Source organism: Herbiconiux solani NBRC 106740 (assembly GCF_001571005.1).
Taxonomy (GTDB): Bacteria; Actinomycetota; Actinomycetes; order Actinomycetales; family Microbacteriaceae; genus Herbiconiux; species Herbiconiux solani.
In genome coordinates, this window is the sequence record NZ_BCST01000006.1 from 1 (window position 1) to 56352 (window position 56352).

49 protein-coding genes and 1 riboswitch are annotated in these 56352 nt (G+C 70.2%); of the genes, 24 read left to right on the plus strand and 25 right to left on the minus strand.

Annotated features, from left to right (window positions below):
* The 4 genes from ribB to HSO01S_RS11695 all read right to left on the minus strand — a co-directional run.
* Positions 1-697 (minus strand): 3,4-dihydroxy-2-butanone-4-phosphate synthase (ribB, locus tag HSO01S_RS11680; protein ID WP_157079039.1); only part of this gene is annotated, 697 nt, incomplete at its 3' end.
* Positions 694-1293, minus strand: a complete 600-nt coding sequence (locus tag HSO01S_RS11685; protein WP_066041600.1) for a riboflavin synthase — start codon at positions 1291-1293, stop codon at positions 694-696. The genes ribB and HSO01S_RS11685, both read right to left, overlap by 4 nt.
* Before the next feature lie 5 nt (positions 1294-1298).
* Positions 1299-2441, minus strand: coding sequence for a bifunctional diaminohydroxyphosphoribosylaminopyrimidine deaminase/5-amino-6-(5-phosphoribosylamino)uracil reductase RibD (gene ribD, locus HSO01S_RS11690; protein ID WP_066041602.1), 1143 nt, complete (start codon positions 2439-2441; stop codon positions 1299-1301).
* 94 nt (positions 2442-2535) lie between these two features.
* A riboswitch (FMN riboswitch) is annotated at positions 2536-2675 on the minus strand.
* A gap of 101 nt (positions 2676-2776) precedes the next feature.
* Positions 2777-3526 (minus strand): polyprenol monophosphomannose synthase, encoded by a 750-nt coding sequence (locus tag HSO01S_RS11695; RefSeq protein WP_245635990.1) that lies wholly within the window; start codon positions 3524-3526, stop codon positions 2777-2779.
* Between the two features lie 153 nt (positions 3527-3679).
* Between HSO01S_RS11695 and HSO01S_RS11700 the strand changes: the two genes are divergently transcribed.
* Positions 3680-4171, plus strand: coding sequence for a GtrA family protein (locus HSO01S_RS11700; protein WP_066041607.1), 492 nt, complete (start codon positions 3680-3682; stop codon positions 4169-4171).
* Here HSO01S_RS11700 and HSO01S_RS11705 read toward each other — a convergent pair.
* Positions 4135-4560, minus strand: coding sequence for an RbsD/FucU family protein (locus tag HSO01S_RS11705; protein ID WP_066041609.1), 426 nt, complete (start codon positions 4558-4560; stop codon positions 4135-4137). The genes HSO01S_RS11700 and HSO01S_RS11705 overlap by 37 nt on opposite strands.
* Before the next feature lie 127 nt (positions 4561-4687).
* Here HSO01S_RS11705 and HSO01S_RS11710 point away from each other — a divergent pair, with 127 nt between their 5' ends.
* The gene (locus HSO01S_RS11710) at positions 4688-5800 is read left to right on the plus strand and encodes an FUSC family protein (protein ID WP_084361605.1); all 1113 of its coding nucleotides are present in this window, start codon (positions 4688-4690) and stop codon (positions 5798-5800) included.
* Between the two features lie 24 nt (positions 5801-5824).
* Here the strand turns inward: HSO01S_RS11710 and trpS are convergent, their stop codons facing one another.
* The 8 genes from trpS to HSO01S_RS11750 all read right to left on the minus strand — a co-directional run bounded on the left by trpS (position 5825) and on the right by HSO01S_RS11750 (position 14072).
* Positions 5825-6838 carry a tryptophan--tRNA ligase gene (gene trpS / locus HSO01S_RS11715; protein WP_066041611.1) on the minus strand — a complete coding sequence of 338 codons (1014 nt, stop codon included), beginning with the start codon at positions 6836-6838 and terminating at the stop codon, positions 5825-5827.
* 159 nt (positions 6839-6997) lie between these two features.
* Positions 6998-7834 (minus strand): exodeoxyribonuclease III, encoded by an 837-nt coding sequence (locus HSO01S_RS11720; RefSeq protein WP_066041613.1) that lies wholly within the window; start codon positions 7832-7834, stop codon positions 6998-7000.
* A gap of 75 nt (positions 7835-7909) precedes the next feature.
* The gene (locus tag HSO01S_RS11725; protein WP_066041615.1) at positions 7910-9103 is read right to left on the minus strand and encodes a YhjD/YihY/BrkB family envelope integrity protein; all 1194 of its coding nucleotides are present in this window, start codon (positions 9101-9103) and stop codon (positions 7910-7912) included.
* A 140-nt stretch (positions 9104-9243) separates the two neighbouring features.
* A complete protein-coding gene (locus HSO01S_RS11730) occupies positions 9244-10014 on the minus strand; it encodes a succinate dehydrogenase iron-sulfur subunit (RefSeq protein ID WP_066041617.1) in 771 nt (256 codons plus the stop codon).
* A complete protein-coding gene (gene sdhA, locus HSO01S_RS11735) occupies positions 10014-11810 on the minus strand; it encodes a succinate dehydrogenase flavoprotein subunit (protein ID WP_066041618.1) in 1797 nt (598 codons plus the stop codon). Before sdhA ends, HSO01S_RS11730 begins: the two co-directional genes overlap by 1 nt.
* A gap of 44 nt (positions 11811-11854) precedes the next feature.
* Entirely contained in the window at positions 11855-12307 is a 453-nt protein-coding gene (locus tag HSO01S_RS11740; protein ID WP_066041620.1) for a succinate dehydrogenase hydrophobic membrane anchor subunit, read from the minus strand.
* A complete protein-coding gene (sdhC, locus tag HSO01S_RS11745; RefSeq protein ID WP_084361606.1) occupies positions 12307-12720 on the minus strand; it encodes a succinate dehydrogenase, cytochrome b556 subunit in 414 nt (137 codons plus the stop codon). The genes HSO01S_RS11740 and sdhC overlap by 1 nt, the downstream gene beginning before the upstream one ends.
* A 197-nt stretch (positions 12721-12917) precedes the next feature.
* Positions 12918-14072 (minus strand): glycosyltransferase family 4 protein, encoded by a 1155-nt coding sequence (locus HSO01S_RS11750; RefSeq protein ID WP_066041624.1) that lies wholly within the window; start codon positions 14070-14072, stop codon positions 12918-12920.
* 148 nt (positions 14073-14220) lie between these two features.
* Between HSO01S_RS11750 and HSO01S_RS11755 the strand changes: the two genes are divergently transcribed.
* The 9 genes from HSO01S_RS11755 (at position 14221) to HSO01S_RS11795 (ending at position 24552) form a co-directional block, all read left to right on the plus strand.
* Positions 14221-15342 (plus strand): mannose-1-phosphate guanylyltransferase, encoded by a 1122-nt coding sequence (locus tag HSO01S_RS11755; protein WP_066041626.1) that lies wholly within the window; start codon positions 14221-14223, stop codon positions 15340-15342.
* Between the two features lie 3 nt (positions 15343-15345).
* Entirely contained in the window at positions 15346-16428 is a 1083-nt protein-coding gene (locus HSO01S_RS11760) for a BMP family lipoprotein (protein WP_066041628.1), read from the plus strand.
* Positions 16429-16695: 267 nt separating this feature from the next.
* Positions 16696-17778: a BMP family lipoprotein gene (locus tag HSO01S_RS11765; RefSeq protein WP_066041630.1), complete on the plus strand. Its 1083-nt coding sequence runs from the start codon at positions 16696-16698 to the stop codon at positions 17776-17778.
* Between the two features lie 139 nt (positions 17779-17917).
* Positions 17918-19447, plus strand: coding sequence for an ABC transporter ATP-binding protein (locus HSO01S_RS11770; protein WP_066041635.1), 1530 nt, complete (start codon positions 17918-17920; stop codon positions 19445-19447).
* Entirely contained in the window at positions 19444-20805 is a 1362-nt protein-coding gene (locus HSO01S_RS11775) for an ABC transporter permease (protein ID WP_245635991.1), read from the plus strand. The genes HSO01S_RS11770 and HSO01S_RS11775 overlap by 4 nt, the downstream gene beginning before the upstream one ends.
* The gene (locus HSO01S_RS11780) at positions 20802-22130 is read left to right on the plus strand and encodes an ABC transporter permease (protein ID WP_084361607.1); all 1329 of its coding nucleotides are present in this window, start codon (positions 20802-20804) and stop codon (positions 22128-22130) included. The genes HSO01S_RS11775 and HSO01S_RS11780 overlap by 4 nt, the downstream gene beginning before the upstream one ends.
* Positions 22131-22139: 9 nt before the next feature.
* Positions 22140-22556 carry a cytidine deaminase gene (locus HSO01S_RS11785; protein WP_066041637.1) on the plus strand — a complete coding sequence of 139 codons (417 nt, stop codon included), beginning with the start codon at positions 22140-22142 and terminating at the stop codon, positions 22554-22556.
* Between the two features lie 37 nt (positions 22557-22593).
* Complete coding sequence (locus HSO01S_RS11790; protein WP_066041639.1) at positions 22594-23883, plus strand: thymidine phosphorylase; 1290 nt, start codon at positions 22594-22596, stop codon at positions 23881-23883.
* Between the two features lie 150 nt (positions 23884-24033).
* Positions 24034-24552 (plus strand): DinB family protein, encoded by a 519-nt coding sequence (locus tag HSO01S_RS11795; RefSeq protein WP_066041640.1) that lies wholly within the window; start codon positions 24034-24036, stop codon positions 24550-24552.
* A 166-nt stretch (positions 24553-24718) separates the two neighbouring features.
* Here HSO01S_RS11795 and uriH read toward each other — a convergent pair whose 3' ends face one another.
* Positions 24719-25663, minus strand: coding sequence for a uridine-preferring nucleoside hydrolase UriH (gene uriH, locus HSO01S_RS11800; protein WP_066041642.1), 945 nt, complete (start codon positions 25661-25663; stop codon positions 24719-24721).
* Positions 25664-25726: 63 nt separating this feature from the next.
* Here uriH and HSO01S_RS11805 point away from each other — a divergent pair, with 63 nt between their 5' ends.
* Together HSO01S_RS11805 and HSO01S_RS11810 are read left to right on the plus strand one after the other, a co-directional pair.
* The gene (locus HSO01S_RS11805) at positions 25727-26938 is read left to right on the plus strand and encodes an adenosylhomocysteinase (RefSeq protein WP_084361608.1); all 1212 of its coding nucleotides are present in this window, start codon (positions 25727-25729) and stop codon (positions 26936-26938) included.
* 2 nt (positions 26939-26940) lie between these two features.
* Positions 26941-27648: an IclR family transcriptional regulator gene (locus HSO01S_RS11810; RefSeq protein ID WP_066041644.1), complete on the plus strand. Its 708-nt coding sequence runs from the start codon at positions 26941-26943 to the stop codon at positions 27646-27648.
* Positions 27649-27915: 267 nt separating this feature from the next.
* Here HSO01S_RS11810 and HSO01S_RS11815 read toward each other — a convergent pair whose 3' ends face one another.
* Positions 27916-29232 (minus strand): hypothetical protein, encoded by a 1317-nt coding sequence (locus tag HSO01S_RS11815; protein ID WP_157079040.1) that lies wholly within the window; start codon positions 29230-29232, stop codon positions 27916-27918.
* Between the two features lie 363 nt (positions 29233-29595).
* Between HSO01S_RS11815 and HSO01S_RS11820 the strand changes: the two genes are divergently transcribed.
* Positions 29596-30717: an adenosine deaminase gene (locus tag HSO01S_RS11820; RefSeq protein WP_066041648.1), complete on the plus strand. Its 1122-nt coding sequence runs from the start codon at positions 29596-29598 to the stop codon at positions 30715-30717.
* Positions 30718-30802: 85 nt separating this feature from the next.
* Here the strand turns inward: HSO01S_RS11820 and HSO01S_RS11825 are convergent, their stop codons facing one another.
* Positions 30803-31177, minus strand: coding sequence for a VOC family protein (locus HSO01S_RS11825; protein ID WP_174522987.1), 375 nt, complete (start codon positions 31175-31177; stop codon positions 30803-30805).
* 90 nt (positions 31178-31267) lie between these two features.
* On the opposite strand from HSO01S_RS11825, the gene HSO01S_RS11830 reads away from it, so the two are divergent.
* The 3 genes from HSO01S_RS11830 to HSO01S_RS11840 all read left to right on the plus strand — a co-directional run bounded on the left by HSO01S_RS11830 (position 31268) and on the right by HSO01S_RS11840 (position 33260).
* Positions 31268-32401 carry a helix-turn-helix transcriptional regulator gene (locus HSO01S_RS11830; RefSeq protein WP_084361609.1) on the plus strand — a complete coding sequence of 378 codons (1134 nt, stop codon included), beginning with the start codon at positions 31268-31270 and terminating at the stop codon, positions 32399-32401.
* Between the two features lie 15 nt (positions 32402-32416).
* Entirely contained in the window at positions 32417-32890 is a 474-nt protein-coding gene (locus tag HSO01S_RS11835) for a PTS sugar transporter subunit IIA (RefSeq protein WP_066041651.1), read from the plus strand.
* Positions 32891-32987: 97 nt separating this feature from the next.
* Positions 32988-33260 (plus strand): PTS sugar transporter subunit IIB, encoded by a 273-nt coding sequence (locus tag HSO01S_RS11840; protein ID WP_066041653.1) that lies wholly within the window; start codon positions 32988-32990, stop codon positions 33258-33260.
* A 27-nt stretch (positions 33261-33287) separates the two neighbouring features.
* Here the strand turns inward: HSO01S_RS11840 and poxB are convergent, their stop codons facing one another.
* The 3 genes from poxB to HSO01S_RS11855 all read right to left on the minus strand — a co-directional run bounded on the left by poxB (position 33288) and on the right by HSO01S_RS11855 (position 37772).
* A complete protein-coding gene (poxB, locus tag HSO01S_RS11845; RefSeq protein ID WP_066041655.1) occupies positions 33288-35021 on the minus strand; it encodes a ubiquinone-dependent pyruvate dehydrogenase in 1734 nt (577 codons plus the stop codon).
* A gap of 74 nt (positions 35022-35095) precedes the next feature.
* Positions 35096-36799 carry a phospho-sugar mutase gene (locus tag HSO01S_RS11850; protein WP_066042191.1) on the minus strand — a complete coding sequence of 568 codons (1704 nt, stop codon included), beginning with the start codon at positions 36797-36799 and terminating at the stop codon, positions 35096-35098.
* Positions 36800-36938: 139 nt separating this feature from the next.
* Positions 36939-37772 carry a purine-nucleoside phosphorylase gene (locus HSO01S_RS11855; RefSeq protein ID WP_066041657.1) on the minus strand — a complete coding sequence of 278 codons (834 nt, stop codon included), beginning with the start codon at positions 37770-37772 and terminating at the stop codon, positions 36939-36941.
* A 97-nt stretch (positions 37773-37869) separates the two neighbouring features.
* Between HSO01S_RS11855 and HSO01S_RS11860 the strand changes: the two genes are divergently transcribed.
* Positions 37870-39309, plus strand: a complete 1440-nt coding sequence (locus tag HSO01S_RS11860; protein WP_066041658.1) for an NAD(P)H-quinone dehydrogenase — start codon at positions 37870-37872, stop codon at positions 39307-39309.
* Positions 39310-39344: 35 nt separating this feature from the next.
* On the opposite strand, the gene HSO01S_RS11865 is transcribed toward HSO01S_RS11860, so the two are convergent.
* The 3 genes from HSO01S_RS11865 to HSO01S_RS11875 form a co-directional block, all read right to left on the minus strand.
* Positions 39345-40868, minus strand: coding sequence for a Gfo/Idh/MocA family oxidoreductase (locus HSO01S_RS11865; protein ID WP_066041660.1), 1524 nt, complete (start codon positions 40866-40868; stop codon positions 39345-39347).
* Positions 40869-40962: 94 nt separating this feature from the next.
* Complete coding sequence (locus HSO01S_RS11870; RefSeq protein ID WP_066041663.1) at positions 40963-42756, minus strand: acetyl/propionyl/methylcrotonyl-CoA carboxylase subunit alpha; 1794 nt, start codon at positions 42754-42756, stop codon at positions 40963-40965.
* 78 nt (positions 42757-42834) lie between these two features.
* Complete coding sequence (locus tag HSO01S_RS11875; protein ID WP_066041665.1) at positions 42835-43551, minus strand: Maf family protein; 717 nt, start codon at positions 43549-43551, stop codon at positions 42835-42837.
* 43 nt (positions 43552-43594) lie between these two features.
* On the opposite strand from HSO01S_RS11875, the gene HSO01S_RS11880 reads away from it, so the two are divergent.
* Complete coding sequence (locus HSO01S_RS11880) at positions 43595-45085, plus strand: class I SAM-dependent RNA methyltransferase (protein WP_157079041.1); 1491 nt, start codon at positions 43595-43597, stop codon at positions 45083-45085.
* 58 nt (positions 45086-45143) lie between these two features.
* Here the strand turns inward: HSO01S_RS11880 and HSO01S_RS11885 are convergent, their stop codons facing one another.
* Positions 45144-46208: a cell wall-binding repeat-containing protein gene (locus HSO01S_RS11885; RefSeq protein ID WP_066041666.1), complete on the minus strand. Its 1065-nt coding sequence runs from the start codon at positions 46206-46208 to the stop codon at positions 45144-45146.
* Between the two features lie 103 nt (positions 46209-46311).
* On the opposite strand from HSO01S_RS11885, the gene HSO01S_RS11890 reads away from it, so the two are divergent.
* From HSO01S_RS11890 to HSO01S_RS11900, 3 genes are read left to right on the plus strand one after another with little or no spacing between them, the layout of a single operon-like run.
* Positions 46312-47013, plus strand: coding sequence for a response regulator transcription factor (locus tag HSO01S_RS11890; RefSeq protein ID WP_245636003.1), 702 nt, complete (start codon positions 46312-46314; stop codon positions 47011-47013).
* An 8-nt stretch (positions 47014-47021) separates the two neighbouring features.
* Positions 47022-48335 carry a sensor histidine kinase gene (locus tag HSO01S_RS11895; protein ID WP_066041668.1) on the plus strand — a complete coding sequence of 438 codons (1314 nt, stop codon included), beginning with the start codon at positions 47022-47024 and terminating at the stop codon, positions 48333-48335.
* A 5-nt stretch (positions 48336-48340) separates the two neighbouring features.
* The gene (locus tag HSO01S_RS11900; protein WP_245636004.1) at positions 48341-49393 is read left to right on the plus strand and encodes a DUF8320 family protein; all 1053 of its coding nucleotides are present in this window, start codon (positions 48341-48343) and stop codon (positions 49391-49393) included.
* 239 nt (positions 49394-49632) lie between these two features.
* Here the strand turns inward: HSO01S_RS11900 and HSO01S_RS11905 are convergent, their stop codons facing one another.
* Positions 49633-49857, minus strand: coding sequence for an acyl-CoA carboxylase epsilon subunit (locus tag HSO01S_RS11905; protein ID WP_066041674.1), 225 nt, complete (start codon positions 49855-49857; stop codon positions 49633-49635).
* Positions 49858-49938: 81 nt separating this feature from the next.
* Between HSO01S_RS11905 and HSO01S_RS11910 the strand changes: the two genes are divergently transcribed.
* Positions 49939-52455: a bifunctional lysylphosphatidylglycerol flippase/synthetase MprF gene (locus tag HSO01S_RS11910; protein ID WP_066041675.1), complete on the plus strand. Its 2517-nt coding sequence runs from the start codon at positions 49939-49941 to the stop codon at positions 52453-52455.
* 34 nt (positions 52456-52489) lie between these two features.
* On the opposite strand, the gene HSO01S_RS11915 is transcribed toward HSO01S_RS11910, so the two are convergent.
* Positions 52490-54061 (minus strand): acyl-CoA carboxylase subunit beta, encoded by a 1572-nt coding sequence (locus HSO01S_RS11915; protein ID WP_066042197.1) that lies wholly within the window; start codon positions 54059-54061, stop codon positions 52490-52492.
* Between the two features lie 199 nt (positions 54062-54260).
* Here HSO01S_RS11915 and HSO01S_RS11920 point away from each other — a divergent pair, with 199 nt between their 5' ends.
* Complete coding sequence (locus tag HSO01S_RS11920) at positions 54261-56210, plus strand: cell wall-binding repeat-containing protein (protein ID WP_084361611.1); 1950 nt, start codon at positions 54261-54263, stop codon at positions 56208-56210.
* Positions 56211-56352 lie beyond the last annotated feature (142 nt).

Here is a 56352-nt window from a genome sequence, read left to right on the forward strand (position 1 = left end):
AGGCGGTCTGGGCGGCGGCGAGCTCGGCTGCGTCGAGCGGCGGGGCGTCGGCCACGGTCGCCGCGACCGCGAGACCGGCGGCCGCATCCTGCTCGTCGAGCCACTCGATCAGCAGCTGGATCGTCGTGATGGCGAGTCCGTCGCGCGCGGCGGTGAGCTGGAGGTCGGGCATCCGCATCGCCGAGCCGTCCTCGCCGATCATCTCGCCGATCACGCCGACCGGGGGGAGCCCGGCGGCCTGCATGAGCTCGACCGCGGCCTCGGTGTGGCCGGCGCGGCGGCGCACCCCGCCGTCGACCGCCCGCAGCGGGATGACGTGCCCGGGGCGGATGAGCGACGCGGGCGTCGAGTCGGGGTCGGCCAGCACGTTCAGCGTGCGCGCGCGGTCGTGCGCATCGATGCCGGTCGTCACGCCCGAGGCCGCGTCGACGGTGATCGTGTACGCGGTGCGGCGGCTGTCCTCGCTCTGCACGACCATCGGCGGCAGGGCCAGCCGGTCGGCGAGCTCGGCGGGCATCGGCGCGCAGAGGTAGCCGGAGGTGTTGCGCACCATCCAGGCGATCCACTCGGTGCTCGCGAGGGAGGCGGCCATGATCGCGTCGCCCTCGTTCTCGCGGTCGGCAGCGTCGGAGACGAGCACGGGGCGCCCGGCGCGCAGCGCCTCGAGCACCTCGGGGATGGGGGAGAAGGCTGTCATGATCCACTCCTGAGGGTCAGCAGACGCTCGACGTGGCGGGCGAGGATGTCGGTCTCGAGGTTCACCCGGTCGCCGACGACGAGGGTGCCGAGCGTGGTGGCGCTCAGTGTCTCGGGGATGAGGGAGACCTCGAACCAGTCGTCGCCGACGTCCGAGACCGTGAGGGAGACGCCGGAGACCGAGATCGATCCCTTCCCGACGACCAGGGGTGCGAGCTCCGGGTCGAGCGAGAAACGCAGCACGCTCCAGGCCTCTCCGGGGGTGACCGAGAGCACCGTGCCGGTGCCGTCGACGTGACCTTGCACGATGTGGCCGCCTAGCCGGTCGCCCACGCGGGCGGCGCGCTCGAGGTTGACGCGGTCGCCGACGGCGAGGTCGCCGATCGTGCTCATCGCGAGGGTCTGCCTCATCACGTCGGCCGTGAAGGTGTCCTCGGTCTGGTCGACCACGGTGAGGCAGACGCCGGAGACGGCGATCGAGTCGCCGTGCCGGGCGTCGCTGACCGCCAGGGGTGCGCGCACGGTGATGACGGCGGCATCCGCGGTCTCGGTCAGGGCGATCACGTCGCCCAGTTCTTCGATGATTCCGGTGAACATCGGTTCTACTCCTTCGAGGGGGCGGAGGATTCCGCCGAGCCGGGGGTCGCCTCGTCGCGCAGCCGGGCGATGATCCGCAGATCCTGGCCGAGCCGGTCGAGGTGATGGATGTCGAGTCGCCGCTGGTCGTCGATCCGGGTGATCCCCAGGTCGGTGACGGCGAGACGGGGGCCGCCGATCAGGGTCGGCGCGAGGTACACGAGCACCTCGTCGGCGAGCCCGGCGGCGACGAACGCGCTGGCGAGCCTCGGCCCGCCCTCGACGAAGACCGAGCGCACCTCGTCGCGGTAGAGCTCGTCGAGCACGGCGTGGAGGTCGTGGGTGGGGAAGTGGCGGAGGGGCAGCGGATGCGCGTGCAGGCGCGACCCGGCGGGCACGGGGCGCTCGCCGATGACGACGGGGGCGGGCTGGTGGGGGTAAAGGGTGTCAGGGGTGTCGGTGTGCGTGCCGGCGTCGGTGCCGGTGCCGGCGGGCGTGCTGCTGCCGGTGGTGTCGTCGCCGGTGGCGGCTCGCGCCGTGAGCGCGGGGTCGTCGGCGAGCACGGTGCCGGTGCCGACCGCGATCACGTCGGCCTCGGAGCGGCGGAGGTGCACGTCGGCGCGGGCCTCGGGTCCGGTGATCCAGCGGCTCGAGCCGTCGGCGGCCGCGGCCCGGCCGTCCAGGCTCGACGCCCACTTCACCGTCACGAACGGGCGTCCGAGCCGCACCGACGTGAGCCAGGGGCGGATCGCCTCCTCGACCGCGGGAGCCTCGAGGCCGTGTTCGACCCGGACGCCGGCCTCGCGCATCCGCTCGCCACCGCCCGCGGACCGGACCCCCGGGTCGGCGACGGCATAGACGACGCGGGCGATTCCAGCCTCGATCAGCGCGAGGCTGCACGGGCCGGTGCGGCCGTGGTGGTTGCAGGGTTCGAGGGTGACGACGGCGGTCGCGCCCTCGGCGCTGCCGCCCTGTTCGGCGAGCCGGGTCAGCGCCTCGATCTCGGCGTGCGGGGTGCCGGCGCCGTGGTGCCAGCCTTCGGCGAGGAGCTCGCCGGCGGGGGAGAGGATCACGCAGCCCACCTGCGGATTGACGCCGGAGCGGGGGCCCTGGAGGGCGAGTCCGAGGGCGCGACGCATCGCGTCGGTCTCGCTCAGAACTACGTTCATCCGGTCCTCGTCCTTCGACGGGCTCCGGGGTGCGCACAGAAGTGCCGGTGGGATCGCTCGCGCGACACCACCCGTGCATCCTCCCATCCGGACTCGATCCGGTCTTTCGATCGGACCATCACCGTCGGTTCCGGAATTTCACCGGATCAACCTCGGAAGCACTGCAGGCAGTGTCTCGTCAGTTCGCGGACTATCACCGCCGGTTCAGATTCTCACTGACCCCGGAGCACGTTACTGATCTCTCAGTTATACCTCAACCAGCCGTCGCACCGGATAATTCCGGGGCGGGCGCTCAGCGGCGGGCGGGCCGTTGAATGGTCGGTCGAAAGGCCGCTTCAGCGGCGGGCGGGCAGGGCGAGGCGCGCGGGCGCCTTGCCGACGAGGCTCGACAGGCCCCAGCCGGTGACCTTGAGCAGAGCCTCGATCACGATGCCGGTCGACATCTTCGACACGCCCTCGGCTCGCTCGACGAAGGTGATCGGGAACTCGCCGATCTTCGCGCCGGAGCGCTCGAACAGCCAGGCCATCTCGACCTGGAAGCCGTAGCCCTGCGAGTCGACCGCGTTCATGTCGAGCGCACGCAGCGACTCGGCGCGGAAGCCGCGGTACCCACTGGTCAGGTCGTGCAGCTTCGAGCGGAGCATGAGGCGCGAGTAGAAGGTGCCGGTGCGGGAGATCGCCTTGCGGTACCAGGGCCAGTTGACGATGACGCCGCCCGGGATCCAGCGCGCGCCGATCGCCATGTCGCAGCCGTCGGCGAGGAGGGCCTGCAGCCGCGGCAGCTCCTCGGGCTGGTGCGAGCCGTCGGCGTCCATCTCCACGATGAAGTCGTAGCCGTGCTCGAGCGCCCAGCGGAAGCCGGCGCCGTAGGCGGCACCGAGGCCGTTCTTCTCGGTGCGGTGGATGACGTGGATGCGCTCGTCGTCGGCCGCCATCCGGTCGACGAGGTCGCCGGTGCCGTCGGGCGAGTTGTCGTCGACGATGAGAACGTTCGCCGCGGCGTCCGTGTTCAGGATGCGTTCGATCACGCTCGAGATCGAGCCGATCTCGTTGTAGGTCGGTATCACGACGACGGTTTTCGCCACAGTTTCCTCTATCATTCAATGGCCGCGAGAGTGAGCGCCGGGGAAAAGCGTATCGTTGCTTTCTGCTCTCGCTCCCCAGCAACGCTCAGCATTGCCTCGCAAGATTCGAAAAGTCCCTAGCTTCACGCATCGGTCGGAAACGGTAGTCCCTCTATGAGCAGTGCTCCCGCACCGAGGTCGCGACTCCGCGTCCTCGCCACGGAGTTCATCCGATTCGGCCTGATCGGGGGCATCGGCTTCGTCGTCGACTTCGGGGTGTTCAACCTGCTGCGCACCACGGTGATGGACCCGGAGAACATGCACGGCGGGCCCGTCATCGCCAAGCTGATCTCGACCGCGCTGGCCATCCTGGTCAACTGGCTGGGCAACCGGTTCTGGACCTTCCGCGACCGCCGCCGGCACGACGTCCTGCGCGAGAGCGTCGAGTTCTTCGCCGTGAGCATCGCCGGAATGGGCATCGGCCTCGCGTGCCTGTGGGTCTCGCACTACGTGCTGGGCTACCGGTCGCTCCTGGCCGACAACATCTCGGGAAACGTGATCGGGCTGATCCTCGGCGCCGCGTTCCGGTTCGTGCTCTACCGGGTGTGGGTGTTCGGGCCGCACCGGGTTCAGACGACGCCCTTGGTCAAGACGAAGACACAGTAGGGCGCGGTCTCGAGCGTCTGCACCACCGCGAAGGCGCGGGCGGCGCGGGCGTAGAGATCGAAGCGGGGGACGACCTCGAAGCCGGTCACGTGCGGGTTCGTCGTCCTCGCCACGTCGACCACTGCGCGCTGGGTGTCGTTCTCGGCCGACGGGTCGTCGCCGATCTGCATCCGGGCCAGCGGCTGCTCGATGAAGGTGTCGAGCGGGAAGACGCTCAGGATGGCCTCGGCCGTGCGGACCACGCCGGACTCGCCCATCCAGAGCACCGGCTTGCCGCCGGCGTGGGCCGGGAAGTTGCGGTCGGCGAGCACCAACTCGTCACCGTGGCCCATCAGGTCGAGGATGCGGAGCACCTCGCCGTTCAGCAGCGGATCGATCCCTTTGAGCACGTCATCCTCCTCGATGCGGTCGGCCCGCGCGTCGACCGTCCTGCGGTGGACCCGCGGTGGTCCTGGGGTGGGCCCGCGGTGATCCTGCGGCCGGTCTCCAGGCCGGTTTCAGCCTACTGTGGAGAGGGTGAGGTCGAACGAGAGCGCCCGGTCGCGGTGGAGTGCCGCCGCGAAGGCCACGCTCGCGCCGGCCCGGGCGTTCCAGGCCCAGCAGCGCACGCCCTTGCTCCAGGTGCTGAAGACCGCCGCGGCCGCGGTGATCGCCTGGATCCTCTGCTCGTTCATCGCCCCCGGCCAGGTGCCGGTGTTCGGCGCGATCGCCGCGATCATCGTCGTGCAGCCGAGCGTCAACCAGTCGTTCAGCCGGGCCATCGAGCGCTCGATCGGCGTGATCGTCGGGGTCGTGGTGGCGTACCTCGCCGCGCTCGTCTTCGGAGCCCCGAGTTGGCTCGTGCTCGCCGCCATCGTCATCTCGCTGCTCGTCGGCTGGGCGCTGCGGTTCCCGCAGTCCTCGACCGTGCAGATCCCGATCAGCGCGATGCTCGTGCTCTCGATCGGCGCCCAGACCCCCGGCTACGCGGTCGAGCGGATCATCGAGACCGTGATCGGGGCGATCATCGGCGTGGTCGTCAACTGGCTGATCGTGCCGCCGGTGGCGCTGCAGCCGGCGCACGACGCGGTCAATGCGCTCGGCCGGGAGGTCGCCCGCACGATGGACGCACTGGCGACGGTGCTCAGCGAGCCGACCGACGGGGCGTACCGCACCGGGATGCTCGTCGAGGCGCGGCTGCTGCGCCCGATGCAGGCGAAGTCGCAAGGGCTCCTGGATGCGGCCGAGGAGAGCCTGCGGTTCAACCCGCGGCGCACCGGGCATCGTGACCTGCTGAAGGCCGACCTCGAGCGCCAGGCGATGCTCGTGATCGTCGTGCAGCGGGTGCTGGGCATGGCCCGCGCGCTCAACGACCACTACGACGACACTCTGCACGAGGAGCCGACGGCGATCGGCATCGCGGATCAGCTGCGGCGGGCGGCGCACGACCTCCGGCTGGTCCTGGCGGACGAGAACGGCGGGCAGGCGGCCGCGGACGCTGCTGCCGCCGTCGCCGACGAACCCGCTCTCACGGCGCCGCTGAAGGCGATCGTGCCGGATCCGGCCCACTGGATCCTGATCGGGTCGCTCCTGGAAGACCTGCGCCGCGTGCGCGAAGAGATCGTGGGGGCGATCGACGAGACCCGGTGACGACCGGAGCGGGGTGGGCTCGACTCAGCGCACCCGGCGGAGGAACCCGACGCGGTCGTAGACCGTGTCGAGCGTCTGCTGGGCGACCTCGTTGGCGCGCTCGGCGTTGAGGCCCAGGATGCGGTCGAGCTCGCCCGGGTCGTCGAGCAGCTCGAGGGTACGCGCGCGGATGGGCTCGAGCGTGCCGACGACCACCTCGGCCAGCGCCTTCTTGAGGGCGCCGTAGCCGCCGCCCGCGAACTCCTCGACGACGGACTCGATCGACCGGTTGTCGAGGATCGCGAAGATCGTCAGCAGGTTCGCCAGGCCCGGCTTCGCCTCGCGGTCGTAGCGGACCTCGCCGTCGGTGTCGGTGACGGCGCGCATGATCTTCTTCGCCGTGACCTTCGGCTCGTCCATCAGCCAGATCAGGCCGGCGTGCGACTCGGCCGACTTCGACATCTTCGACGACGGGTTCTGCAGGTCGAAGATCTTCGCCGTGTCCTTCAGGATGTAGGGCTTCGGCACCGTGAAGGTGTCGCCGAACCGCGAGTTGAAGCGGCCCGCGAGATCGCGCGTCAGCTCGATGTGCTGCCGCTGGTCTTCGCCCACGGGCACGTCGACGGCCTGGTAGAGCAGGATGTCGCCGGCCTGCAGGATCGGGTAGGTGAACAGGCCCACGGATGCGGCCTCCTGGCCCTGCTTGGCCGCCTTGTCCTTGAACTGGGTCATCCGCGACGCCTCGCCGAAGCCGGTGAGGGTGTTCAGCACCCAGGCCAGCTCGGCGTGGGCGGGCACCTGCGACTGCACGAAGAGTGTGGAGCGCGAGGGGTCGATGCCGGCCGCGATGTACTGCGCCGTGGTGCGGCGGGTGTTCGCGCGCAGCAGCTCGGGCTCCTGGGGCACGGTGATCGCGTGCAGGTCGGCGAGGAAGAAGAAGGCGTCGTGCGTCTCTTGCAGGGCCTTCCAGCTGAGGAGGGCGCCGATGTAGTTGCCCAGGTGGAGGGAGTCGGCGGAGGGCTGCATGCCCGAGAGGAGGCGCGGTTTCGGTTCAGTCATGGCATCTCCGAGCGTAGTCGTGGTGCGCGGCGTCGCAGAAGCGGCGGCGCGCCCGGGGAGGTTCGGTGGCGGCGACCGTGAGGCGGTGCGCCTACAGGTCGTGGCCGGCCGCAGGTCGTGGTCGGCCACGACCTGTCGGGGACTACCGGTAGAACTCGACTACAGGTCGTAGTCGACGACGACCGGGGCGTGATCGCTCCACCGGGCCTCGTGCGAGGCGGCGCGGTCGATCGTGTACGAGGTGGCCGTTGCGGCCAGCTCGGAGGTGGCGAGCTGGTAGTCGATGCGCCAGCCGGTGTCGTTGTCGAAGGCGCGGCCGCGCTGCGACCACCAGGTGTACGGGCCCTCGACCTCGCCCTCGAAGCGACGATGCAGGTCGACCCAGCCGAGGCCGGCACCCGCGTTGTACTGCGGGTCGTCCTCCGCGCCGACGAAGCGGTCGAAATAGGCGCGTTCGGTGGGCAGGAAGCCCGCCTTCTTCTGGTTGCCGCGCCAGTTGCGGATGTCGATGCGCCGGTGCCCGACGTTCAGGTCGCCGACGACGAGCGACAACGGGTTGTGGGCGTGGAGTTTCGGCAGGTGCTCCTCCATCGCGTCGAGGAACTTGTACTTCTCGACCTGCTTGGGCGTGCCGTCTTCTCCCGAGTGCACGTAGGTCGAGACGACGGTGACAAGTTTCTCGCCCCACTCGTAGTCGGCCTCGAGCCAGCGCCCGGCGCTGTCGAAGTCGTCGGGGCCGAGGGTGACCCGGTGGATGTTCGCCTTGTCGCGGCTGAGCAGCGCAACCCCGGCGCGGCCCTTGGCCGTGGCCGGGTCGTGCAGGATGTTCCAGTCGTCGCCGACCAGCGCCTCGATGTCCTCCGTCTGGGCCCGGACCTCCTGCAGCGCGAGGATGTCGACACCTCGCCCGTCGAGCCAGTCGGCCATCCCGTTGCGGAAGGCGGCGCGGATGCCGTTGACGTTGACGGAGGCGATTCTGAGGGGCTTGCTGGGCATGACTCAACTGTATCGGGGGCCTCCGACACCGGGCCGCGCGAGGCTGCCGGCCCTCGGCGCCCCCGCCCTCGCCGCCTAGCGCTTCTTGGTGAGCTCCACCGCGCGGGCCTCGTCGAGCCGCTCGAGGCGTTCGAGCTTCTTGCGGATCCGGCGGTGCACGAGCCCGTGGGTCGTGGCCAGCTCGGCGGTGAGCCGCTCGCGCTCGGCCGCGACCAGGGTGTCGCGCGCATCCGCCACCCGCTTCTCGCGCTCGATCTCCTGCTGCTCCGGTGTGAGGGCGCGGGCGTCGATGCCGGCGTCGTCCATGCCCACGGCGATCCAGGTCGCCGAGATCAGGATGACGCGGCAGACCAGGTTGAGGAAGATCATGATCCCGATGATCACCGCGAACGAGGCCAGCAGGGGGTTGGAGGTGGCCCCGCCGAGGAGCTGGCTGCCGAGGATCTTCAGCACGCCGAGCGCGGCACCGCCGATGGCGGCTCCCGCGAGGAGTCGCTTGCGGGGGATCTTGACGCCCGAGAGCACGCGGAAGGCCGCGGCCAGCACGAGGCTGTCGAAGACGAACACCACGAGCACGCCGACGAGCCAGCCGACGAAGCCGGCGAAGGGGGAGTCGGTGTCGATCCCGAGCAGGTCGAAGGCGAGCGAGAGGCCCTGGTTGCTGATCAGGCTGACCACGGAGGAGAGCACGATCGCGATGCCGAAGCCCAGAGCGAGACCGAAGTCCTTGAGCTTGAGCACGACCGGATTGGTCTTGGGCGGGTCGAGCTTGAAGATCCGCCGCACCGAGTCCCGGGTCGATGCCAGCCAGCCGACCGCGGTGAGCACCAGACCGACCAGGGCGATCGCGCCGGTCCAGCCGAGGATCCGCGCCTCGGAGAGCGCCTCCGGCTTGATCGCGCCGTTCTCTCCGATGAGTCCCGGGATGGCGCTGCCGAGCTGGTCGACCACCGCTTTCAGCAGATCCGGGTTTCCGGCCAGCACGATCCCGAAGATCGAGAAACCGACCCAGATACCCGCGAAGATCGCGAACACGGCCTGGAACGACATGCCCGACGCCATGATCTCGCCGCCGCTCGCGCCGAAGCGCAGGAAGACCCGCACCGGCCGCAGCGCCATCACCCAGGCGATGAACTTCTGGATGCCGGTCTTTGGCTTCTCGACCTCGGTCTTCTTCTCGACCTCGATCGTGGGCTTGCCGGCGACGCTGCTCTCGGTCGTGGCCTTGTCGTCCTTCACGGCGGTGCCGCCGCGCCCCTGATCGCTCATGCCCCGAGCCTAGAACGGTCGGCCCGCGCCCGCCCGTCCTCCGCCCCGCGGCTGGGCCCAAAACGACGGAGCCTCGGTCCGGGAGGGGACCGAGGCTCCGTCGTCAGCGCCCGAGAGCGGGCCGCACGCAGGGGAAGCCGCTACGGCTTGCCGCGCATGATGGCCTGCTTGACCTCGGCGATCGCCTGGGTCACCTGGATGCCGCGGGGGCAGGCATCCGTGCAGTTGAAGGTCGTGCGGCAGCGCCACACGCCTTCCTTGTCGTTCAGGATGTCGAGCCGCGTCTGCGCCGCGTCGTCGCGCGAGTCGAAGATGAAGCGGTGCGCGTTGACGATCGCGGCGGGGCCGAAGTACTGCCCGTCTGTCCAGAACACGGGGCACGACGAGGTGCACGCGGCGCAGAGGATGCACTTGGTGGTGTCGTCGAAGCGGGCGCGGTCGGCGACCGACTGGATGCGCTCCTTGTCCTTCGGCGGCGCCGAGTTGGACTGCAGGAAGGGCTGCACCTCACGGAAGGACTCGAAGAACGGGTCCATGTCGACGATCAGGTCCTTCTCCAGCGGCAGGCCCTTGATGGCCTCGACGTAGATCGGCTTCGAGATGTCGAGGTCTTTGATCAGCGTCTTGCAGGCCAGCCGGTTGCGGCCGTTGATCCGCATCGCGTCCGAGCCGCAGATGCCGTGCGCACAGGAGCGGCGGAAGGTCAGCGACCCGTCCTGCTCCCACTTGATCTTGTGCAGCGCGTCGAGGATGCGGTCGGTCGCGAACATCTCGACGTCGAAGTCCTGCCAGCGCGGCTCGGTGTCGGTGTCGGGGTCGAAGCGACGGATGATCAGGGTGACGGTGAACGCCTCGATGGGCGCTTCGGGTGCCGGGCCGCCCGCGGGGGCCTCGTCGATAACCATCGACATCAGTACTTCCTCTCCATCGGCTGGTAGCGCGTCACGACGACGGGCTTCCAATCGAGCCGGATGTGGTCGGCGGCGTCGCTCGAGTGCGGATCACCCGAGAGGTACGCCATCGTGTGCTTCATGTAGGTCTCGTCGTCGCGCTTGGGGTAGTCGTCGCGCATGTGACCGCCGCGGCTCTCCTGGCGGTTGCGCGCCGAGTACACGACGACCTCGGCCAGGTCGAGCAGGAACCCGAGCTCGATGGCCTCGAGCAGGTCGGTGTTGAACCGCTTGCCCTTGTCCTGCACCTGGATGTTGCGGTAGCGCTCGCGCAGGCGGTGGATCGTCGCCGTCACCGAGGCGAGCGACTCGTCGGTGCGGAACACCTGGGCGTTCTTGTCCATCTCGTCCTGCAGCTCCTTGCGGATCGCGGAGATCCGCTCGGTGCCGGTGCCGGCCCGAAGGGAGGCGACGAGGTCGACGATGGCCTTGGCCGGGTCGACGGGCAGCGGGGTGAAGTCGACGGTCTGCACGTAGTCGGCCGCGTTGTTGCCCGAGCGCTTGCCGAACACGTTGATGTCGAGCAGCGAGTTGGTGCCGAGGCGGTTCGAGCCGTGCACCGAGACGCAGGCGCACTCGCCGGCGGCGTAGAGGCCCGGCACGACGGTGTCGTTGTCCGAGAGCACCTCGGCCTTGATGTTGGTCGGGATGCCGCCCATCGCGTAGTGCGCGGTCGGCATCACGGGCACCGGCTCGACGACCGGGTCGACGCCCAGGTAGGTGCGGGCGAACTCGGTGATGTCGGGGAGCTTGGTCTCGAGCACCTCGGCGCCCAGGTGGGTGCAGTCGAGGAGCACGTAGTCCTTGTGCGGGCCGGCGCCGCGACCCTCGGCGACCTCCTGGACCATGCAGCGGGCGACGATGTCGCGGGGTGCGAGGTCTTTGATCGTGGGGGCGTAGCGCTCCATGAACCGCTCGCCCGAGGCGTTGCGGAGGATCGCGCCCTCGCCTCGCGCTCCCTCGGTGAGGAGGATGCCGAGGCCGGCGAGGCCCGTCGGGTGGAACTGGAAGAACTCCATGTCCTCCAGCGGCAGGCCCTTCCGCCAGATGATGCCGACGCCGTCACCGGTGAGGGTGTGGGCGTTCGAGGTGGTCTTGTAGATCTTGCCGAAGCCGCCGGTGGCGAAGATGACGGCCTTCGCCTGGAAGACGTGGATCTCGCCGGTCGACAGCTCGAAGGCCACGACGCCTGAGGGCTTCTTGACGCCGTCGACCTCGGTCATGACCAGGTCGAGCACGTAGTACTCGTTGAAGAAGTTGATGCCGAGCTTGACGCAGTTCTGGAACAGCGTCTGCAGGATCATGTGACCCGTGCGGTCGGCCGCGTAGCAGGCTCGGCGCACGGGCGCCTTGCCGTGGTCGCGGGTGTGACCGCCGAAGCGCCGCTGGTCGATCTTGCCCTCGGGGGTGCGGTTGAAGGGGAGGCCCATGTTCTCGAGGTCGATGACCGCGTCGATGGCCTCCTTCGCGAGGATCTCGGCGGCATCCTGGTCGACCAGGTAGTCACCGCCCTTGACGGTGTCGAAGGTGTGCCACTCCCAGTTGTCCTCCTCGACGTTCGCGAGGGCGGCGGCCATGCCGCCCTGCGCCGCTCCGGTGTGGGAGCGGGTCGGGTAGAGCTTGGAGATGACGGCGGTCTTGGCCTTGGGGCCCGCCTCGATCGCGGCGCGCATGCCGGCACCGCCGGCACCCACGATCACGATGTCGAACTGGTGGTAGTGCACGCCGTCGATCACGGCACCGTCTTCGAACTGCATCACAGATTCACTCACGCTGATACTTGGCCTGATCTTGATAGGGACTACTGGTTGACCGGGCAGAACGACGGCAGCAGATCGGCCGGCGAGCCCGCGGGGCACGGATCGAACGCGAAGATCACGACGGTGCCGAGCACGATCTCGGCCACGACCGAGAACAGGATGGCGCCGAGCAGGATCTTGCGGGTCAGGGGGCGCGTCGCGTAGTCGTTCACGATCGTGCGCATTCCGTTGCCGCCGTGGATGAACGCGAGCCAGAGCATCAACAGGTCCCAGACCTGCCAGAACGGGTTCGCCCACTTGCCGGCGACGAATCCGAAGTCGATGCCCTTGATGCCCTCGCCCAGGAGGAGGTTCACGAAGAGGTGGCCGAAGATCAGGATGATCAGGAGCACGCCCGAAGCGCGCATGTAGATCCATCCCCACTTCTCCCAGTTCACGCCGCGCTTGCGGGGAACCGAGTACGGGGTGCGCGGGGATTCGATCGTCGTCGCCATCAGTGCCCCATCTCGCTGAACACGTTGATCAGGTGGCGCGGCGCGAAGCCGAGCATCGCCACGACCCACAGTCCGATCACGACGTAGAACATCACCCGCTGGTACTTGGCACCCTTCGACCACAGGTCGATCAGGATGATTCGGATTCCGTTGAACGCGTGGAACACGATGGCCGCGACCAGCGCGGTCTCACCGAGCCCCATGATCGGGTTCTTGTAGGTGTCGATCACCGCGTTGTACGCACCGGGAGCGACGGCCACCATCGAGCTGTCGAGCACGTGCACGAGTAGGAAGAAGAAAATCGCGACGCCGGTGATGCGGTGCAGAACCCACGACCACATGCCTTCACGGCCGCGATAGAGAGTGCCAGCGGGCCGCCTCGGCGTCATCGTTCCTGCCGAATTCTCAGGCATGAACAACCCTCCTTGGCTTCATTCGAATCGTGCCGCTCGCACGTGGAAGGGGTGCGGATCCGGTCGACGACCTTCTTCAGTCTATGCTCTGTTCGTCCGAAGCGGGGATTAGGAGGGCCTTAGTTGTATACACGGCCCCCGTTCGAGGCGATCCGCGGGATCATGCGGCGGAACGGCTTCTGAATACCCCGATGTATTCAGGAGTGTGAGCCGGCCGGAGTGCGCTTGCGCACGAGGAGGACGGGGGCGGCGACGGATCGGTAGTGCCCGAGCAGCTCGTCGCAGAGCGTCGCCCACGACTTGCCGAGCACCGCCCGGCGCCCCGCCTCGCCCATCCGGAGCCGCAGCGCAGGATCGGCGACGAGGCCGCCCACGCGCATCCGGAAGTCGTCTGGGTCGTCGGGGTCGAAGAGGTAGCCGTCGACGCCGTGCTCGACCAGGTCGAGGGGCCCGCCGACCGCGGGGGCGACGACCGGGAGGCCCGCCGCGTGCGCCTCCTGCAGCGTCTGCCCGAAGGTCTCCTCGGTGCCGGTGTGCGCGAAGACGTCGAAGCTCGCGTAGGCGTCGGCGAGGTCGTCGCCGGAGAGCCGGCCGAGGAAGGTCGCCGGCATCCCGCGGAGGAGCCCGCGCAGGTGGTCGTCGCTCGGACCCTCGCCGACGATGGCGAGATGGATGCCGGTCATCCCGTGCAATGCGCGCAGGCGCTCGAGCCCTTTCTCCGGTGCGAGCCGGCCGACGTACCCGACCACTGTGTCGGCGCCGCTCCGGGACAGCAGGGTGCGGAGGGCCTGCGCGGTCGGACGCGCGCGGTGGTTCGGGTGGTAGCGCGTCAGGTCGACCCCGCGCCCCCAGAGGCGGATGCGGTCGACGCCCGCCCGCTCGAGGTCGCGGCGCGACGCCTGCGAGGGGGCGAGCGTCAGGTCGGCTCCGTCGTGGATCCACTTGACGAAGCGCCAGGCGAGCCGCGAGGCCGAGCCGAGCTTGTTGCGGCGGGCGTAGCCGGCGACATCCGTCTGGAAGACCGCCACCGACGGGATGCCGAGGCGGTTGGCCGCGGCGATGCCCTGCGCGCCGAGGAGGAAGGGGGACGCGGCGTGCAGCACATCCGGCTGGAAGCGGGCGAGCAGCCGCGCGACCTGGGCGTTCGGGATGCCCACCGGGAACTGACGGTAGGCCACCGCGGGCACCTGGTGCACGGGGAACCCCCGGTAGGTCGCGGGGGAACCGGCCGCGGGGGCGATCACGATGGCGTCGTGCCCGTGGTCGGCCAGGTGGTCGAGCACCTTGCAGACGCTGTTGGTGACGCCGTTGACGGTGGGTAGGAAACTCTCGCTGATGATCGCTACGCGCATGACGTGCCTCCGCAGTCGCCGTACGGCCTCAACCGGCCACGTTCGAAGGTTAGGAAGGAGAGGTGGACCGATGGTGTCGAGGACGTGGCGGGGGAGTGAGCGGATGATGGCGGGGACGGTGCGGGGGTCGGCGGTTAGGCTGTGGCCTATGAACTCCCCCTCCTCCCCGCTCGAGCGGCTCTACAGCGTCATCCCCGCCGGAGGCATCGGCTCCCGGCTGTGGCCGCTCTCCCGGGCCGATGCGCCGAAGTTCCTGCACGACCTGAGCGGCTCCGGTCAGAGCCTGCTCCGCGACACCTGGGACCGGCTCGCGCCGCTCTCCGGATCGCACCGCATCATGGTCGTCACCGGCCGCGCCCACCGCGCCGCCGTCGAGGAGCAGCTGCCCGAGCTGCAGGACGTGAACGTCGTGCTCGAGAGCGAGCCGCGCGACTCCACCGCGGCCATCGCCCTCGCCGCCGCCATCCTGGAGCGCCGCGAGCCCGGCGTGATCATCGGCTCGTTCGCCGCCGACCACGTGATCACCAACCCCGACCGCTTCCGCGCCGCAGTCGCGCAGGCCGTGATCGTGGCCGACCAGGGCTACATCACCACCATCGGCATCACCCCGACGGATGCGGCGGTCGGCTTCGGCTACATCCGCTGCGCCGAGCCCATGCAGGTCGAGGGCGCCCCCAGCGCTCTGCGCGTCGACAACTTCGTCGAGAAGCCGGACCTCGCCACCGCCAAGCGCTACCTCAAGGCGGGCAACTACCTCTGGAACGCGGGGATGTTCATCACCCGCGCCGACCGCCTGCTCGAGCAGCTCGGCGCCTCCGAGCCCGAACTGCTCGCCGGTGTGCTCGAGCTCGCCGACGCGTGGGACACCCCGCGGCGCGGCGAGGTCGTCGACAAGGTCTGGCCGACGCTGAAGAAGATCGCGATCGACTACTCGGTGGCCGAGCCGGCCGCCGCCGCGGGCACCCTCGCCGTCATCCCGAGCGACTTCGACTGGGACGACGTGGGCGACTTCGCCTCCATCGCCAAGCTGCACAGCTCGGGCCGCGGCACCGACCTGGCCATCCTCGGCAAGAACGCCCGCGTGCTCGCCGACTCGTCCAGCGGCATCGTCGTCTCGCAGTCCAAGCGCGTGATCAGCCTGATCGGCGTCACCGACATCGTCGTGGTCGACACCCCGGATGCGCTGCTGGTGACCACCAGCGAGCACGCCCAGCGGGTCAAGTCGGTCGTCGACGCCCTGCGCGCCGGCGGCTCGGGGGACGTGCTGTAGATCATGGCGACCTCGACGACCTCCCGGATCCTCCGCACCGGCGCCCTGCTCGGCGCCCTCGCCCTGCTCGTCACGGGATGCGCGGACGCGCCGGCCCCGTCCGGCAGCGACTCCGCCACCTCCGCCGCGGGCGACTACTGCGCCCGCATGGTCACGAACTCCGGCGGCCTCGACGACCGCTCGTTCAACCAGTCGAGCTGGGAGGGCCTGGAGAAGGCCCAGTCGCAGTTCGGGATCGACGCGCAGGTGCTGGTCTCCACGAACGAGACCGACCTGGCGCCCAACGTGTCTCAGGCGGTCGACAGCGGATGCGGCTTCGTGCTCACGGTCGGCTACGAGCTCGCCGACGCGACGCTCGCCGAGGCCGGCAGCAACCCGGACACGCACTTCGCGATCGTCGACGAGACCGTCGAGGCCCCGAACGTGAAGCCCATCCTCTTCGACACGGCCCAGGCCTCCTACCTCGCCGGCTACCTCGCCGCCGGGGTGACGAAGACCGGCAGGGTCGCGACCTTCGGCGGGGGCAACCAGCCCCCGGTGACCCTGTTCATGGACGGCTTCGTCGACGGCGTCGCGAAGTACAACGAGGTGCACGGCACGCAGGTGCAGGCGCTCGGCTGGGACAAGAACGCCCAGGACGGCGTGTTCACCGGCGACTTCGAGGACATCAACAAGGGCAAGACGGTCACGCAGAGCTTCATCGACCAGGGCGTGGACATCATCCTGCCGGTCGCCGGCCAGGTCGGCGAGGGCGCGGCCGCCGCGGCCCTGGAGAACTCGGGCGTCTCGATCATCTGGGTCGACAACGACGGCTACGACACCCTCCCGGCCGAGTACAAGCCGCTGCTCCTGACCAGCGTGATGAAGAACACCGGTGACGCGGTCGTCGAGATCGTCGGGGCGGACATCGGCGGGGACTTCTCGCCGGAGCCGTTCGTCGGCACCCTGGGCAACGGGGGAGTGGCGCTCGCGCCCTTCCACGACCAGGAGTCGAACGTCCCCACCGAGCTCAGCAGCGAGATCGCCGACCTGTCCTCGCAGATCACCGCGGGGTCGATCACGGTGCAGTCGCCGAGCACGCCGTAGGCGCAGGAGATCCGGCTGAGGAGGCCTCCGCGTCACGGCGCGGAGGCCTTCGCGTTCCCCTGCGGAGGCCTCCGCGTTGCATTGCGGATGCCTTCGCGTTCCAGCGCGGGGGCCTGGACATTTCGCGCAGATTACAACGTGGTCGCGGCTTTGTAACGCTTCCGACCCGATGCCGTCCTCGCCCTGCCCCGAGGCGTAACTTTCGGTAACGTGTTCAGTCACACAGCCCCTGCGCTTCTGAGGCAGGGCAGCATCTTGGAGGACATCTTGAGCATCAACCTGCGCCGCGTCAGCGTGGCCGGCTTCGCCACCCTGGGCGTGGCCGCCCTTCTCGCCGGATGCGCGTCCGCTCCGTCGGACACCGCGTCCACCGGCAGCGCCGCCGCCGGGGGCGACTTCATCCCCTGCATGGTCTCCGACTCGGGCGGGTTCGACGACAAGTCGTTCAACCAGGCCGGCTACGAGGGCATCAACGACGCCGCTGACGCCCTCGGCGTCAAGGCCGTCACCGTCGAGTCCTCGGCCGACACCGACTTCGCGCCGAACATCGACAACCTCATCTCGCAGGACTGCAACCTGATCATCTCGGTCGGCTTCCTCCTCGCCGACGCGACCAAGGCCGCGGCCGAGGCGAACCCCGAGACCAGCTTCTCGATCATCGACGACTCGTCGATCGACCTGCCGAACGTCAAGCCGATCGTCTTCGACACCGCTCAGGCCGCGTTCCTGGCCGGCTACACCGCCGCCAGCTACAGCACCTCCGGCACCGTCGGAACCTTCGGTGGCATGCAGATCCCGTCGGTCACCATCTTCATGGACGGCTTCGTCGACGGCGTCAACTACTACAACCAGGAGAAGGGCAAGAGCGTCAAGGCCATCGGCTGGGACGTCGCAGCCCAGACCGGTTCGTTCACCGGTGGCTTCGCCGCCGGCGTCGAGGCCAAGACCGCCGCTCAGTCGCTCATCGACCAGGGCGCGGACGTCATCCTGCCCGTCGGTGGACCGATCTTCCTCTCCGCCGGTGAGGCCGTTCGCGACTCGGGCAAGAACATCGCCCTCGTCGGTGTCGACTCCGACAACTACGAGACCGCTCCGGACCTCAAGGACCTCTTCCTCACCTCGGTGCTGAAGGGCGTCAAGGCCGGTGTGGTCGACGTGACCGACACCGCCGCCGACGGCAAGTTCGACGCCACCCCGTTCGTGGGCACGCTCGAGAACGACGGCGTCGGAATCGCCCCGTTCCACGACTTCGAGAGCAAGGTCTCGAGCGACCTGCAGGGTGAGCTGGACAAGATCAAGGCCGGCATCATCGACGGCAGCATCAAGGTCGAGTCGCCCTCGACCCCGTAACACCCACGCGTTCGACGAACGCGGATCGGTCGGGGGGACCAGCCATGCTGGTTCCCCCGACCTCTTTCACTTAAATGACACCCTTATATTGGATGCGGCTCGGTGCGGGCCTGGATCGTGGAGTAGGTAGATTACCTCTATGAAGCTCGAACTGCGGGGCATCACGAAGCGCTTCGGTGCCCTGACCGCGAACGACCACATCGACCTCACCGTCGAGCCGGGCGAGATCCACTGTCTCCTCGGCGAGAACGGTGCCGGCAAGTCCACCCTGATGAACGTGCTCTACGGCCTGTACCAGGCCGACGAGGGCGAGATCGTGCTCGACGACGTCGTCCAGCACTTCGCAGGCCCGGGCGACGCCATGAACGCCGGCATCGGGATGGTGCACCAGCACTTCATGCTGATCCCCGTCTTCACCGTCGCCGAGAACGTGATGCTCGGTCACGAGAAGACCGGGTTCGCCGGCCGCCTCGACCTCGCCGCCGCCCGCAAGCAGGTGCGCGAGATCAGCGAGCGGTTCGGCTTCGACGTCGATCCGGATGCGCTGGTCGACGACCTCCCCGTCGGTGTGCAGCAGCGGGTCGAGATCATCAAGGCCCTGTCGCGCGACGCGAAGGTGCTCGTCTTCGACGAGCCCACCGCGGTGCTGACGCCGCAGGAGACCGACGAGCTGATGGAGATCATGCGCCTCCTCAAGGAGCGCGGCACCTCGATCGTCTTCATCACGCACAAGCTGCGCGAGGTGCGCGAGGTCGCCGACCGCATCACGGTCATCCGTCTCGGCAAGGTCGTCGGCGAGGCCTCGCCCACCGCGACCAACGCCGAGCTCGCGTCGCTCATGGTCGGGCGCTCGGTCGAGCTCACGGTTCAGAAAGACCCGGCCACGCTCGGTGCCTCGGCCCTCCAGGTCGAGAACCTCTCGGTGATCGACGCGCGCGGCCAGGTCGTCGTCAACGACGTGACCTTCGACGTGAAGGCGGGGGAGATCCTCGCCATCGCCGGCGTGCAGGGCAACGGCCAGACCGAGCTCACCGAGGCCCTGATGGGGCTGCAGGACAGGGTCACCGGCACGGTCTCGCTCGACGGGCGACCGCTCGCCGGGCTCAGCACCCGCAAGGTGCTGGACGCGGGGGTCGGCTTCGTGCCCGAGGACCGCAAGGAGGACGGGCTGGTCGGCGAGTTCACCATCTCCGAGAACCTCATGCTCGACCGCTCGGAGGGGCGGCCCTTCGTCAAGGGCGGTTCGCTCCAGCTCTCGTACCTCTCGACCTTCGCCGAGGAGAAGTCGCGCGAGTTCGACGTGCGCTCGCAGGGCATCACGACCGAGGTCGGCCGGCTCTCCGGCGGTAACCAGCAGAAGGTCGTCCTGGCCCGCGAGCTGTCGCGTGAGCTGCGCCTCTTCGTGGCGGCGCAGCCCACCCGCGGCATCGACGTCGGCTCGATCGAATTCGTGCACAAGCGCATCGTCGCGACCCGTGACGAGGGCATCCCGGTGATCGTGGTCTCGACCGAGCTCGACGAGGTCGTCGCGCTCGCCGACCGCATCGCGGTGATGTACCGCGGCGGGATCGTCGGCATCGTGCCCGGGAACACCTCGCGCGATGTGCTGGGACTCATGATGGCCGGAGAGATCCCGGCTGGAATCGAACTGGAAGGATCGGCCGCGTGAGCGACACCGAGAACACGCCCGACCCTCAGGCTCCCGCCGGATCGGCCATCCCGGCGCCGGCGACGGTCCCGGCCGGCGCGCCCACGGGTGCCACCGTCTCCGGTCAGCCCGCCGCCGGACAGCCGGCGGAGCCGCCGTCGCGCTGGCGCCTGGCGTTCAACGAGATCATCGGCGGATCCGTGATGATCTCGATCCTCGCGGTCGTGCTCGCGATGGTGGCCGGCGGCATCCTGATCGCCGTGACCGACGAGAACGTGCAGAAGGCGGCCGGCTACTTCTTCGCCCGCCCCGGTGACACCTTCGCCGAGATTTGGAAGGCCGTTTCGGGCGCCTACGTCGCCCTCTTCCAGGGCTCGGTGTTCAACCCGAACCGCAAGGACTTCGTCGACGTGATCAAGCCGATCACCGAGACGCTCACCTTCGCCACTCCGCTGATCGCGGCCGGTCTCGGCGTCGGCCTGGCGTTCCGCGTAGGCATGTTCAACATCGGTGGCCGCGGCCAGATGCTGATCGCCGCGGCCTGCGCCGGCTGGGTGGGCTTCACCCTGCACCTGCCCTGGGGCATCCACCTCGTCGTCGCCATCATCGCCGGCGTCGTCGGCGGTGGGATCTGGGGCGGTATCGCGGGTCTGTTGAAGGCCCGCACCGGCGCCCACGAGGTGATCGTCACGATCATGCTCAACTACGTCGCCTTCTACCTCGTCTCCTACCTCCTCCGCACCCCGGTGCTGCAGGCGCCGGGATCGAACAACCCGAAGTCGCCGCCCATCGACCCGACCGCGGTGCTGCCCGACATCCTGGGCCCGCAGTTCAACCTGCATCTCGGGTTCATCCTGGTGATCGCGGCCACGGTGTTCGTCTGGTGGCTGCTCAACCGTTCGGCGCTCGGCTTCAAGTTCCGGGCCGTGGGCCTCAACCCGAACGCCGCCCGGGTCGCCGGTATCGACGTGAAGAACATGTACGTCTACGCGATGCTCATCTCGGGCGGGCTCGTCGGTCTCGCCGGCGTCTTCCAGGTGCTCGGGACCGTGACCACCGGCTTCAGCTCGGGCATCGACGCAGGCATCGGCTTCGACGCGATCACCGTCGCACTGCTCGGCCGCTCGAAGCCGTGGGGCATCTTCATCGCCGGCATCCTCTTCGGTGCGTTCAAGGCCGGCGGATTCGCGATGCAGGCCTCGCAGGGCATCCCGATCGACATCGTGCTCGTCGTGCAGTCGCTGATCGTGCTCTTCATCGCCGCCCCGCCGCTCGTGCGCGCGGTGTTCCGCCTGCCGGATCCGGCCAACCCCAAGAAGCCGAAGGCGCCCAAGTCGCCTCGACCGGCTGTGACCCGTGAGGCGGTGGCCGCGAAATGAGCGAGAACGTGTCGACCAACAACCTGGCCTCCTCGGCCGGCCTGCCGCCGACCGAGCACAACCACCCCGACTCGGACTCCGGGCTCGCGCGGGTTCTCGTCAAGAGCTGGAAGGCGCCGATCGCGTTCGGCATCTTCGCGCTCGGTGCGATCATCCTCTTCGTCGTGTTCGGGCGTGACGGCGACTCGACCTTCCGGCTGTCGACCGACTCGGACCTGATCCAGCTGCCCGAGGTCGTGCTGCCGACGCGCGGAACCGGGCTCGTCATCTCGTTCGTGCTGGTGCTCCTCGCGCTGTACTCGGTCTGGCTCGTCTCCCGGGCCCGCAAGGTGCGGATCTGGCTGATGGCCGTGTTCGCGGTGCTCTTCCTGATCGCGTTCCTGGCGTGGGCCTCGGCTGGCCAGACGCTGCCGGTGCCCGGCCTCCTGATCGGAACCGTCTCGCTCAGCGTGCCGCTGATCTTCGGTGCCCTCGGTGGCGTGATCTCCGAGCGCGTCGGCGTCGTGAACGTCGCGATCGAGGCCCAGCTGCTGGGAGGCGCGTTCGTCTCGGCGGTCGTCGCCTCCGTCACCGGCAACCCGTTCGTCGGGCTCGTCGGCGCGATCGTCGCCGGTGTGCTCGTCTCCTTCGTGCTCGCCGCGTTCTCGATCAAGTACCTGGTCGATCAGGTGATCGTCGGTGTCGTGCTGAACGTGCTCGTCACCGGGCTCACCTCGTTCCTCTACTCGCAGGTGCTCACGAACAACGCCGCGGTGCTCAACTCGCCGCCGCGGTTCGACCGGTGGGACATCCCGCTGCTGTCCGAGATCCCGGTCATCGGGCCGACCCTGTTCCGCCAGACGGTCATCGTGTACCTGATGTACATCGCGGTCGCCGTGGTGTTCTACGGACTGTTCAAGACCCGCTGGGGGCTCCGTGTGCGGGCCGTGGGCGAGCATCCTCAGGCCGCCGACACCGTGGGCATCAAGGTCAACCGCACCCGGTTCTGGACCGTGTCGCTCGCCGGCGCGATCGCCGGCCTCGGCGGCGCGTACTTCACGCTCGGCTCGGTGGGTGCGTTCAACAAGGAGATGACCGCGGGCATGGGTTATATCGCCCTGGCCGCGGTGATCTTCGGCCGGTGGGATCCCATCCGTGCCACGCTCGCCGCCCTGCTGTTCGGCTTCGCGTCGAACCTGCAGAACGTGCTGGGCGTGATCGGGTCGCCCGTGCCCTCGGAGTTCATGCTGATGCTGCCGTACGTCGTGACGATCTTCGCGGTGGCGGGGCTGGTCGGGCGGGTCCGCGGGCCCGCCGCATCCGGCAAGCCGTACATCGGGTCGTAGGAGGCAGAGATGGCTGAGATCGATTGGGATTCGCTGCGCGCCGTCGCGCTCGAGGCGATGGAGAAGGCCTACGTGCCGTACTCCAAGTTCCCCGTGGGAGTGGCGGCGATCGTCGACGACGGGCGGACCATCTCGGGCTGCAACGTCGAGAACGCCTCGTACGGCCTGACGCTCTGCGCCGAGTGCACGCTGGTGTCGACGCTGATGATGACCGGCGGCGGCAAGCTCGTCGCGTTCACCTGCGTCGACGGCCACGGCGGCGCGCTCATGCCGTGCGGTCGCTGCCGTCAGCTGCTGTTCGAGCACTCGGCCGAGGGGATGCTGCTCGAGACCGTCTCCGGCATCAAGACGATCGACGAGGTGATCCCGGATGCGTTCGGGCCGCGCACGCTCGTCGAGTACCGCGAGGAGTCGCTCGCCGAGTAGGCGGTGCGGCTCAGCAACAGTTAGGAACCACCTGCTCATGGCCGAGAAGTTCGATGTCGTCGACCTCATCCGCACGAAGCGCGACAAGGGTTCGCTCACGACCGCCGAGATCAACTGGCTGATCGACGCGTACACCCGCGGCTACGTCGGCGACGAGCAGATGGCCGCCTTCGCCATGGCCGTGACCTTGAACGGCATGACCCGCGACGAGGTGCGCGACCTGACGCTCGCGATGATCGCCTCGGGGGAGCGGATGGACTTCTCGTCGCTCGGCAAGCCGACCGTCGACAAGCACTCGACCGGCGGAGTGGGCGACAAGATCACGCTGCCGCTGATGCCCCTCGTGGCCTCGTTCGGCGTCGCGGTTCCGCAGCTCTCGGGCCGCGGGCTCGGGCACACCGGGGGCACGCTCGACAAGCTCGAGTCGATCCCGGGCTGGCGGGCGTCCCTCACCAATGACGAGATCTTCGCGCAGCTTTCATCGGTGGGCGGGGTCATCTGCGCCGCCGGGTCTGGGCTCGCGCCGGCCGACAAGAAGCTCTACGCCCTACGGGACATCACGGGCACGGTCGAGGCCATCCCGCTGATCGCGTCGTCGATCATGTCGAAGAAGATCGCCGAGGGCACCGACTCGCTCGTGCTCGACGTGAAGTTCGGCTCGGGCGCGTTCATGCAGGACATCGCGCTCTCGCGGGAGCTCGCGCAGACGATGGTCGACCTCGGCAACGACGCCGGCGTGCGCACCACGGCGCTGCTGACGAACATGCACGTGCCGCTGGGGCTCGCGATCGGCAATGCCAACGAGGTGCGCGAGTCGGTCGAGGTGCTCGCCGGCGGCGGGCCCGCGGATGTCGTGGAGCTGACGCTGGCTCTGGCCTCGGAGATGCTGCGCCTGGCCGGGCAGCCGGATGCCGACGTGGCCGCCGCGCTGAAGGATGGCCGGGCCATGGACACCTGGCGCCGGGTGATCGAGGCCCAGGGCGGCGACCCGGACGGTGCGCTGCCGACCCCGCGCGAGACGATGACCGTGACGGCGCCGTCGTCCGGCGTGCTGCTGCGGCAGGATGCGCTGTCGTTCGGCATCGCCGCGTGGCGGCTCGGCGCGGGTCGTGCCCGGGCGGCCGACCCGGTGGTGCACGCTGCGGGGATCGACCTGCTGGCGAAGCCGGGCGACACGGTCGTCGAGGGGCAGCCGCTGTTCACGCTGTCCGGCGACGACCCGGCGCGGTTCGAGCGGGCGCTCGAGTCGCTGGAGGGTGCGTGGAGCATCGGGCCGGCGAGCGATTACTTCGGCGAGGCGCCGTTGGTGGCGGAGCGGATCTCGTAGGGCTGGGTGGTCGGACCTCGGCTCGCTGGCTGGCTGGGTGGTCGGCTTTCGGCTCGCCGGCTGGCGTCATCGCTGTTCGTGGCAGGAAGTGCGGGCGGGTTGGCAGCCGGGCTGTGGTGATCGCCTCGGGCGTGATGCCAGGCTCGGGGCATGACGATCGTTCCCGACGAGAAGAACTGGACCTGGGTGCTCGAGCGCCGCTGCGAGGAGTGCGGCTTCGACTCCTCCGCGACGTCGGCGAGCTCGGTGCCCGCCCTCATCCGTGAGAACGCGGCGGCCTGGCCGACCGTGCTCGACCGCGCCGACGTGCGGGAGCGGCCGGATGCGAGCACCTGGTCGGCGCTGGAGTACGGCGCCCACGTGCGGGACGTGTTCCGGATCTTCGACGGGCGGCTCGCGCTCATGCTCGACGAGGACGATCCCGAGTTCGAGAACTGGGATCAGGATGCGACGGCGGTCGCCGAGCGGTACTCGGAGCAGGACCCGGCCGTCGTGGCCGCCGAGCTGACGGCCGCCGCGGAGACGCTGGCGCAGGCGTTCGAGCGGGTCCCGGCGGACTCGTGGGACCGGCGCGGTTTCCGCGGCGACGGCTCGGCCTTCACGGTCGACACCCTCGCCCGCTACTTCATCCACGACCCGGTCCACCACCTCCACGACGTCCGCGGCTGACCCCGCCGCGCGCGCCCCTTGCCTGGCCCATCCCACCTGGCACCCGCGCGCCGAGCCTCGCGCGCCCGAGCCCTGGCATCCTCACCCACCCCGCCGAGAAGTCACTTTTACGTCCACCGCGCGGGTTTTGGACGTGAAAGTGACTTCTCGGTGGGGTGGGGCGGGGCTAGGCGGGGTCGCCGATGCGCTCGAGGGCGTCGACGATGAGCGCCCAGAAGGCCTCGTGGTCGAGGTCGACCGCGACCTGGGTGTGGCAGTCGGCCGGAGCGGGAGCGCGGAAGTCGGCCACCGTCATCCCGAGTGTGAGGGTTCCGGTCAGCTCGATGTCGATCGGCACGCGACGGGCCGAGACGACGTCGGGGGCGATCACGCGGGCGACGGCGCAGGGGTCGTGCACGGGCGGGTGCAGGAAGCCCTGTGCCTCGAGGTAGGTCGACGCGAAGAACTGCAGCAGCTCGACCACGAACTGCGCGGGGCCGGTGCCGATCTGCTGGATGCGAGCAACCACCTCAGGTGTCGCCAGCGCCTGATGCGTCAGGTCGAGCCCGACCATGGTGAGGGGCCAGGACTCGTTGAAGACGATGTGCGCCGCCTCCGGGTCGATGATGATGTTGAACTCGCTCGTCGCGCTCCAGTTGCCGCCGGCGTAGCCGCCGCCCATCAGCACGACCTCCTTCACGCGAGGCACGATCCGCGGCTCCTTGCGCGCCGCCATCGCGATGTTCGTGAGGCCGCCGGTCGGCACGAGCGTGATCGTGCCCGGCTCGTGGCTCATGATCGTCTCGATGATCAGGTCGACGGCGTGCCGCTCGTCGAGCTCGAGCGTCGGCTCGGGGAGCACCGGCCCGTCGAGCCCCGACTCGCCGTGGATGTCGGGCGCGACCTCGACCGTGCGCACGAGCGGCCGCGCGCAGCCGGCGGCGAAGGGGATGCCCTTGATCCCCGCGACCCGCGCCACCGAGAGGGCGTTGCGGGTGACCTTCTTGAGGGTCTGGTTGCCCACGACGGTCGTCACGGCGAGCAGCTCGATCGAGGGATTGCCGTGCGCGAGCAGGATGGCGATCGCGTCGTCGTGACCCGGATCGCAGTCGAGGATGATCTTCTGAGGCATGCCACTGAGCCTATACGACTTTTCACAGATGAAATCGAGTTTCATCTGTGCGATACTCGGATCATGACCGATCTCGCCATCTCCGCCGACCTCGCCGCCGCGGGGGCCGCCCGCGTCGAGTGGATCCGCTCCCGCATGCCCCTCCTCGCCGCAGCCCGCGAGGAGCTCGCCCGCACCCGTCCCTTCGCCGGGCACCGGATCGGCATGTCCCTGCATATCGAGCCGAAGACGGCGGTGCTGCTCGAGACGCTCGCCGCGGGCGGCGCCGAGATCGTCGGCACCGGTAACCACGGGTCGACCCAAGACGACGTGGTCGAGTTCCTCCGCGCATCCTCCGCCGAGGCCGGCCAGCCGATGACGCTGTTCGGCCGCCGAGACGACACGCTCGACGAGCACCACGCCAACATCGCCCGCGTGCTCGACGCCGAGCCCGACATGCTGCTCGACAACGGGGGAGACCTCGCGGCCGGGGTCGTGGCGCGCGGCGCCACCGCAAGCATCCTCGGCGGCACCGAGGAGACCACCTCGGGCGGAGACCGCCTGCGCGGCGGCCTCGCGGGGGCCGTTCCGTTCCCGATGATCGTGATCAACGACAGCCTGCTCAAGGCGATCGGCGAGAACAAGCACGCGGTCGGCCAGTCGGTCGTCGAGAGCTTCATGCGCATCACCAACCTGATGGTGCCGGGGCGCCGCTTCGTGGTCTTCGGCTACGGCTGGTGCGGCCGAGGTGTCGCGCACTACCTCCGCGCGCTCGGCGGCAAGGTCGCGGTCGTCGAGATCGACGAGCTCAAGGCCTTCGAGGCCGCGCTCGACGGGTTCCGGGTGTCGACGGCGCTCGACCTCGCGCCCTGGGGTGATGTCTTCATCACCGCCACCGGGCACGCCGACGTGCTGACGGTCGACGCGATCGAGCTCATGCACGACGGAGCGGTCCTCGCCAACTGCGGCCACTTCCCCTGGGAGATCGACGTTGCGGGCCTCCGTGCCGCCGCGACCGGCAGCCGCGAGATCGTCGACGCGGTCGAGCGCATCGACCTGCCCAACGGCCGGCACGTGGTGCTGCTCGCGGGCGGGCGCATGTTCAACCTCGCCGGGCGCGAGCCCAAAGGCAACTCGCTCGAGTCGATGGATCTCGGTTTCCTTCTCCAGACCCTCTCGCTCGAGCGCGTGGCGACGGATGCGGAGTCGCTGGTCCCCGGCGCCCAGCCGGTGCCCGACGACATCGACCGCACGATCGCCCGGCGGATGCTCGCGGCGATGAACGCGGCCGAGTAGCCATGCCGCCGGAGTACGCGGTCCCGGCGCTGGAGAAGGCCCTCGACATCCTCGAGACGCTCGCCGAGACCCCCGAAGCGATGAGCCAGCTCGAGATCGCGCTGGCGGTCGACCGGTCGCCGAGCCAGATCTTCCGCGTGCTGACCACGCTCGAGCGCCGCGGCTACCTCTACCGCGACCCGCAGAGCGGCGCGTACTCCCTGTCGCTCCGCCTGTTCGACCTCTCCCACCGGCAGGAGCCGCTGCGGTCGCTCACGGAGGCGGCACTCGGGCCGATGCGCGAGCTCGCGGCGGCGACCGGTCAGTCGTGCAACCTCAGCGTGCGCGAGGGCGGCGGAGTGCGCGTCGTGGCGCAGGTCGAGAGCCCGGCCGACTTCGGCTTCCGGGTGCGGGTGGGGGCGCTGTTCCCGCTCGAGACGACGGCGACGGGTGCCGTGCTCGCGGCCTTCGCCGGCGACGGCGGCGCGGATGCGGGAGCGGTTGCGGATGCGCGTGCGCGCATCCGTGCCGACGGGCATCTCGAGCGGTCAGACTCATTGCAGCCGTCGATCACCGACCTGGTCTTCCCGGTGCTCAACCGGCAACGGGTCGCGCTCGCGGCCCTCACGGTGCCCTACGTGGCGACGAGCTTCAGCACGGTTCCCGCCGATCGCGTCCGCGACCTCACCGGCCGCGCGGCCGCGGCGATCGGCGCCGCCCTGGGCCTCTAGGGCGAGCTGCTCTGTGTCGCCGAAGTGGGAACGAGCCGCCGGCTCAGCGGATTCACGTGTGGTCGCTTCCGGGAGCTTGCGAGTGGCTGGCGGCGCGAACCCACGGCGTCCGGGGGGTCGACGGTCAGCGGAACTGGCCGGCGGCCAGCGTGCCTGCGGAGCCAGCGGGTCCCCGGGTCAGCGGAACTGGCTGGCGGCCAGCGCGCCTGCGGAGTCAGCGGGTCAGTGGCACGGGCCGGCGGTCGGCGCAGCTGCGGAGTCGACGGGTCAGCGGCACTGGCCGGCTACCTCGATCTGCTCGTCGGTGGGGCGGCCGTAGGCCTCGATGCCCGAGCCCGGGACGTCGAAGCCCTGGCTGATCGCCCAGGCTGTGGCCCACATCTCGTGGTCCTCCGAGAACACCGGGCCCGAGAAAAGGGGCCAGCAGTTCTCGCGGTAGACCTGGGTGTGGCCGACCTCGTGCGTCACGACGGCCTGAGGATTGGTGTCGCTGCCCCACTCCTCCTCGACAGGGAAGTTGAGGCTGATGATGGCCCAGCCGCCGTCGGAATCCCAGGTCTGCGCGGTACCGGAGAGCCAGCCCTCGCCGAGTCCGCTCACCTCGGGCGCCCAGACGAAGTCGAGCGTGATGCCGTTGCTGATCGACCGCGCGTAGGCCTCGATCTCGTGGCGGGTTGCGAGCGACGGGTCGTCCTGCTCGGCGGCCAGCTGCACCTGCGAGTCGCGCACCGCCTGCTCGGCGGCCGCGAATGCTGCGACGAAGGCTCCGTCGCGGGAGGCACTCGCCGTGCTGTCCTCCGCGATCTCGATCTGACGGGTGAGGTCGACCTGGGACGACTTCGTCGACAGGGGATTGGCCGCGATCGTCTGCTCGGCCTGGTCGGCGCGGGCGGCGAAGTAAGCGCCCTCGGTGTCCTCGGCCGTCTTCTCGGAGGTCGCGGCGGACTCGGCCGAGTCCTCCAGGAGCGCGGTGACCGCGCGGGTCTGGCGGGCGAGGTCGTCGGCCTCGGCGGCGGCGGCCTGCACGTCCCACGGCAATCGGTAGCCGCCGTCGTCGACGGATACGGACGCCGTGCCGATGGCCGCCGCCACCTCCACAGAGGCGGTCGCGGGTGGTGGGACGGGCGCGGTCGTCTGCCCGGCAGCTTCGAGCGCGATGACCGCCGCGCGGAAGGGCTCGGCCTCGGGCGAGGCGTCGGCCGCGAACTGCGGCGCCGCCACGACCGTGCGCACGCGGGCCAGCAGGGTCGAGACGCTGCGCATCCGGGCCTCGAAGGCGCGCTCGGCCGAGTCGTGCTCGTCGACAGCTGAGACCAGCCGATCGTCGGCGCCCCGGAGCTGGGTCTCGGCGAGCACGCTCCACCCGAAGAAGGCGCCGGCCAGCACGACGATCGCCCCCAGCGAGATCCCGATGACGGCGAGCGGACGTCGCGCCCGCGATCGCGATCGGTGCGGCTCGCTCGGCGGCAGTCCCTCCGATACGCGCACCCCGAACGCGGGCCCCTCCGGCACCCGCACTCCGAACGCCGGCTCCTGCAAGACGCGCACTCCGTACGCGGGCCCCGATGCCACGGGCTCTGCCATAGCCGGCCGCGTTGCCATGGGCTCTGCCGACGCCGGCCCCGATGCCACGGGCTCTGCCATAGCCGGCCGCGCTGCCACAGGCGCCACCGATGGCGACCCGGCCGACACAGGCCCCTCCGGCGACATCCCGGTCGACCCAGACGCCTCCGACGACGGAACCGCTGCCGCAGGAGCCTCCGGCCCCTGCCCCGACTCGCTTCCGGGCAGGCCCGAACCGGGCGCCTCCTGGCTCATTCCCCACGCACACTCTCCGCCGCGTGCTGTCGCGGCACCCTCATCCTAGAGGCGCTGAACAACACCTGTCGGTCCCTTGTGCTCGGCGCATCCGAGACGCCGGGGCACCCCGGCACCTAAGGTGGGAGCATGACCGCAGCGCCAGAGGAATACCTCGTCCCCGGAACCGCAATCAGCTTCAACTCGCTTCCGAAAGTGTCGCTCCACGATCATCTCGACGGGGGTCTCCGGGCCTCCACGATCATCGAGCTCGCCGACGAGATCGGGCTCGAACTGCCCTCCACCGACGAGTTCGATCTCGCCGACTGGTTCGAGGAGAACGCCGACTCCGGTTCGCTGACCGACTACATCGCGACCTTCGACCTGACCATCGGAGTCATGCAGACCCGCGCCGGCCTCATCCGCGTCGCACGGGAGTTCGTCACCGACCTCGCCGCCGACGGAGTGGTCTACGGCGAGGTGCGCTGGGCTCCCGAGCAGCACCTCACCCAGGGACTCTCGCTCGACGAGGTCGTCGAGGCCGTGCAGGAGGGCATCGAGCTCGGCACCGACGACGCGCGCGGCGAGGGCCGAAGCATCCGGGTCGGCCAGCTGCTCTCGGCCATGCGCCATCAGCGTCGGGGCCTCGAGATCGCCGAGCTCGCGGTGCGTCACCGCGACGCCGGAGTCGTCGGCTTCGACATCGCCGGCCCCGAGCTCGGCTACCCGGCCAAGGACCAGCTCGCGGCCTTCGACTACCTCGCCCAGAACTTCATGCCGGCCACGGTGCACGCCGGCGAGGCCGACGGGCTCGACAGCATCCGCGGTGCGCTCTTCGACGGCCGTGCGCTCCGCCTCGGCCACGGTGTGCGGATCGCCGAGGACATCGAGATCGAGCGCCAGGACGACGACAACACCTACGTCTCGCTGGGGCTGCTCTCGCAGTGGGTCAAGGATCGCGAGATCGCCCTCGAGCTCTCGCCGTCGTCGAACCTGCAGACCGGCGCCATCGCCGAGTGGGGCGACGAGCTCGCCGACCACCCGTTCGACCTGCTCTACCAGCTCGGCTTCCAGGTCACGGTGAACACCGACAACCGCCTGATGAGCAACACCTCGATCAGCCGCGAGCTCGCGCTGCTGACGGATGCGTTCGGCTACGACCTCGCCGACATCGAGGTCTTCCAGCTCAACGCCGCCGCCGCCGCGTTCCTCCCGGTCGAGGACCGCGAGGATCTGGCCGACGCGATCTCGGAGGGCTTCGACGCCCTCTGATCTCCGGCGAGCCGGCCGGATGCCCGCACTCCGTCAGGATGCGCGCTCCGGCCTGATGCACGCACGGCGCTGATGCGCGCCCCACTCAGCGGTGCGGCAGCTCCTGCAGCGACCACGAGTTGCCATCGGGGTCGCTGAAGTACACGAAGCGACCCCAGTCGAGGTCGGTGACCGGGCTGCACTCGACGCCGCGGGAGACGAGGTGGGCGTGTGCCTCGTCGGCCGAGGGCACGACGATCTGCACGGCTCGCAGCGCGCCGGGCGTCATCTCCGAGACGCCCTTCCCGAAGGCGATCGAGCAGGCCGACCCCGGCGGGGTGACCTGCACGTAGCGGATCTCCTCGGTGGGCGAGGCGTCGTGGTCGGCGGTCCAGCCGAGCGTCTCGACGTAGAACGCCTTCGCGCGGTCGATGTCGGCGACGGGGAAGGCGATGAGTTCGATCTTCCAGTTCTCGATCATGATGGGTCCTCTCAACGGTGTCGTGACTTCTAGACCACGGTAGAAGTCAATCAGGACGCTTCTCGTCCTGATTGGCGAGAGAATCGGGGTATGTCGACGACGGCGTCCCGCATCCTGAGCCTGCTCGACCTGCTGCAGACCCATCGGCAGTGGGCCGGCCCCGAGCTGGCGCGCCGGCTCGAGGTGACCGAGCGGACCTTGCGCCGCGACATCGAACGCCTGCGCGAGCTCGGCTACCACGTCACGGCCAGCCGCGGTTCGGCGGGCGGGTACCGGCTCGAGGCCGGATCCGAACTGCCGCCGCTGCTGCTCAGCGACGAGGAGGCGGTCACGATGGCGATCGGCCTGCGGCTCGCCGCCATGCAGGGTGTGGTCGACGGCGAGCGGACCACGCTCGGCGCCCTCGCGAAGTTCGAGCAGGTGCTGCCCGCCGAGCTCCGCCGCCGGGTCAACGCGCTCGCCGGGCACGTCCAGCCCGAGGGTCCGCGTCCCGGAGCCTGGAACACGGGCTCGCCGCCGCCGCCCGTTCCTCAGGAACTGCTCGGCGCGCTCGCCCTCGCCTGCCGTGACCACGAGCGCGTGCGGCTGCACTACACCGCGGCCGACGGCAGCGAGACCGACCGGCAGGTCGAACCGCACACGCTCGTCGCGTCGGGGCAGGTCTGGTTCCTGGTCTGCTGGGACCTCGGGCGGGATGCCTGGCGCACCCTGCGCGTCGACCGGATGAGCCGGCTCACCGGCACCCGGGTGCGTGCCCATCCGCGCGCGCTGCCCGCCGACGACGCTGCTGCCTTCGTGCGCACGGCTGTCGAGGGTCTGCGGCGCCGGCGCACCGCCGAGGTGCACCTGCGGCTTCCGCTCGCCGCGATGCGTGAACGCTTCGGCCGCTACGGCGACGATGCCTGGAGCCTGGATGCCGACACGACGGTCTGGCCCATCCACGGCGAGACGGTGGCCGCGCTCGCCGCCTGGCTGCCCTGGATCCCGGCCGACCTGGAGTACACGCTGCACGGCGACGACGAGCTGCTCGCCCACGTGCGGGCGACGGCGGCCAGGATGCGCGACGCGAGTGCAGCGGGTGGGAGTGCAGGCGCGGGTGCGCGTGCAGATGCGGGCGCGAAGCCAGGTGCGGGTGCGAGCCGAGGTGGGGGTGCGAGCTCAGGTGCGGGTACGACCGCGAGCACAGGTGCAGCGAACTCCCCGGTAGCACCCGGCGCGGACTGAGATGATGTCGAGGAGATGTCCCAGATCCTCCCGCTCGATCAGCTCCCCGATCCGGCGATCGCACTGAAGGCGGTCGCACCGGACTGGCGCTCGGCCGTGCGTGCCGCCGCGGCGGCGCTCGAGGCCTCGGGGTCGGCCGACGCGGCCTATGGCGAACGGATGATCGCGATGGTCGAGGAGTACGGGCCCTACATCGTGATCGCGCCCGGACTCGCGATGGCGCACGCGCGGCCCGGGCCCGACGTGCACGCCCCCGGGGTGGTGCTCGTGACGCTCGCGGAGCCGGTCGCGTTCGGGCACGCCCACAACGACCCGGTGTCGGTGGTGATCGGGCTCGCCGCGACCGAGGCCGACCAGCACGTGGCATCCGTCGCCGCCCTCGCGAACGTGTTCAACGACGAGTCGGTCGTCCCGGCGCTCGCCGCCGCCACGACCCGGGATGAGGTGCGGGCGCTGCTCGCCGCCACCGGTGCGGGGTCAGGCGCGTGATGCGGATCGGGCGCATGAAGCAGCTCGTGCCCGTAAGGCGGATGGAATGCGGAACCCGGCTCGACGCCCCCGCGTCCCCAGCCGCTATCCTGAACCCGTGAAGATCGTCGCCATCTGCGGAGCGGGAATCGGGACCTCGGAGATCCTGAGGATCAACGCCGTGCGCGCCCTCGAGCGGCTCGGCATCGACGCCGAGGTCAGCGCCACCGACGTCGGCAGCGTGGGTGTGGCTGCGGCCGACGCCCAGGTCATCCTCTCGTCGGCCGAGCTCGTCTCGGCCATCGGCCGCACGAACGCCGACGTCGTCGTGATCGACAACTATTTCGATCTCGAGGAGATCACCGCCAAGCTCGAGATCGCGGTCGGCTGACCCTCAGCGGAACCCGCAGCTGAACCCTCAGCTGAACAGCCGCCGGAACACGTTCGTGTCGGCCAGGTCGATCAGCTCGTCGCCACGCCCCGACAGCAGGGTGCGGATGGCGTAGAGCGTGAAGCCCTTGGCCTGCTCGGCCGTGATGGTCGGCGGGATCGACAGCTCCTGCTGCGCGGTCACGATGTCGACGAGCGCGGGCCCGTCGTGCGCGAACGCAGCACGGAGCGCGCCCTCGAGGTCATCCGGCTTCTCGACCCGCTGGCCGTGGATGCCGATCGCGTTCGCCAGCGCCGCGAAATCAGGGTTGTCGAGCTGGGTGCCGAAGTTGACGATCCCGGCCGCCTTCATCTCGAGTTCGACGAAGTTCAGAGACGAGTTGTTGAACAGCACGATCTTCACCGGCAGCTTGTTCTGGCGCACGGTGAGCAGCTCGCCGAGCAGCATGGCGAGCCCGCCGTCGCCGGAGAGGGCGATGATCTGGCGATCCGGGAACGCCGTCTGCGCCCCGATCGCCTGCGGCAGCGCGTTGGCCATCGAGCCGTGGCTGAACGAGCCGATCAGCCGGCGCGAACCGTTCATCTTCAGGTAGCGGGCCGCCCACACGACGGGGGAACCGACATCCGGGATGAAGACCGCGTCCTCGGTCGCCAGCTCGCTGACCAGCCGGGCCACGTACTGCGGGTGGATGGGCGTGCGGTTGCGGTCGTTGTCGGCGAGGTCGTCGAGCTCCTTGCGCGTCTTGGCGTAGTGCTCGGTGCTCGCGTCCAGGTGCCGCGTGTTCGTCTTGGTCTCGAGCAGGGGCAGCAGGGCGTCGATGGTGTCACCCACGTCGCCGACCAGCGCGAGGTCGACCGGGGTGCGCTTGCCGATCTGCTCGCCGCGGAGGTCGACCTGGATGACCTTCGCCTTCGACGGGAAGAACTGCGGGTACGGGAAGTCGGTGCCGAGCATCAGGAGCACGTCGCAGCTCTCCATCGCGCGGTAGCCCGACGCGAAGCCGAGGAGGCCGGTCATGCCCACGTCATAGGGGTTGTCGTACTCGAGGAACTCCTTGCCGCGGAGCGCGTGCACGATCGGCGCCTTGAGCGTCTCGGCCAGTGCGATCACCTTCGCGTGCGCGCCCTCGGTGCCCGCCCCGCCGAGGATCGTGACCTTCTTCGTACCGTTCAGCAGCGCCGCGGCCTCGGCCAGCTGGTCGTCGGCCGGCCGCACGATGCTCCGCGTCGCGACGATCGGGGCCGAGCGGCCCTTGCCCTCGTGTTCCTTGAGGAAGATCTCGCCCGGAATGACCACGACAGCGACCCCGCGCTTCTCGATCGCCGCGCGCATCGCGATCTCGAGCACGCGTGGAAGCTGCTCGGGGGTGCTCACCATCTCGACGTACACACTGCACTCGCGGAACAGCTCCTGCGGGTGCGTCTCCTGGAAGTACCCGGTGCCGATCTCGCTCGCCGGGATGTGCGCGGCGATCGCCAGCACCGGCACCCGGCTGCGGTTCGCGTCGTAGAGACCGTTGATCAGGTGCAGGTTGCCGGGGCCGCAGCTGCCGGCGCAGACCGCGAGCTCGCCCGTGAGGGCGGCGTCGGCCGCGGCGGCGAAGGCGGCGGCCTCCTCGTGACGGACGTGCTGCCAGGAGATCGAGTCCCGGCGGCGGATGGCGTCGGTGAAGCCGTTCAACGAGTCGCCCGGCAGACCGTAGACCCGCTCCACTCCCGCTTCGGCGATGACGTCGACGATCTTCTCAGCGATTGTGCTCATGCATCGAATCTACGGCCGGGGCGGATGCTTCGCATCCGTCAACAGTCGAACCGCCCACCTGAGAGCGGCACCCGCTACGAGAGCCGGTCCCGCATCCCGCCCTCGAGCTTCTGAAGCAGCTCGACCACCGCGTCGCGACGGTCGGCCAGGCTGCCGTCGTCGTTCCACGCGTCCAGGTAGATCTTGAGCTTCGGCTCGGTACCGCTCGGCCGCACCATCACCCGGGCACCCGGGAGCACGATCCGCAGCACGTCGCTCGGCGGCACCCCGCCGTCGCCGCGGCTGAGGTCGTCGATCCGTTCGACCGGCAGGCCGCCGAGCTCGGCCGGCGGATCCTCCCGGAGCGCCGACATGACCGCGTCGATCTGCGCCAGATCGGTCACCCGCAGCGAGATCTGCGCCGAGCCGTAGTGCCCGAAGCGCCCGCTGAACTCGTCGAGCCGGTCGGCGATCGTGCGGCCGGAGGCGGCGAGCTCGGTCGCGAGGTCGAGCAGTGCGATCGCGGCCGAGATGCCGTCCTTGTCGCGCACGGTCGCCGGGTTCACCAGGTAGCCCAGCGCCTCCTCGTACCCGAAGACCAGGCCGGGGGCGCGGGAGACCCACTTGAACCCGGTGAGCGTCTCGGTGAAGCCGAGGCCGTACTCCCGGGCCACGGCGCCGAGCGCGGGCGACGAGACGATCGAGCAGGCGAGGGTGGCCGAAGGCTCCTCGTCGAGGAGGTCGTCACCGGGCTCGACGGATGCTCCGGCAGCCGCTTCGGCCGCGCGCCAGCCGAGCAGCTGCCCGACCTCGTTGCCGGTGAGCGAGCGGTAGCCGCTGGCCGACGAGCCGTCCGGGATGGCGATGGCCAGCCGGTCGGCGTCGGGGTCGTTGGCGACGATGAGGTGCGCGCCGACGGCCCGGGCGGTCTCGAACGCGAGGTCGAGGGCACCCGGCTCCTCGGGGTTCGGGAAGGCCACGGTCGGGAACGCCGGATCCGGCTCGATCTGCGCCTCCACGATCACCGGGCGGGCGAAGCCGGCGCGGTCGAGCACGCGGGAGAAGGTCTCCCAGCCGACGCCGTGCATCGCCGTGTAGGCGACCGTGAGGCCGGCCCCCGCATCCTGTCGCAGTTCGCGGGGAGTCGTGGCGACGGCCGCGGTCGCCTCGACGTACCGCTCGACGAGGCTCTCGTCGGCGATCTCGTACTCGCCCGATCGCGGCAGCTCGAGCACGTCGAGGGTGGCGGCGACCCGGTCGATCTGCGCGGCGATCTCGGCGTCGGCCGGCGGCACGATCTGCGAGCCGTCGTCGCCGTCCCCGAGGTAGACCTTGTAGCCGTTGTCGCGGGGCGGGTTGTGCGAGGCCGTCACCATGACGCCCGCCGAGACCCCGAGATCCCGGACGGCGAAAGCGACCAGAGGGGTCGGCAGCAGGCGCGGCAAGAGCACCGCGCGGATGCCGGCGCCCGCCATGATCTCGGCCGTGTCGATCGCGAAGACGCGCGAGTTCTTGCGGCCGTCGTAGCCGATCACGATCGACGGGCGGGTGTCGGGATGCGCGCGCTCGAGCAGGAACGCGGCGAGCCCGGCGGCCGCCTGCGAGACCAGCACCCGGTTCATCCGGTTCGGCCCGGCGGCCAGCTCGCCGCGGAGGCCCGCGGTGCCGAAGGCCAGCCGGGAGCCGAAGCGGGAGCGGAGGTCGTCGGCGGCGCCGGGGAGGCTCGCGCCGACGCGGCGGAGCAGTGCGGCCAGCTCGTCGCGGGTCTCGGGATCGGGATCCTGCGCCATCCACGCCATCGCGGCGTCGACGAGCACCTCGACGTCGTTGCGCGACTCGGGACCGGCGTGGGGGGCTTCAGTGTTCTGGCCCTCCGTGTTCTGGCCCTCGGCGTTCTCGCTCATCGCATCTCCTTCTGCAGGGGCCGTCGGGCGGCCGTCACAGCGCGCCGACGACGCGGGCGAGCATCCCGCCGATCGCGGCCTCGGCATTGCGGCCGGCCTCGATCACCTCTTCGTGGCTCAGCGGGGTCTTCTGGATGCCGGCGGCGAGGTTCGTGATCAGCGAGAAGCCGATGATCTCCATCCCGGCCTGGCGGGCCGCGATCGCCTCGAGGGCGGTCGACATGCCGACGATGTGGCCGCCGATGGCCTTCGCCATCTGCACCTCGGCCGGCGTCTCGTAGTGCGGGCCGCGGAACTGCACGTACACGCCCTCGTCGAGCGACGGCTCGACGCTCCGGGCGAGGTCGCGGAGGCGCGTGGAGTAGAGGTCGGTGAGGTCGATGAAGGTGGCGCCCTCGAGCGGGGAGTCGGCGGTCAGGTTGATGTGGTCGCTGATCAGCACGGGGGTGCCCGGGGTCCAGGTCTCCTTGATGCCGCCGGCGCCGTTCGTGAGGATCAACGTCGAGGCTCCGGTGGCGGCCGCGGTACGCACCGCGTGCACGACCCGGCGCACGCCGTGGCCCTCGTAGTAGTGGGTGCGCGCTCCGATCACCAGGGCGTGCTTGCCGGTCGGCAGCAGGATCGAGCGCAGCGTGCCGACGTGGCCGGGCACGGCCGGCATCCCGAAGCCGACCACCTCGGTGGCCGGGATCGTCGCGACGGTCTCGCCGATCAGGTCGGCGGCCTTGCTCCAGCCGCTGCCGAGCACGAGGGCGAGATCGTGGCGCTCGACGCCCGTCAGCTCGGCGATCTGCGCCGCGGCGGCGTCGGCCACCTCGAAGGGGTCGGTGTCGGGCAGATCCAGGGGATTCGAGGTCGTGGAGGACATCCATCCACTCTATTCAGTCGGACGCGCGCGCGGTGCCCGGGGATCGTTCGTCATCCGTTGGTTTTGCGGGCTTCCGCCGACACAGGACAATGGAGGCATGGGCAATGCATTCGAGCGCAAGCAGAGGGTCGCCGTCGTCGGGGGAGGCCCCGGGGGCTACGAGGCCGCGATCGCCGGAGCGCAGCTCGGGGCCGAGGTCACGCTGATCGAACAGGTCGGCGTGGGCGGATCGGCCGTCATCACCGACGTCGTGCCCTCGAAGACCCTGATCGCCGTGGCCGAAGCCACCAACGCGATCGGTGAGGCCGCCGACCTCGGCGTGCAGTTCTTCGCCCGCAACGAGACCACCGGCCGGCCGGTTCGCCCCGAGGTCGCCGTCAACCTGGCGCAGGTCAACAAACGGCTGCTCGGCCTCGCCCGGCAGCAGTCGGAGGACATGCGGGCCAGCCTCATCCGTGCCGGCGTCAAGATCGTCAGCGGCCACGGTCGCCTCGACGGCCCCGACTCGATCATCGTCTCGACCGGCGCCGGAGCCGACGGCGTCGACTTCGACCACATCGACGCCGACACGATCGTCGTCTCGGTCGGCGCGAGCCCGCGACTGCTGCCGAGCGCCATGCCCGACGGCGAGCGGATCTTCACCTGGACCCAGCTCTACGGCCTCACCGACGTGCCCGAGCACCTCATCGTCGTCGGGTCGGGTGTCACCGGCGCCGAGTTCGCCTCGGCCTACCGGGCGCTGGGCTCGCAGGTGACGCTGATCTCCTCGCGCGACCAGGTGCTGCCGGGTGAGGATGCGGATGCCGCCGCCGTGATCGAGAACGTCTTCAAGCGCAACGGGATGACCGTGCTCTCGAAGTCCCGCGCCGACTCGGTCGAGCGCACCGCGACCGGAGTGGTCGCCACCCTGTCGGACGGCACGAAGGTCGAGGGCTCGCACTGCCTGATGGCGGTCGGCTCGATCCCGAACACGCGGGGCATCGGCCTGGAGGAGGCGGGCATCCAGCTCTCCGAGTCGGGGCACATCCGCGTGAACCGCGTCGCCCGCACGAGCGCGCCGAACATCTACGCCGCCGGAGACTGCACCACGTTCCTGCCGCTGGCCTCGGTCGCGTCGATGCAGGGCCGCACGGCGATGTTCCACGCGATGGGGGATGCGGTGAACCCGACCGAGCTCCGCAACGTCGCGTCGAACATCTTCACCCAGCCGCAGATCGCGACCGTGGGCTGGACCCAGCGGCAGATCGAGGAGGGCATCGCCCAGGGCGACATCTACAAGCTGCCGCTCTCGTCGAACCCGCGCGCCAAGATGATGGGCATCAAGGACGGCTTCGTGAAGCTGTTCGCCCGCACCGGTTCGGGCACGGTCATCGGCGGCGTCGTCGTGGCGCCCAACGCCTCCGAGCTCATCTTCCCGATCGCGCTCGCGGTCGAGCACCGCCTCACGGTCGACCAGGTCTCCCGTGCCTTCACGGTGTACCCGTCGCTCTCGGGCAGCATCTCGGATGCGGCCCGGGCCATGCACATCGTGCTCTAGCGGCTCCGCGTGGCTGGGCGTCGACCGTCGGCCGGTTAGAGGATCGTCTCGACCCGGAAGACGGTCGTCACGAGCGGGCCCGGATCGGTCGCCGTCCACTCCGGGTCGGCGAGGTGGTCGCGCACGGCCTCCGTCAGAGTGCCGAAGTAGGCGACGTGCGCGGCGCGCCAGTCGTCCAGCGACGAGGACTCGTGCGAGGCCAGGTCGAGCGTGATGCTGCCGAGGGTGGTGTCGGCCACCTCGAGGTACTCGATCACCGCGACGGGCTCGCCCGAGGAGCCGATCAGCGCGCGGCGCTCGCCGACGACGGGCACCGGCTGCGCGCGATCGTGCAGCTCGTAGGCGACGCGCAGGGTGGTCGAGCCGGTCTTGCGGCCGCTCAGGATGAGGTCGACGAGCTGGTCGCGGAAGGCTCCGGGCGTGCCGAACTCGAGCCGTTCGAGCGTCGACGGGTCGGTGTGGGCGGCGGCGGCCGCTGAGGCGGCCAGGATGTCGTCCACGAGCTGCATGGTGCCCACGTTGTCCCAAGCGTCGCTGGGCCGGTCGTCGTCGGCGTCGGTACCGGTGCCGGCGGTGGATGTCGTGTCGTCCTCGGCGCCCGCGTGTGCGGCGACCACGTCGGCGAAGGCCCGCAGCTCGCCCACGAAGCCGCGCAGGTACAGGTCGCGACCGATGCCCGACATGGCGCTCTCCGCGGGGCGGTGCACGGTGACGACTTCGGGCAGCGACTGCCAGCCGGGGGCCGCGGAAGGCGCATCCGGTGTCGTGTGCACCCGCAGTTCCACCGCATCCTGGGTCTCGGCGAAGCCGCGATCGCCCGAGACGCGGAGGCTCTCGGTCTCGTTCGAGCGGCTGGGCAGGCCGGTGAGGTCGAGGGTGCCCGCCACGCCCGAGGCGAAGCGGAGGGTGATCGAGAGGGCCACGTTGGCGCCCTCGCCCGAGTTCACGGCGCTGACCGAGACGGCTTCGCCGAACAGGTAGCGCACCAGGTCGACGAGGTGGATGGCGGCGAACTTGAGGTAATCCTCCTCGTCGCGGCAGAACGGGGTGCTGTCGCAGGCGAAGTGCACCGAGAAGGAGCACAGGGTGCCGAGCTCGCCGTCGTCGAGCAGGGCGCGCAGTCGCCGGTACACCGGAGCGTGCCGCTTCATGAAGCCGACCCGCACGGGCACTCCGGCGGCCTCGGCCTCGCGGGCGATCACGCGGGCCTCGGCGGCGTTCCAGCCGAGCGGCTTGTCGGCGAACACGGGGCGGCCCGCGGCGATCGACTCCCGCGCGAGCCGCGCCTGATCGGCGGCCTGCGCCACCACGATCACGCCGTCGAGCGAGTCGTCGGCGAGCAGTTCGGCGGCCGAGCCGTAGGGCGTGGCCTCGGGGGCGCCGAAGCGGATGAGCGCCTCGGCCGAGCGCGCGGCGTCGCGGGTGGCGAGCGCGGCGAGCGACACCCCGGCGAGGCCGAGGGCGGGCAGGATGTTCGTGGTGGCGTGGAAGCCGGCACCGATCATCCCGATCCGCGGTTCGGGGCGCTCGTCGTGGTGCTGCTGCGGATCCATGGTCATCCCTCGTTCGTCGTGATGGTGGCGCTCCGCCGCGCGCCCGCGGACGACCGCTCAGCCGATGATGGTCAGGCGGTGATGGTCACGCCGGCGACGGTCAGCCGGTGATGGTCAGCAGTACGTGGCCCGACGAGACCGTGGCGCCGACGGTGGCGGCGAGGTTCGTGACCACGCCGTCTTTGTGGGCGGTGATGGGCTGCTCCATCTTCATGGCCTCGAGCACGAGCACGAGGTCGCCCTTGACGACCGTGTCGTCTTCGGCGACAGCCAGCTTCACCACGGTGGCCTGCATGGGGGCCTTCACCGCGTCGCCGCTGGCGCTGCTGGACGAGGCCGACGAGACTCCGTGACGGGTGGGGGCCGCGCCCGAGGTGGCGGATCCGCCGGACGACGCCGAGCCCGACCGGGCGCCGGCCGCGAGCAGGCGGGCCGGGAGGGCTACCTCGACGCGCTTGCCGTCGACCTCGACGACGACGGTGCGGCGCTCGGGTGCGGGAGCCGCATCCTCGAGCGACCCGCTCCACGGCTCGGCCGGGTTGTCGTACTCGGTCTCGATCCAGCGGGTGTAGATGGAGAAGGGCGTGCCCTCCTCGGGCGCGAAGGCCGGGTTGCGCACCACGTCGCGGTGGAAGGGCAGCACCGTGGGCAGGCCGGCCACCTCGAACTCGTCGAGGGCGCGGCGGGAGCGCTCCAGCGCATCCTCTCGCGACGACCCCGTCACGATGAGCTTGGCGAGCAGGGAGTCGAACGAGCCCGAGATCACGTCGCCGGCCTGCACGCCGGAGTCGACGCGGACGCCGGGACCGCCGGCGGGCTTGAAGACGTGCACGGGGCCGGGGGAGGGGAGGAAGGAGCGACCCGGATCCTCACCGTTGATGCGGAACTCGAAGGAGTGGCCGTGCGGCGCGGGGTCGTCATAGTCGAGCACGCCGCCCTCGGCGAGGCGGAACTGCTCGCGCACCAGGTCGATTCCAGTGACCTCTTCGGAGACCGGGTGCTCGACCTGCAGGCGGGTGTTGACCTCGAGGAACGACACCGTTCCGTCTTTGCCGACGAGGAACTCGCAGGTGCCGGCGCCGAGGTAGCCGACCTCTTTGAGGATCGCCTTCGACGCGGAGTAGAGCAGCGCGTTCTGCTCGTCCGAGAGGAAGGGCGCGGGGGCCTCCTCGACGAGCTTCTGGTGCCGGCGCTGCAGCGAGCAGTCGCGGGTCGAGACGACGACCACGTTGCCGTGCGCGTCGGCGAGGCATTGGGTCTCGACGTGCCGGGGGCGGTCGAGGTACTTCTCGACGAAGCACTCACCGCGGCCGAAGGCGGCGATCGCCTCGCGGGTGGCGGACTCGAACTGCTCGGGGACCTCTTCGATCGTGCGGGCGACCTTGAGGCCGCGGCCGCCGCCGCCGAACGCCGCCTTGATCGCGACGGGCAGACCGTGCTCGGCGACGAAGGCGAGCACCTCCTCGGCGCCGTTCACGGGGTCGATCGTTCCCGGAGCGAGCGGAGCGCCGACCTTCTCGGCGACGTGACGGGCCGAGACCTTGTCGCCGAGCTTCTCGATCGCCTCGGGGCTCGGGCCGATCCAGATCAGGCCCGCGTCGATCACTGCGCGGGCGAAGTCGGCGTTCTCGGCGAGGAAGCCGTAGCCGGGGTGCACGGCGTCGGCGCCGGAGCGACGGGCGACCGAAAGGATCTTGTCGATCACGAGGTAGGTCTCGGCGCTGGTCGTGCCGTCGAGGGCGTAGGCCTCGTCGGCCAGCTGCACGTGCAGCGCATCCCGATCCTGGTCGGCGTAGACGGCGACGGAGAGGATTCCGCTGTCGCGAGCGGCCCGGATGACCCGGACGGCGATCTCGCCTCGGTTGGCGATGAGGACCTTGGAGATACGAGGCATAATCTCAAGCTTATTGCCGCGGTGCATAACCCTTTTGGCATGTGGCGACAAAAATGCCGCCGTCACTGCTCGCAGTGTCTACAACGAACCGTGCTCGCGGGGCCGGTTCCAGAGGTCGGTCCAGTCGACGCCGGCTTCGCGGAGGAGGTCGCGAACCACTGGCAGGGACATCCCGATCACCGCCGACGGGGCGCCCGTGATGGTGCGGATGAACGGGGCCGCGAGCCCGTCGATGGTGAAGGCTCCGGCCACCAGCAGGGGTTCGCCCGAACCGACGTAGGCGTCGATCTCGGCGTCGGTGATGTCGTCGGCGAAGGTGAGCTCGGCGTGGTCGGTGCGACCGGCGGCCCCACGCCGCTGTCCGCCCCGGTGATCGATCAGCCAGTGCCCCGAGTGCAGCACGCCGGTGCGGCCGCGCTGTCCGATCCAGCGCTCGCGGGCGACGTCAGGACGGTGCGGCTTGCCGTAGGCGATTCCGTCGAGCTCGAACGCGGAGTCGCCGCCGAGGATGAAGCCGTCCACGGGCTGCGGGTCGGCCGCGAGGGAGTCGGCCGCGCCCTGGTGGGGGACGTAGCCGCCCGCTCGGGCGACGGCGTCGGCCACCGCTTCGGCCTTGGCCTCGGCGAGCAGCTGCACCATCTCGGCGGTGGTCAGCGGGCCGCGCTCGGCGACCGCGCGCTCGACGGCCGCATCCTCGTCGACCTCGGAGGGCAGCACGACCGGCTCGATGCCGATCTGGCGCAGCAGGGCGAGGCGGGCGGGCGAGGTCGAGGCGAGGTAGAGGCGCACGCGCACAGCCTAAGGGGAGTCTCGGATCGCGGTGTGGGATGCTCGCAGGATGGCCGAACAACGCTCTTCCTCCTCGTCTTCCTCCTCGTCTTCGTCGTCCGCTTCGTCGTCCGCCCCGTCGGTCGAGTCGCCCGTCGAACTGCAGATCGACTCGATCGCGCACGGCGGAGTCTCCGTGGCCCGTCTCGACGGGCGGGTCGTCTTCGTGGCCGACGCGATCCCGGGCGAGCGGGTGCTGGCTCGGGTGACCGACGACGGCAAGAGCTCGTTCTGGCGCGCCGAGACGGTCGAGGTGCTCGACGCCTCGCCGGACCGCGTGCCGCACGTGTGGTCGGCCGCGTCGATCGAGCGTGACCCGCGGGCTCGTGCCGGGGGTGCCGAGTTCGGGCACATCTCGCTTCCGCGTCAGCGGGCGCTGAAGGCCGAGGTGCTGACGGATGCGCTGCACCGGTTCGGCGGGCTCGACCGGTCGGTGCCGCTCGAGGTGGAGGTGGAGCCGATCGGAAGCGGCGCGCTGCGCGAGGACGGGACGCGCTGGCGTTCGCGCATCCGCCTGCACCGCGGGGCCGACGGACGCTTCGGGCCGTACGCGGCTCGCTCGCACACGGTCGTGCCGGTCGAGGACCTGCCCCTGGCCACCGCTGCGGTGGAGGAGGCCGTGGCCTTCGGGCGTCGGATGGACGATGTGGATGCCGCGGCGATCGAGATCGTGGAGACCTCGGAGGGCGAGGTGCGGGTGCTCGAGGTCGCCGAGGAGCGGTCGAAGACCGGGCGCGGCGGCCGAGGGGCTCGTGGCTCCGGTGGTCGTGGGGCGTCGGCTCATGGTGCCGGCGGGCGGGGGCGACGGGATGCGGGACGCTCCGGTTCTGCCGGTTCGGGTGCGGGCGCCTCGGACCGCGATGGCTCGGAGGGCTCGGCGCCGAAGACGGCCGCCACGATCGTGGAGCGGGTCGGTGACCGGGAGTTCCGCCTCGCGGAGAACGGGTTCTGGCAGGTGCACGTCGATGCCGCCCGCACCTTGACCGAGGTGGTGCAGTCGCAGACCCGCGCCGACCTCTTCGACCCGCGCGCGGCGAACCAGGACCTGTACGGCGGAGTGGGCCTGCTCGCCGCCGCGATCGCCGACCGCTTCGGCCCGGCGACCCGCATCACGAGTGTCGAGAGCGACCCGATGGCCACCGATCACGCCGCCGAGAACCTCGCCGAATGGCTCGGCGCTCGGGCGGTCACCGGCCGGGTCGACCGTTACCTCGCCGAGCTCGAGCGCACCGCCGCCGGCTCGGCCGAGGACCGCCGCCGCCTGGCCGCGGCCACCGTCGTGATCGACCCGCCGCGTTCGGGGGCCGGCCGGCAGGTGGTCGAGTCGCTGGCCCGTCTCGACGTCGCCCAGGTCGTCTACGTCGCCTGCGACCCGGTCGCCTTCGCCCGCGACCTCGCCACCTTCCGGGAGGCGGGCTACGAGCTCGACGCCCTTCGTGCGTTCGACCTCTTCCCGCACACCCACCACTTCGAAACCGTAGGCACCCTCGTCCGCGCCTGACCGGACGCACGGACCCCGACGACCGGTATAGGCCGGTCGTCGAGGCGCGGCTGCCCGCCTAGCGCGTGCGGATCACCTCGTACCGCGAGAGCTGATCCACGACGTCGTCCGAGATCGTCAGCGGACCGCCCAGCACGATCACGCGATCCGGCTCCAGCGTTTCGAGTGTCGCGGCGACCGACGACGGAATCGCCCGGTCCTGCACCAGCAGCACCGGTGAGTCCTGTCTGATCGCGGCAGCCGACGCGGTCAGCGCATCCGGGAACTGCTGGCCCGAGGCAATGTAGACGGTTCCGCCCCGCTGACCCGAGAAGGCGAGATCGGCGACGGCGGCCGAGGTCGCGTACCGATCGGCCCCGGAGACCCGTACAACTGTGGCCACCGCATTCAACTGCTGTACGGCGGTCTCCGCCACCGTGTTGACCCCACCGACCACGACGATCCGGCCCGGCTGAAGCGCGCGGATGCGATCGAGCACCACCTGAGGCACCGTGTCTTTCTGCGTCAGCAGCACCGGCGAGTCCTTTCCGGCGCCTGCCCCGGCGCTCAGCGAGTCCGCGGCGAGTTCGCCCGACGCGACGAAGACCACCGGAGCGGTGTTGAATGTCGCCCCAGCGATCGCGGCAGAGACCTCGTACCGGTCCGCGCCTCCGATCCGGTCGACCGTCAGCCCGCGGGCCAGCAGTGCGTTCTGAACGACAGGGCTCACACTCGAGGGCCCGCCGAGGATGACAACCCGATCGGCCCCCATCCGCGAGATCCGCTCGAGCGTGTTGTCGCTGATCGAGTCCCGCTGCGTCAGCAACACGGGGGCGTTCGCGGCCCCCGCGGCGACCGATCCGCTGAGGGCGTCGGGGAAGGTCTCGCCGGACGCGAGGAACACCGTCCTGACCGGGTCGCGGAAGATCTCGTACGCGAGTGCGTTCGCCGTCTCGTACCTATCGGTGCCGCTGATCCGCTCGGCACCACGACCGTCCTCTCCGCTCCGGACGAGCGTCTGATCGACGGACTGGATCCCGCCGAGGGCGGGAGGCGCGGCGTGGGCCGCGGGCGTACCGGTGAGCAGGGCCGCCAGGGCCCCGAAGGTGATCGCACCGGCGAGCGATCTGATGTGTCGGGTCATACCTGAGAAAATATCACTGCAGGTGTCGAGAAGCACGACTTTCCTGAGAATTCGTCGAAAATATCACGGTCGTAGGATAGGCGCAGGTCGACGAGGGGTGACGGTGCACGTGGAGACGACGGATGCGCGAACCGACGGACCCACCCCACCCACCACCCCCGTCCGCGTTGCGATCGTCGACGACCACGAGTCCGTGCGCCTGGGCATCCGCGCCGCCTGCCAGGAGGCGGGCTTCGAGGTCGTCGCGGCCGCCGCATCCGTGAGCGAGCTCTGGGTGGCGCTCGCGGGGAAGCAGTGCGACGTCGTCGTGCTCGACCTCAGCCTCGGCGACGGGTTCAGCGTCACCGAGAACGTGCAGCACGCCCGTTCGATGGGCGCCGCCGTGCTCGTGCACAGCATCGCCGACCGGGTCGGGCTGGTGCGCGAGGCGCTCGCCGCGGGCGCCGCCGGCGTCATCCCGAAGTCGGCCGCCACGAGCGCGGTGATCGGTGCCGTCGCGGCTGTCGCCCGGGGCGACGTGCTCAACAACCTCGAGTGGGCGAGCGCGATCGACGCCGACCGCGAGTTCGGCAAGGCCCAGCTCGCCCAGCGCGAGCGCGACGTGCTGCACCTGTACGCCTCCGGCCTCCCGCTCTCCCAGGTCGCGCTGAAGCTCGGCATCAAGACCTCGACCGCCAAGGAGTACCTCGACCGCATCCGCGCGAAGTACGTCGAGGTCGGCCGCCCGGCCCGGTCGAAGGTCGAGCTGCTGCGCCGCGCCGTCGAAGACGGCATCCTCGCGCTGGACGACACAGGGCAGAACTGACCGGCGCCATGTCGACCGAAGCCGGCCCCCCGCTCAGTCGCCCGCGCTTCAGCCGGGCCCAGATCGACAGCACCCTCGCGCGCCTCGAGGGCCTGTTCGGGTTCGGGTTCGCGCTGCTGTCGCTCCCGGTGCTGAGCGCCTCCCTCGACACGCTCAAGCCCGAGTGGGCCTGGGGCGTGGCGATCGTGACCTTCGGATCGATCGCCGTGGCGTTCGCCTGCTCGCTGGTCGGTCGCGGCATCCGTATCAGCATGGCCCTCGTCGCCCTGCTCTTCGTCCTCACCCTGCTGCTCTGGCCGCTCGCGGTGCGCACGCCGGATGCCGCGCTCGGCGTCCAGCCCTGGCTCTGGTACATCGTGATCGTCGCGATCGGAGCGGCCGGCATCTCGTTCCCGACGAGGTGGGCGGCCGTCTACACGGTCGCGGTCCCGGCGATGTTCGCGGTGCTCCGCATCCTGCCCGCGGGTGGTGGCGTCGGCTGGGAGCTCGCGGGGCTCGACGCGGTCTACGCGCTCGTGCTCGGCTCGTTCGTCGTCATCGTCATCACCACGCTGCGGACGGCGGCGTCCCAGGTGGATGCGGCGCAGACGCTGGCCGCGCGCCGCTACGCCGACGCCGCGAAGCGCCACGCGACCGAGCAGGAACGCACCCGGGTCGACACGGTCATCCATGACCGCGTGCTCTCGTCCTTGCTCGCTGCGGCCCGCGCCGCCACCCCCGCCGACCGGACTCTCGCCGTGCAGATGGCCGAGCAGGCGCTGGTCGCGCTGCACAGCGCCGACGCCGAGTCCGACGGCGCGGCCGACCAGCCCGTCGTGGTGCTGGTCGAGCGCCTTCGCGCCCTCAGCGGCACCCTCGACGCGGAGATCGCCTTCGAGCAGGAGGGCGACCTCGGCGGCGTCCTGCCAGCGCGGGTGCTCGAGGGGATGTACGCGGCGGCGGTGCAGGCCGTGGTCAACAGCATCCGGCACGCCGACCCCGACGAGCGTCCGGCCCCCGCAGCCCCCGCCGGCAACGTCGGCCCCGCTGACACCACCGCCCACCTCGACATCGAGGACACCGTCCCCCTCGCCCCCGCCGGCCCTCGCCGCGTGACCCGCAGCATCCGGATGCACGGCTGGGGCGTCGCCGGCCTCACCGTGGTGATCGCCGACACCGGAGCCGGGTTCGACGTCGATGCGGTGCCGGCCGACCGGCTCGGTCTCCGCATCTCGATCCGCGAACGCCTGAGCGCCGTCGGGGGAGCAGCCCACGTCCGCTCGGCGCCCGGCGCCGGCACCTCCGTCATCCTCGAGTGGCCGGACGAGGGGGTCCACGCGTGATCGCGATGCCCCGCGCCATCCTGGTGGGCCTGGCGGCCCTGTTCTCGGGGTTGCACATCGTCCTCGGCATCTCGGCCCTCGACGCACCCGACTCGCCATGGCCCGCGGTGGTCGCCATGGTGCTCTACGCGGCCGCGACCGTCGTGAGCCTCGCGCCCTCCGGCCGGGTCAGGATGCCCGCCGGCATGGCCGCCGCCAACATCGCGGTGATCTCGGTCGGGCTGATCCTGGTGCTGACCCAGCTCGATCCGGGGAAGCAGAACGGTTATGCCACCTGGATCGTCGGCGCCGTCGGCACCCTCATGACGATCACGGCCGTGCGGCAGCGGCCCTGGTTCGCCTGGGCCGGGATCGCCCTGATGCTGCTGGCCATGCTGATCTGGTCGCGGAACATCCTCGAGCTGCCGGCACTCGGAGCGATCGGCGGCCCGGTGTGGGTGGGCGTCGCGCACGCCACCTCGGTCGCGATCGCGCGTGCCGCCCGGGATGCCCGACTGCTCGAGCAGGCCGAGCAGCGTGCGGCTGAGTGGCAGGCCCAGGAGGAGGCCGAGTTCTTCGAACGACGGATGCGGCTGGCGCAGATGAACCGCCGGGTCGAGCCCATGCTCCGCACGATCGTCACCTCGGAGGGTGCGCTCGACGACGAGCAACGCCGCGAGTGCCTGCACCTGGAGGCGGCGATGCGGGACGAGATCCGTGGCCGGCGGCTGCTCGACGACCGGGTGCGCACCGAGGTCATGCTCGCCCGGCGCCGTGGTGTCGAGGTGACGCTGCTGGACGACGGCGGCATCGACGAGCTCGACAGGGAGGACCACGCCCGGGTCACCGCCGCGATCGCGCGGGAGATCGGCGGGACGACGGCCGATCGCGTGGTGGTGCGCACAGCGCACGACGACGAGACGGTCGCGGTGACGATCGTGGGGCTCACGGCCACGGCGGAGAGTGCGGCCGACGATCCCGAGGTCGCCCTCTGGGTGGAGGTGCCGCGCACGGCCGAGCCGCACACTGCCGAACCGTCCGGACGGGCCCCGGACGAAGAAGTGCCGGGGGCCGACTGACGTCGACCCCCGGCGAGTCTTCGAGTCAGGACGACAACCCGAATATCGCCCTGACTCGCCCCCGGAAACGAGCCCGCTTACCCTAGTCGACCCGTTCCGGCGGTGCCCCTCCAGAAGAGAGACACCTTGCGATACCTATTCTGATGATCCGGATGCAAGCGCACAGTCGGTCTTTCGGAGGACATTTTCGCGGGCGCTCTCAGCCAGCGCCCAACCAGCATCCAGATGGATGGGACAGCTCAGGCGCTGAAGCCCCGCCACTGCCCGGCACCCGGCTGAAGCGGCGCGCGCACGGTGCGCTGACTGCGCTCCCAGGCGGAGGGATTGATCCTGACGCCGGAGTGCAGCTCGTCGAGCTCCTCCTCCACGGCGGCCTCGACGACCGCGACCACGGCCGCGAGCTCATCGGGGGAGAGGGCTGGTGTCAGCACGCGCAGGGGCGTGGCATCCGTCGTCTCGTCCACAGGGTCGAGGCTACATTAGATCCAGGCCGCAGCAGGCCAGCGGAACGGGGCGGAAACCCGGCCCGCAGAGGGGACCGGGGAATGAAGAACACGCTCGACTTCGCGGGGAGGTACCTGCGCACGGTGCCCTTCAGCATCGCGTTCGCCGCGATCATCCTCGTCACCGCGCTCGTCGCCGGGACGTTCTTCGGCACCGCGTCGGCCGACACGCAGGCCGCCTGGGCTGCGGGGGTCACGACGACCGTCGACCTCGGCACCTGGTGGTCGGTGTTCACGGCGCTGTTCATCCCGTGGGATCCGTTCCAGCTGGTCTGGGGCATCGTCGGCTCGCTCGTGCTGCTCGGCGTCGCCGAGCGCCACCTCGGCCGCCGGCGCCTGGTGCCGGTGTTCTTCGCGACCGGTCTCCTCGGGGTGGGGCTCGGTGTGGTGGTGCAGTGGGCCGGCTCGCTCTTCGGCGAGTGGTGGGCCGCGGGCACGAGCGCCGACCTGACCATGGATCCGCTCACGCCGATCGTCGGCTCGCTGCTCACCGCGAGTGCGTTCATGACCGCGCTCTGGCGCCGCCGCGTCCGGCTGGTCGCGTTCGGCCTGTTGATCATGTTCGCCCTCTACGACGGCGACACCTCGACCGTGTACCGCCTGATCGCCGGCATCGCGGGGCTCGTGATCGGCCACTTCCTCTCCGGCCGCGCGCACCGGGTCGTGTTCCTCAAGAGCTCGTTCGGCGAGGTGCGCCTCCTGATCGCCACGATCGTGCTGATCACCGCCGTCGGCCCCCTGGTCTCGCTCCTCAACCCCGACGGCAACGGCGCCTTCGGGCTGGCCGGCAGCTTCTACGGCGACATCTTCCCGAGCGCCGCCGCGATCAACGAGCTCTGCGACACCGCGACCTCCGCGGCCTGCGACGACATGCGCCGGCTCGCCGCCCTCGGGGGCATCGGCCCGATCGTGCAGACCTTCGTCCCGCTCGCGCTGCTTCTGGTCGCCGCGTGGGGCCTCCGCCGCGGTCGGCGTTTCGCGCTCTGGCTCGCCGTGCTGACGAACATCGCGCAGATCGTGCTGGCCTTCGTCTTCCTCGGTCTGGCCGCCTCGTTCGTCCCGCTCGTCGACGGCGACACCAGCGAGCTGCAGGCCGTCGACATCGGCGAGTACATCGTCTGGGGCGGGTCGACGGTGCTCGTTCCCCTGGCCGTCGCCATCCTCCTCGTGATCGCGCGGAAGCGGTTCGCCGTGCGGGCGCCGCGGGAGGCCGTCATCCGCTTCGCCGTCATCGTGATCGGGAGCTTCCTCGCGCTGTCGCTGGTCTACCTCGTCGCCGGCGGCATCACGATCGGGCAGTTCACGCCCGGCGGGATCACGATCGTCGACCTCGTCTTCGACCTCCCGCGGCGCTTCCTGCCGGTCACGATGATCGGGGTCACCGGCGACGTCGTCGTGCCCTCGGCCGGGGTGACGCTGTTCCTCTTCCAGTGGATGGGCCCGGTCTTCTGGGCCGTCTTCACAGTGGCCTCCTTCCAGCTGCTCGCCTCGATGGAGCAGTCGGTGACCGTCGGCGATCACCAGCGCATCCGCGCCCTGCTGCGCCGTGGCGGTGGCGGGACGCTCGGCTGGATGGCCACCTGGCCCGGCAACGTCTACTGGTTCAACGAGGCGGGGGATGCGGCGGTCGCCTACCGGGTCATCAACGGTGTCGCCATCACGATGAGCGACCCCGTGTGCCGGCCGGGCGACGAGGGGCGCACGGTGCGCGACTTCGTGGCGTTCTGCGACGCCCGCGGCTGGATCCCGGTCTTCTACAGCGTGCACGAGCAGTTCCTGCCGGTCTTCGACGAACTCGAGTGGCAGTACATGTCCGTGGGTGAGGAGACTCTGATGCACCCGCAGTCGCTCGAGATGACGGGCAAGTCCTGGCAGAACGTGCGCTCGTCGCTGAACCGCGGCGTCCGCGAGGGCATGACCACGGTCTGGACCACCTACGACGAGCTCTCCCGCTCGTACATCTCGCAGATCAATGCGATCTCCGAGGCCTGGGTCTCGGAGAAGGAGCTGCCCGAGATGGGCTTCACCCTCGGAGCGCTCGAGGAGATCAAGGATCCGGACGTCAAGCTCATGCTCGCGATCGATGCCGAGGGGCGGATCGCGGCGGTCACCAGCTGGCTGCCCGAGTTCCGTGACGGTGTGCCGGTCGGCTACACGCTCGACTTCATGCGTCGGGCCGACGGCTCGATGGGCGGCACGATGGAGTTCCTGATCGCCTCCTCGGCGCTGCACATGAAGGAGGAGGGCGTCGAGGTGCTCTCGCTCTCCGGGGCACCGCTCGCGGTCGCGCCCGTGCCCAAGGGCGAGGAGCCGCCGGCGCCGACCGTGATGACCGGGCTCGCCGAGTTCCTGGCGAAGGCGCTCGAGCCGGCCTACGGCTTCTCGTCGCTGTTCAAGTTCAAGGCGAAGTTCAACCCCACCTACTCGACCATCTACATGGCCTACCCGAACCCGCTCGCGCTGCCCACGATCGGCGGGGCGATCGGCAAGGCCTACCTGCCGTCGATGAGCGGCAAGGAGGCGGTCTCGCTGGTGCGCACCCTCATCCCGCGCCGCTGACGCGGGCCCTCGTCCCGCGCCGCTGAGGCGGACCCTACAGCGGGATGTTGCCGTGCTTCTTCGGGGGCAGGCTCGCGCGCTTCGTCTTGAGGGCCCGCAGGGCCTTCGTGATCGCGACCCGCGTCGCGGCCGGCTCGATCACGCCGTCGAGCTCGCCGCGCTCGGCCGCGAGGAAGGGCGAGGCCACGTTGTAGGTGTACTCGTTGGCGAGCTTGGTGCGCACCGCCGCGACATCCTCACCGGCTTCCTCGGCCCGCTTGATCTCGCCGCGGTAGAGGATGTTGACGGCGCCCTGGCCACCCATCACCGCGATCTCGGCCGTCGGCCAGGCGAAGTTGATGTCGGCTCCGAGCTGCTTCGAGCCCATCACGATGTACGCGCCGCCGTAAGCCTTCCGCAGGATGACCGTGACCAGCGGCACGGTCGCCTCGGCGTACGCGTAGAGCAGCTTCGCGCCGCGGCGGATGACGCCGGTCCACTCCTGGTCGGTGCCCGGCAGGTAACCCGGGACATCCACCAGCGTGAGGATCGGGATCGAGAACGCGTCGCAGAACCGCACGAAGCGCGAGGCCTTCTCGCCGGCCTCGATGTTGAGGGTTCCGGCCATGGCGCTCGGCTGGTTCGCGACGATGCCGACGCTGCGGCCCTCGATCCTCGCGAAGCCGACGACGATGTTCGGGGCGTACAGCGGCTGCGTCTCGAGGAAGTCACCGTTGTCGACGAGGTGCTCGATCACGGTGTGCACGTCGTAGGGCTGGTTCGGCGAGTCCGGGATGATCGTGTTGAGCTTGCGGTCCGCATCCGTCACCTCGAGCTCGACGGCGCTGTCGTAGACCGGGAGCTCGGCGAGGTTGTTGTCGGGCAGGAAGCTGAGGAGGGCGCGGGCGTAGTCGAGCGCGTCGTCCTCGTCGCTGGCCAGGTAGTGCGAGACGCCCGAGATCTTGTTGTGGGTGAGCGCGCCGCCGAGCTCCTCCATGCCGACGTCTTCACCGGTGACGGTCTTGATCACGTCGGGGCCGGTGACGAACATCTGGCTGGTCTTGTCGACCATGATCACGAAGTCGGTGAGGGCGGGGGAGTAGACCGCGCCGCCCGCGGCCGGGCCCATGATGATCGAGATCTGGGGGATGACACCGCTGGCGGCGGTGTTGCGGCGGAAGATCTCGCCGTACTTGCCGAGCGCGACGACGCCCTCCTGGATGCGCGCGCCACCCGAGTCGAGCATCCCGATGATCGGCACGCCGGTCTTCAGCGCCAGATCCATCACCTTGATGATCTTCTCGCCCGCGACTTCGCCGAGCGAGCCGCCGAAGATCGTGAAGTCCTGCGCGTAGACCGCGACCTGACGGCCGTGGATCGTGCCGGTTCCCGTGACGACCGCGTCGCCGTAGGGGCGGGACTTCTCCATGCCGAAGGCGTGGGTGCGGTGACGCACGAACTCGTCGATCTCGACGAAGGAGCCGTGGTCGAGCAGCTGCTCGATCCGCTCACGCGCGGTCTTCTTGCCGCGCTTGTGCTGCTTCTCGATCGCGGCCTCGCCCGAGGCGGTCACGGCCTCGTGATAGCGGTTCTTGAGATCGGCCAGTTTTCCCGCCGTCGTCATCATGTCGGGAATGGTCGTGCCGGGCTCGGTCGTCTGGTCGTCGCTCACGCCGTTCACTCTACCGGCCAGTCCAGAGGCCACCTCGTTGATGAAACCCTACAAAACCGCGGCCGGATCTCAGTCAGAACCTCCTCGACCGTTGCTCGGCCGCTTTCGTCGGTAGCGTTGCGCTGAGTGCACTAACCTGAGATATGCTCACTCCATGACTTCTTCAGCACTGCGCCGGTTGCCTCTCGCCGGTCTCGCCGCGGCCGTCCTGCTCGCCGGCGTCGCCGTCGCTCCGGCGGGGGCTTCGGCGACCGAAGCGCCCCGGCGGATCACCTTCGACCGACTTCACGAACTGAGCTACGGGTCGGATGCGGTCGGTCCTGTGGTCGTCGATCCCGCCACCGACCGCGCGTACGTGACCACACGGGACGAGGGCCGCGTCGATGCCTTCGACATCTCCGGTGGCGCGATGACCAGCCTCGCGACCATCACCGACGACATCGACCGGCCCGTGGCCGCAGCGCTGAACGGGCGGACCCACGTGCTGGTCGTCGTCGATGCCGCGGCCAGCCAGATGGTGCGTCTGGTCGACGTGAACCCCGCCTCCGCGACGGTCAACCGGGTCCTCCGATCGATCCCCACAGGAGGAATGGGTGCGGTCGATGTCGGAGTGGATGCCTCGACGAACACGGCCTACGTGGTGAATCAGGGCAGCGACAACACGACCGTCGTCGACCTGGCCACCGGCGCGACGCGTCTCGTCGCGACCGGATGGTCGCCCGTCTCCGTCTCCGTCGACGAGGTCGGCCACCGCGCGTTCGTGACGAGCACCCGACGGCAGGAGGTCACCGTCGTCCGTGCCGACGGCTCGTCCGTGGTGTTTCCGCTCGACGCGGGCGCTGGCGCCTCCGCGATCTCCGGGGGGCTGCTCTATCTCGGGATGCAGGTCTCGGGTGCGCGGAGGGTCGAGACCTATGACCTCGACACGATGGATCTGGTCGGGTCATCACCTCTGCTGCCGGACGTTCCCGTCGACATCGCGATCGATAACAGTCGACGGGTGGTCTATCTGGCACTTCCTTCTGCGGTCCAGACGCTCCGAGTCGACACGCTCGTTCCGGACACCGTTCAACCGCTCTCCGCGCAGAACTCCGGAGTGGCGGTCCACCCCGTCACCCACCGTCTCTTCGTCAGCTGGCTCGATTCGCCGCGGAATTCACATCTCGCGCTCTACGACATCCACGCGAGCCCGGTCCCGTCCGCGGACCGCATCGGCGGAGCAGATCGGTACGCCGTCGCAGCGTCCGCGTCTGCCGACACCTTCTCCTCCGGGGTGCCGGTCGCCTACGTGGCTTCCGGCGAGAAGTTCCCGGACGCGCTCTCCGGCTCGGCAGCGGCCGGGGCTCGAGGCGGGCCGGTGCTGCTCGTGATGAACGATTCCGTCCCGGCGAGCACCGCGGCCGAACTCAAGCGGCTGAAGCCCCGGTCGATCGTGCTGCTCGGCGGGCTCGCGTCCGTCACGGCCGGTGTCGAGGCGACCCTCCGCACCTTCTCGCCCACGGTCAGCAGAATCGCGGGCGTCGACCGGTATGCCGTGTCCGCGGCGGTCTCGGAAGCGGCGTTCTCCCGCGGCGCTCCCGTCGCCTTTCTCGCCTCGGGCGAGGTCTTCCCCGACGCGCTCTCGGCCTCCGCAGCCGCGGGCCGCGCCGGTTCCCCGGTGCTGCTCGTGCAGAAGGACGCGGTCCCCGCGGCGATCCTGGCGGAACTCCGACGACTCGGAGCGTTGAAGGTCGTCGTGCTCGGCGGGGCGAACACGATCGCCGAAAGCGTGCTGACCACGCTGCGGTCGGAATTCGTCACGGAGCGGATCGACGGATCGGATCGCTTCGCGGTATCTGCATCCGTCGCCTCGTCGACCTTCCCCCACGGGGCGTACACGGTCTACGTGGCCTCGGGCGAGGTCTTCCCCGACGCCTTGAGCGGGGCGGCGGCAGCGGTGGCACACTCGGCGCCGGTGCTGCTGGTCAACCGGGACTCCATCCCGCCGGCCGTCTCGACAGCCCTCGATGGCCTCAAGCCGTATCGGATCGTCGTGCTGGGCGGCGAGGCGACCGTCAGCGACGCCGTTCTCGCGGCCTTGGAATCGAAGTTGACGGCGTACTGAGGCTGAGCCCGGGTTCGCTGGCGCCGCCATCGACACGGGTCGGTCGCCTTGACGGGCCGGCGAGGTCACCAGACCGCCGGGCCGGCGGAATCGGCACCCGCCACGCTCGGCGGCGCGGCTTGTCACGAAGTAGCGTGGGGCC

Excerpts from the sequence above, each read along its gene's own strand:
- HSO01S_RS11750 (WP_066041624.1), bottom strand. The coding sequence starts at position 14,072 with ATGCGCGTAGCGATCATCAGCGAGAGTTTCCTACCCACCGTCAACGGC.
- HSO01S_RS11910 (WP_066041675.1), top strand. The coding sequence starts at position 49,939 with ATGAAGAACACGCTCGACTTCGCGGGGAGGTACCTGCGCACGGTGCCC.
- ribD (WP_066041602.1), bottom strand. The coding sequence starts at position 2,441 with ATGAACGTAGTTCTGAGCGAGACCGACGCGATGCGTCGCGCCCTCGGA.
- HSO01S_RS11815 (WP_157079040.1), bottom strand. The coding sequence starts at position 29,232 with ATGGCAGAGCCCGTGGCATCGGGGCCCGCGTACGGAGTGCGCGTCTTG.
- HSO01S_RS11860 (WP_066041658.1), top strand. The coding sequence starts at position 37,870 with ATGGGCAATGCATTCGAGCGCAAGCAGAGGGTCGCCGTCGTCGGGGGA.
- HSO01S_RS11865 (WP_066041660.1), bottom strand. The coding sequence starts at position 40,868 with ATGACCATGGATCCGCAGCAGCACCACGACGAGCGCCCCGAACCGCGG.
- HSO01S_RS11805 (WP_084361608.1), top strand. The coding sequence starts at position 25,727 with ATGACCGATCTCGCCATCTCCGCCGACCTCGCCGCCGCGGGGGCCGCC.
- HSO01S_RS11920 (WP_084361611.1), top strand. The coding sequence starts at position 54,261 with ATGACTTCTTCAGCACTGCGCCGGTTGCCTCTCGCCGGTCTCGCCGCG.
- HSO01S_RS11755 (WP_066041626.1), top strand. The coding sequence starts at position 14,221 with ATGAACTCCCCCTCCTCCCCGCTCGAGCGGCTCTACAGCGTCATCCCC.
- sdhC (WP_084361606.1), bottom strand. The coding sequence starts at position 12,720 with ATGCCTGAGAATTCGGCAGGAACGATGACGCCGAGGCGGCCCGCTGGC.
- HSO01S_RS11780 (WP_084361607.1), top strand. The coding sequence starts at position 20,802 with ATGAGCGAGAACGTGTCGACCAACAACCTGGCCTCCTCGGCCGGCCTG.
- HSO01S_RS11770 (WP_066041635.1), top strand. The coding sequence starts at position 17,918 with ATGAAGCTCGAACTGCGGGGCATCACGAAGCGCTTCGGTGCCCTGACC.
- HSO01S_RS11915 (WP_066042197.1), bottom strand. The coding sequence starts at position 54,061 with ATGATGACGACGGCGGGAAAACTGGCCGATCTCAAGAACCGCTATCAC.
- HSO01S_RS11760 (WP_066041628.1), top strand. The coding sequence starts at position 15,346 with ATGGCGACCTCGACGACCTCCCGGATCCTCCGCACCGGCGCCCTGCTC.
- poxB (WP_066041655.1), bottom strand. The coding sequence starts at position 35,021 with ATGAGCACAATCGCTGAGAAGATCGTCGACGTCATCGCCGAAGCGGGA.
- HSO01S_RS11850 (WP_066042191.1), bottom strand. The coding sequence starts at position 36,799 with ATGGCGTGGATGGCGCAGGATCCCGATCCCGAGACCCGCGACGAGCTG.
- HSO01S_RS11835 (WP_066041651.1), top strand. The coding sequence starts at position 32,417 with ATGTCCCAGATCCTCCCGCTCGATCAGCTCCCCGATCCGGCGATCGCA.
- HSO01S_RS11885 (WP_066041666.1), bottom strand. The coding sequence starts at position 46,208 with ATGACCCGACACATCAGATCGCTCGCCGGTGCGATCACCTTCGGGGCC.
- HSO01S_RS11740 (WP_066041620.1), bottom strand. The coding sequence starts at position 12,307 with ATGGCGACGACGATCGAATCCCCGCGCACCCCGTACTCGGTTCCCCGC.
- HSO01S_RS11900 (WP_245636004.1), top strand. The coding sequence starts at position 48,341 with ATGCCCCGCGCCATCCTGGTGGGCCTGGCGGCCCTGTTCTCGGGGTTG.
- uriH (WP_066041642.1), bottom strand. The coding sequence starts at position 25,663 with ATGCCTCAGAAGATCATCCTCGACTGCGATCCGGGTCACGACGACGCG.
- HSO01S_RS11725 (WP_066041615.1), bottom strand. The coding sequence starts at position 9,103 with ATGAGCGATCAGGGGCGCGGCGGCACCGCCGTGAAGGACGACAAGGCC.
- HSO01S_RS11880 (WP_157079041.1), top strand. The coding sequence starts at position 43,595 with ATGGCCGAACAACGCTCTTCCTCCTCGTCTTCCTCCTCGTCTTCGTCG.
- HSO01S_RS11820 (WP_066041648.1), top strand. The coding sequence starts at position 29,596 with ATGACCGCAGCGCCAGAGGAATACCTCGTCCCCGGAACCGCAATCAGC.
- trpS (WP_066041611.1), bottom strand. The coding sequence starts at position 6,838 with ATGACTGAACCGAAACCGCGCCTCCTCTCGGGCATGCAGCCCTCCGCC.
- HSO01S_RS11700 (WP_066041607.1), top strand. The coding sequence starts at position 3,680 with ATGAGCAGTGCTCCCGCACCGAGGTCGCGACTCCGCGTCCTCGCCACG.
- HSO01S_RS11895 (WP_066041668.1), top strand. The coding sequence starts at position 47,022 with ATGTCGACCGAAGCCGGCCCCCCGCTCAGTCGCCCGCGCTTCAGCCGG.
- HSO01S_RS11685 (WP_066041600.1), bottom strand. The coding sequence starts at position 1,293 with ATGTTCACCGGAATCATCGAAGAACTGGGCGACGTGATCGCCCTGACC.
- HSO01S_RS11730 (WP_066041617.1), bottom strand. The coding sequence starts at position 10,014 with ATGTCGATGGTTATCGACGAGGCCCCCGCGGGCGGCCCGGCACCCGAA.
- sdhA (WP_066041618.1), bottom strand. The coding sequence starts at position 11,810 with ATGCAGTTCGAAGACGGTGCCGTGATCGACGGCGTGCACTACCACCAG.
- HSO01S_RS11830 (WP_084361609.1), top strand. The coding sequence starts at position 31,268 with ATGTCGACGACGGCGTCCCGCATCCTGAGCCTGCTCGACCTGCTGCAG.
- HSO01S_RS11870 (WP_066041663.1), bottom strand. The coding sequence starts at position 42,756 with ATGCCTCGTATCTCCAAGGTCCTCATCGCCAACCGAGGCGAGATCGCC.
- HSO01S_RS11790 (WP_066041639.1), top strand. The coding sequence starts at position 22,594 with ATGGCCGAGAAGTTCGATGTCGTCGACCTCATCCGCACGAAGCGCGAC.
- HSO01S_RS11810 (WP_066041644.1), top strand. The coding sequence starts at position 26,941 with ATGCCGCCGGAGTACGCGGTCCCGGCGCTGGAGAAGGCCCTCGACATC.
- HSO01S_RS11795 (WP_066041640.1), top strand. The coding sequence starts at position 24,034 with ATGACGATCGTTCCCGACGAGAAGAACTGGACCTGGGTGCTCGAGCGC.
- HSO01S_RS11855 (WP_066041657.1), bottom strand. The coding sequence starts at position 37,772 with ATGTCCTCCACGACCTCGAATCCCCTGGATCTGCCCGACACCGACCCC.
- HSO01S_RS11720 (WP_066041613.1), bottom strand. The coding sequence starts at position 7,834 with ATGCCCAGCAAGCCCCTCAGAATCGCCTCCGTCAACGTCAACGGCATC.
- HSO01S_RS11825 (WP_174522987.1), bottom strand. The coding sequence starts at position 31,177 with ATGATCGAGAACTGGAAGATCGAACTCATCGCCTTCCCCGTCGCCGAC.
- HSO01S_RS11785 (WP_066041637.1), top strand. The coding sequence starts at position 22,140 with ATGGCTGAGATCGATTGGGATTCGCTGCGCGCCGTCGCGCTCGAGGCG.